Origin of the sequence: Bacillus massiliigorillae (assembly GCF_000380245.2) — a bacterium.
GTDB classification, from domain to species: domain Bacteria; phylum Bacillota; class Bacilli; order Bacillales; family DSM-1321; genus Bacillus_AD; species Bacillus_AD massiliigorillae.
In genome coordinates this window covers 2173347-2231017 of sequence record NZ_HG428741.1, presented here as the reverse complement: position 1 = coordinate 2231017, position 57671 = coordinate 2173347, and the positions used below count along the sequence as shown (strand labels likewise).

General features: G+C 33.0%; 57 protein-coding genes, 5 pseudogenes and 1 riboswitch (1 of these 63 only partly in view). Of the genes and pseudogenes, 47 read left to right on the top strand and 15 right to left on the bottom strand.

The genetic code is table 11. The features are described 5' to 3' along the window. The 6 genes from TX86_RS10340 to TX86_RS10310 form a co-directional block, all read left to right on the top strand. Positions 1 to 3172: the 3' portion of a 2-hydroxyacyl-CoA dehydratase gene (locus TX86_RS10340; protein ID WP_042348631.1), read on the top strand. It extends 1058 nt beyond the left edge of the window; only the last 3172 of its 4230 coding nucleotides appear in the window; its start codon lies beyond the left edge, outside the window; it ends in the stop codon at positions 3170 to 3172. 355 nt (positions 3173 to 3527) lie between these two features. Continuing rightward, positions 3528 to 3764: a DUF3953 domain-containing protein gene (locus tag TX86_RS10330; protein WP_042348628.1), complete on the top strand. Its 237-nt coding sequence runs from the start codon at positions 3528 to 3530 to the stop codon at positions 3762 to 3764. A gap of 138 nt (positions 3765 to 3902) precedes the next feature. Next, on the top strand, positions 3903 to 4271 hold the full coding sequence (locus TX86_RS10325) for a DUF4181 domain-containing protein (protein WP_042348627.1): 369 nt from the start codon (positions 3903 to 3905) through the stop codon (positions 4269 to 4271). 435 nt (positions 4272 to 4706) lie between these two features. Beyond that, complete coding sequence (locus tag TX86_RS10320) at positions 4707 to 5321, top strand: Type 1 glutamine amidotransferase-like domain-containing protein (protein ID WP_042348625.1); 615 nt, start codon at positions 4707 to 4709, stop codon at positions 5319 to 5321. 150 nt (positions 5322 to 5471) lie between these two features. Further along, on the top strand, positions 5472 to 5771 hold the full coding sequence (locus tag TX86_RS10315) for a hypothetical protein (RefSeq protein WP_042348623.1): 300 nt from the start codon (positions 5472 to 5474) through the stop codon (positions 5769 to 5771). 214 nt (positions 5772 to 5985) lie between these two features. Continuing rightward, on the top strand, positions 5986 to 6558 hold the full coding sequence (locus tag TX86_RS10310) for an RNA polymerase subunit sigma (RefSeq protein WP_230203610.1): 573 nt from the start codon (positions 5986 to 5988) through the stop codon (positions 6556 to 6558). A gap of 298 nt (positions 6559 to 6856) precedes the next feature. On the opposite strand, the gene TX86_RS10305 is transcribed toward TX86_RS10310, so the two are convergent. Both TX86_RS10305 and TX86_RS10300 read right to left on the bottom strand, forming a co-directional pair. Continuing rightward, on the bottom strand, positions 6857 to 7852 hold the full coding sequence (locus TX86_RS10305) for a 3-oxoacyl-[acyl-carrier-protein] synthase III C-terminal domain-containing protein (protein ID WP_042348621.1): 996 nt from the start codon (positions 7850 to 7852) through the stop codon (positions 6857 to 6859). Positions 7853 to 8021: 169 nt separating this feature from the next. After that, positions 8022 to 8405 carry a hypothetical protein gene (locus TX86_RS10300; protein ID WP_042348619.1) on the bottom strand — a complete coding sequence of 128 codons (384 nt, stop codon included), beginning with the start codon at positions 8403 to 8405 and terminating at the stop codon, positions 8022 to 8024. 478 nt (positions 8406 to 8883) lie between these two features. Here TX86_RS10300 and TX86_RS10295 point away from each other — a divergent pair, with 478 nt between their 5' ends. The 7 genes from TX86_RS10295 to TX86_RS10265 all read left to right on the top strand — a co-directional run bounded on the left by TX86_RS10295 (position 8884) and on the right by TX86_RS10265 (position 13711). Then, positions 8884 to 9348, top strand: coding sequence for a DUF3291 domain-containing protein (locus TX86_RS10295; RefSeq protein ID WP_042348618.1), 465 nt, complete (start codon positions 8884 to 8886; stop codon positions 9346 to 9348). Between the two features lie 190 nt (positions 9349 to 9538). After that, positions 9539 to 10027 carry a tetratricopeptide repeat protein gene (locus TX86_RS10290; protein WP_042348616.1) on the top strand — a complete coding sequence of 163 codons (489 nt, stop codon included), beginning with the start codon at positions 9539 to 9541 and terminating at the stop codon, positions 10025 to 10027. 215 nt (positions 10028 to 10242) lie between these two features. Then, entirely contained in the window at positions 10243 to 10764 is a 522-nt protein-coding gene (locus tag TX86_RS10285; protein ID WP_042348613.1) for a GNAT family N-acetyltransferase, read from the top strand. A gap of 273 nt (positions 10765 to 11037) precedes the next feature. Beyond that, entirely contained in the window at positions 11038 to 11775 is a 738-nt protein-coding gene (locus TX86_RS10280; RefSeq protein ID WP_052343626.1) for a sulfite exporter TauE/SafE family protein, read from the top strand. A gap of 330 nt (positions 11776 to 12105) precedes the next feature. Further along, entirely contained in the window at positions 12106 to 12408 is a 303-nt protein-coding gene (locus TX86_RS10275; protein WP_042348609.1) for a hypothetical protein, read from the top strand. Between the two features lie 74 nt (positions 12409 to 12482). After that, on the top strand, positions 12483 to 12920 hold the full coding sequence (locus tag TX86_RS10270) for a VOC family protein (protein WP_042348606.1): 438 nt from the start codon (positions 12483 to 12485) through the stop codon (positions 12918 to 12920). Positions 12921 to 13171: 251 nt separating this feature from the next. Next, positions 13172 to 13711, top strand: coding sequence for a DUF1697 domain-containing protein (locus tag TX86_RS10265; protein WP_042348605.1), 540 nt, complete (start codon positions 13172 to 13174; stop codon positions 13709 to 13711). 165 nt (positions 13712 to 13876) lie between these two features. On the opposite strand, the gene TX86_RS26700 is transcribed toward TX86_RS10265, so the two are convergent. Continuing rightward, positions 13877 to 14032, bottom strand: a complete 156-nt coding sequence (locus tag TX86_RS26700; protein ID WP_154663097.1) for a hypothetical protein — start codon at positions 14030 to 14032, stop codon at positions 13877 to 13879. Between the two features lie 246 nt (positions 14033 to 14278). Between TX86_RS26700 and TX86_RS10260 the strand changes: the two genes are divergently transcribed. Together TX86_RS10260 and TX86_RS26240 are read left to right on the top strand one after the other, a co-directional pair. After that, positions 14279 to 14887 (top strand): DUF998 domain-containing protein, encoded by a 609-nt coding sequence (locus TX86_RS10260; protein WP_042348602.1) that lies wholly within the window; start codon positions 14279 to 14281, stop codon positions 14885 to 14887. 275 nt (positions 14888 to 15162) lie between these two features. Continuing rightward, a pseudogene (locus TX86_RS26240) lies at positions 15163 to 15773 on the top strand (IS3 family transposase); the annotation flags it as partial. A gap of 224 nt (positions 15774 to 15997) precedes the next feature. Here the strand turns inward: TX86_RS26240 and TX86_RS10250 are convergent. From TX86_RS10250 to TX86_RS26235, 4 genes and pseudogenes are all read right to left on the bottom strand, one after another. Further along, entirely contained in the window at positions 15998 to 17425 is a 1428-nt protein-coding gene (locus TX86_RS10250) for a serine hydrolase domain-containing protein (RefSeq protein WP_042348599.1), read from the bottom strand. Positions 17426 to 18180: 755 nt separating this feature from the next. After that, positions 18181 to 18936 carry a CsxC family protein gene (locus TX86_RS10240; protein WP_439096851.1) on the bottom strand — a complete coding sequence of 252 codons (756 nt, stop codon included), beginning with the start codon at positions 18934 to 18936 and terminating at the stop codon, positions 18181 to 18183. Between the two features lie 257 nt (positions 18937 to 19193). Next, a complete protein-coding gene (locus TX86_RS10235) occupies positions 19194 to 19901 on the bottom strand; it encodes a hypothetical protein (protein WP_042348592.1) in 708 nt (235 codons plus the stop codon). Positions 19902 to 20131: 230 nt separating this feature from the next. Continuing rightward, positions 20132 to 20422 (bottom strand): annotated as a pseudogene (locus TX86_RS26235) (hypothetical protein); the annotation flags it as partial. Positions 20423 to 20877: 455 nt separating this feature from the next. Between TX86_RS26235 and TX86_RS10230 the strand changes: the two are divergent. The 12 genes and pseudogenes from TX86_RS10230 to TX86_RS10175 all read left to right on the top strand — a co-directional run. Continuing rightward, a pseudogene (locus TX86_RS10230) lies at positions 20878 to 21318 on the top strand (IS110 family transposase); the annotation flags it as partial. 312 nt (positions 21319 to 21630) lie between these two features. Beyond that, positions 21631 to 21717: riboswitch (cyclic di-GMP riboswitch) on the top strand. A gap of 115 nt (positions 21718 to 21832) precedes the next feature. Then, on the top strand, positions 21833 to 22189 hold the full coding sequence (locus TX86_RS10225; RefSeq protein ID WP_042348589.1) for a hypothetical protein: 357 nt from the start codon (positions 21833 to 21835) through the stop codon (positions 22187 to 22189). A 66-nt stretch (positions 22190 to 22255) separates the two neighbouring features. Beyond that, entirely contained in the window at positions 22256 to 22966 is a 711-nt protein-coding gene (locus TX86_RS10220) for a hypothetical protein (protein WP_042348585.1), read from the top strand. Positions 22967 to 23004: 38 nt separating this feature from the next. Continuing rightward, complete coding sequence (locus TX86_RS10215; RefSeq protein WP_042348583.1) at positions 23005 to 24207, top strand: methyl-accepting chemotaxis protein; 1203 nt, start codon at positions 23005 to 23007, stop codon at positions 24205 to 24207. A gap of 194 nt (positions 24208 to 24401) precedes the next feature. Beyond that, positions 24402 to 26050, top strand: a pseudogene (locus TX86_RS10210) (pyridoxal phosphate-dependent decarboxylase family protein). A gap of 639 nt (positions 26051 to 26689) precedes the next feature. Further along, the gene (locus tag TX86_RS10205) at positions 26690 to 27025 is read left to right on the top strand and encodes a hypothetical protein (protein ID WP_042348581.1); all 336 of its coding nucleotides are present in this window, start codon (positions 26690 to 26692) and stop codon (positions 27023 to 27025) included. 604 nt (positions 27026 to 27629) lie between these two features. Then, positions 27630 to 28298, top strand: a complete 669-nt coding sequence (locus TX86_RS10200; protein ID WP_042348577.1) for a hypothetical protein — start codon at positions 27630 to 27632, stop codon at positions 28296 to 28298. Positions 28299 to 28531: 233 nt separating this feature from the next. Further along, entirely contained in the window at positions 28532 to 29197 is a 666-nt protein-coding gene (locus TX86_RS10195; protein WP_042348575.1) for a response regulator transcription factor, read from the top strand. Next, positions 29194 to 30642 carry a HAMP domain-containing sensor histidine kinase gene (locus TX86_RS10190; RefSeq protein WP_042348572.1) on the top strand — a complete coding sequence of 483 codons (1449 nt, stop codon included), beginning with the start codon at positions 29194 to 29196 and terminating at the stop codon, positions 30640 to 30642. The genes TX86_RS10195 and TX86_RS10190 overlap by 4 nt, the downstream gene beginning before the upstream one ends. A 181-nt stretch (positions 30643 to 30823) precedes the next feature. Further along, the gene (locus TX86_RS10185; protein WP_042348570.1) at positions 30824 to 32185 is read left to right on the top strand and encodes an ABC transporter permease; all 1362 of its coding nucleotides are present in this window, start codon (positions 30824 to 30826) and stop codon (positions 32183 to 32185) included. Positions 32186 to 32377: 192 nt separating this feature from the next. After that, a complete protein-coding gene (locus tag TX86_RS10180) occupies positions 32378 to 33664 on the top strand; it encodes an ABC transporter permease (protein WP_042348569.1) in 1287 nt (428 codons plus the stop codon). An 18-nt stretch (positions 33665 to 33682) separates the two neighbouring features. Beyond that, positions 33683 to 34333 carry an ATP-binding cassette domain-containing protein gene (locus TX86_RS10175; protein WP_042348567.1) on the top strand — a complete coding sequence of 217 codons (651 nt, stop codon included), beginning with the start codon at positions 33683 to 33685 and terminating at the stop codon, positions 34331 to 34333. 514 nt (positions 34334 to 34847) lie between these two features. Here the strand turns inward: TX86_RS10175 and TX86_RS10170 are convergent. Both TX86_RS10170 and TX86_RS26695 read right to left on the bottom strand, forming a co-directional pair. Further along, positions 34848 to 35093, bottom strand: a complete 246-nt coding sequence (locus tag TX86_RS10170; RefSeq protein ID WP_042348562.1) for a hypothetical protein — start codon at positions 35091 to 35093, stop codon at positions 34848 to 34850. Positions 35094 to 35237: 144 nt separating this feature from the next. After that, the gene (locus tag TX86_RS26695; RefSeq protein WP_154663096.1) at positions 35238 to 35414 is read right to left on the bottom strand and encodes a hypothetical protein; all 177 of its coding nucleotides are present in this window, start codon (positions 35412 to 35414) and stop codon (positions 35238 to 35240) included. 69 nt (positions 35415 to 35483) lie between these two features. Between TX86_RS26695 and TX86_RS27435 the strand changes: the two genes are divergently transcribed. From TX86_RS27435 to TX86_RS10135, 7 genes are all read left to right on the top strand, one after another. Beyond that, positions 35484 to 35612, top strand: coding sequence for a hypothetical protein (locus tag TX86_RS27435; protein ID WP_268258247.1), 129 nt, complete (start codon positions 35484 to 35486; stop codon positions 35610 to 35612). A gap of 1013 nt (positions 35613 to 36625) precedes the next feature. After that, positions 36626 to 37399: an ABC transporter ATP-binding protein gene (locus tag TX86_RS10160; protein ID WP_439096850.1), complete on the top strand. Its 774-nt coding sequence runs from the start codon at positions 36626 to 36628 to the stop codon at positions 37397 to 37399. Then, positions 37389 to 39437, top strand: coding sequence for an ABC transporter permease (locus TX86_RS10155; RefSeq protein ID WP_042348554.1), 2049 nt, complete (start codon positions 37389 to 37391; stop codon positions 39435 to 39437). The genes TX86_RS10160 and TX86_RS10155 overlap by 11 nt, the downstream gene beginning before the upstream one ends. Before the next feature lie 19 nt (positions 39438 to 39456). Next, entirely contained in the window at positions 39457 to 40143 is a 687-nt protein-coding gene (locus TX86_RS10150) for a response regulator transcription factor (protein WP_042348552.1), read from the top strand. Beyond that, on the top strand, positions 40136 to 41164 hold the full coding sequence (locus TX86_RS10145; RefSeq protein WP_042348550.1) for a sensor histidine kinase: 1029 nt from the start codon (positions 40136 to 40138) through the stop codon (positions 41162 to 41164). Before TX86_RS10150 ends, TX86_RS10145 begins: the two co-directional genes overlap by 8 nt. Positions 41165 to 41619: 455 nt before the next feature. Next, positions 41620 to 42501 (top strand): PhzF family phenazine biosynthesis protein, encoded by an 882-nt coding sequence (locus TX86_RS10140; protein WP_042348547.1) that lies wholly within the window; start codon positions 41620 to 41622, stop codon positions 42499 to 42501. Between the two features lie 164 nt (positions 42502 to 42665). After that, entirely contained in the window at positions 42666 to 43151 is a 486-nt protein-coding gene (locus tag TX86_RS10135; RefSeq protein WP_042348546.1) for a lipoprotein, read from the top strand. 357 nt (positions 43152 to 43508) lie between these two features. Here the strand turns inward: TX86_RS10135 and TX86_RS10130 are convergent, their stop codons facing one another. Then, positions 43509 to 44087, bottom strand: a complete 579-nt coding sequence (locus tag TX86_RS10130) for a hypothetical protein (RefSeq protein ID WP_042348544.1) — start codon at positions 44085 to 44087, stop codon at positions 43509 to 43511. Between the two features lie 256 nt (positions 44088 to 44343). Here TX86_RS10130 and TX86_RS10125 point away from each other — a divergent pair, with 256 nt between their 5' ends. The 3 genes from TX86_RS10125 to TX86_RS10115 all read left to right on the top strand — a co-directional run bounded on the left by TX86_RS10125 (position 44344) and on the right by TX86_RS10115 (position 45898). Further along, entirely contained in the window at positions 44344 to 44766 is a 423-nt protein-coding gene (locus TX86_RS10125; protein ID WP_042348542.1) for a DUF3139 domain-containing protein, read from the top strand. A gap of 182 nt (positions 44767 to 44948) precedes the next feature. Next, entirely contained in the window at positions 44949 to 45152 is a 204-nt protein-coding gene (locus TX86_RS10120; protein WP_042348539.1) for a hypothetical protein, read from the top strand. Between the two features lie 308 nt (positions 45153 to 45460). Continuing rightward, on the top strand, positions 45461 to 45898 hold the full coding sequence (locus TX86_RS10115) for a GNAT family N-acetyltransferase (RefSeq protein ID WP_230203609.1): 438 nt from the start codon (positions 45461 to 45463) through the stop codon (positions 45896 to 45898). 159 nt (positions 45899 to 46057) lie between these two features. Here TX86_RS10115 and TX86_RS10110 read toward each other — a convergent pair whose 3' ends face one another. Beyond that, positions 46058 to 46243 (bottom strand): DUF4083 domain-containing protein, encoded by a 186-nt coding sequence (locus TX86_RS10110; protein WP_042348537.1) that lies wholly within the window; start codon positions 46241 to 46243, stop codon positions 46058 to 46060. Between the two features lie 1160 nt (positions 46244 to 47403). On the opposite strand from TX86_RS10110, the gene TX86_RS10105 reads away from it, so the two are divergent. After that, positions 47404 to 49098 carry a methyl-accepting chemotaxis protein gene (locus TX86_RS10105; RefSeq protein WP_052343623.1) on the top strand — a complete coding sequence of 565 codons (1695 nt, stop codon included), beginning with the start codon at positions 47404 to 47406 and terminating at the stop codon, positions 49096 to 49098. A gap of 229 nt (positions 49099 to 49327) precedes the next feature. After that, positions 49328 to 49858: a GNAT family N-acetyltransferase gene (locus tag TX86_RS10100; RefSeq protein WP_042348535.1), complete on the top strand. Its 531-nt coding sequence runs from the start codon at positions 49328 to 49330 to the stop codon at positions 49856 to 49858. Positions 49859 to 50104: 246 nt separating this feature from the next. On the opposite strand, the gene TX86_RS10095 is transcribed toward TX86_RS10100, so the two are convergent. Beyond that, entirely contained in the window at positions 50105 to 50689 is a 585-nt protein-coding gene (locus TX86_RS10095; RefSeq protein ID WP_042348534.1) for a DUF3238 domain-containing protein, read from the bottom strand. A gap of 151 nt (positions 50690 to 50840) precedes the next feature. Here TX86_RS10095 and TX86_RS26690 point away from each other — a divergent pair. Continuing rightward, positions 50841 to 50936: pseudogene (locus TX86_RS26690) on the top strand (MarR family winged helix-turn-helix transcriptional regulator); the annotation flags it as partial. Positions 50937 to 51095: 159 nt separating this feature from the next. Beyond that, positions 51096 to 51281: a hypothetical protein gene (locus tag TX86_RS10085; protein WP_042348529.1), complete on the top strand. Its 186-nt coding sequence runs from the start codon at positions 51096 to 51098 to the stop codon at positions 51279 to 51281. 340 nt (positions 51282 to 51621) lie between these two features. Here the strand turns inward: TX86_RS10085 and TX86_RS10080 are convergent, their stop codons facing one another. Further along, on the bottom strand, positions 51622 to 52164 hold the full coding sequence (locus tag TX86_RS10080) for a flavodoxin family protein (protein ID WP_042348526.1): 543 nt from the start codon (positions 52162 to 52164) through the stop codon (positions 51622 to 51624). Between the two features lie 131 nt (positions 52165 to 52295). Here TX86_RS10080 and TX86_RS10075 point away from each other — a divergent pair, with 131 nt between their 5' ends. Then, the gene (locus TX86_RS10075; protein WP_042348524.1) at positions 52296 to 53231 is read left to right on the top strand and encodes a LysR family transcriptional regulator; all 936 of its coding nucleotides are present in this window, start codon (positions 52296 to 52298) and stop codon (positions 53229 to 53231) included. Between the two features lie 756 nt (positions 53232 to 53987). Here TX86_RS10075 and TX86_RS10070 read toward each other — a convergent pair. Next, a complete protein-coding gene (locus tag TX86_RS10070) occupies positions 53988 to 54398 on the bottom strand; it encodes a hypothetical protein (protein ID WP_042348522.1) in 411 nt (136 codons plus the stop codon). Between the two features lie 194 nt (positions 54399 to 54592). Between TX86_RS10070 and TX86_RS10065 the strand changes: the two genes are divergently transcribed. The 5 genes from TX86_RS10065 to TX86_RS27820 all read left to right on the top strand — a co-directional run bounded on the left by TX86_RS10065 (position 54593) and on the right by TX86_RS27820 (position 57226). Beyond that, complete coding sequence (locus TX86_RS10065; protein WP_042348519.1) at positions 54593 to 54883, top strand: DUF5316 domain-containing protein; 291 nt, start codon at positions 54593 to 54595, stop codon at positions 54881 to 54883. 687 nt (positions 54884 to 55570) lie between these two features. Then, complete coding sequence (locus TX86_RS10055; protein WP_081707627.1) at positions 55571 to 55882, top strand: DUF3953 domain-containing protein; 312 nt, start codon at positions 55571 to 55573, stop codon at positions 55880 to 55882. A gap of 58 nt (positions 55883 to 55940) precedes the next feature. After that, positions 55941 to 56363, top strand: coding sequence for a DUF4275 family protein (locus tag TX86_RS10050; protein WP_042348513.1), 423 nt, complete (start codon positions 55941 to 55943; stop codon positions 56361 to 56363). A 216-nt stretch (positions 56364 to 56579) separates the two neighbouring features. Next, complete coding sequence (locus tag TX86_RS10045; RefSeq protein ID WP_042348511.1) at positions 56580 to 57029, top strand: ASCH domain-containing protein; 450 nt, start codon at positions 56580 to 56582, stop codon at positions 57027 to 57029. Between the two features lie 17 nt (positions 57030 to 57046). Further along, positions 57047 to 57226, top strand: coding sequence for an IclR family transcriptional regulator domain-containing protein (locus TX86_RS27820; protein WP_081707626.1), 180 nt, complete (start codon positions 57047 to 57049; stop codon positions 57224 to 57226). A 156-nt stretch (positions 57227 to 57382) separates the two neighbouring features. On the opposite strand, the gene TX86_RS27010 is transcribed toward TX86_RS27820, so the two are convergent. Next, positions 57383 to 57671 (bottom strand): transposase (locus TX86_RS27010; RefSeq protein WP_195892887.1); only part of this gene is annotated, 289 nt, incomplete at its 5' end.

Here is a 57671-nt window from a genome sequence, read left to right as displayed (position 1 = left end):
CCTGCAATCAGTATTGGATGGGCTAGAGCATTTATATCGAATCATGCCAAAGGATATGTATATATCAAAATCAGCTGTAACTGGATATGGTGAAGGTTTAGTGAAGGCGGCTTTAAAAATTGATATTGGTGAAATTGAAACGGTTGCACATTATAAAGCAGCAGCTAATTTTTCTTCAGATGTAGATTTTATTCTTGATATAGGTGGTCAAGATATGAAATGTATCAAAATAAAGAATGGTGCAATCGATCAATTATTGCTGAATGAAGCATGCTCAGCAGGATGTGGTTCATTTTTGGAGAGCTTTGCGAAATCACTTCATTTATCAATTGATCAATTTGCTGAAGAAGCTTTGCTTGCGGATCAACCAGTCGATTTAGGATCTAGATGCACAGTATTTATGAATTCAAAGGTAAAACAAGTACAAAAAGAAGGTGTAACGTTATCTAATCTTTCAGCTGGACTATCATATTCCGTAATAAAAAACGCTATACAAAAAGTAATGAAGCTACGTAATACAGAGGAATTAGGGGAGAAGATAATTGTTCAGGGGGGAACGTTCTATAACGAAGCGGTTCTTCGCGCATTTGAATTGTTAATCGGAAAAGAGGTCATTCGTCCCAATATTGCAGGGATGATGGGAGCTTATGGCTGTGCGTTACTAGCTAAAGAACAAAAGGACGATAGAGTCAGTACAATTGTAGGAATGGACGAGATTAAGGCTTTTTTTTGTGAAATATCTCACAGTCGCTGTGGATTATGCGGGAATAATTGTTCATTAACGATTAATCGTTTTAAAGATAAACGTTTTTTCATTACTGGAAATCGATGTGAACGAGGTGGAAGAAAAAGGAGAAAAAATAAAAGTTTACCTAATTTGTATAATTATAAATACGAACGGATTTTCGAATATTCTCCTTTACTAAATGATCAAGTAAAACGTGGGAAGGTTGGTATACCTCGAGTATTAAATATGTATGAAAATTATCCATTTTGGTACACCTTTTTCACGGAACTTGGATATGAAGTGGTATTGTCTCCACGCTCTAGTAAAAAAATTTATGAGCGAGGGATGGATTCTATTCCTTCAGAATCTGTATGTTATCCGGCTAAACTAACTCATGGTCATATTGAATCATTAATTGATTTGGATGTGGATTTTATTTTCTATCCTGCGGTTGTCTTTGAGAAAAAAGAAGCAGAAGAAGCAAACAATCATTTTAATTGTCCAGTCGTTACTTCTTATCCTGAGGTTATTCGAGTGAACATGGATCGTATAAAAGACAAGGGAATACCTTTTATTCAACCTTTCTTAACTTTACACAATGAAAAGGCGTTGAAGAAGGAATTAGCCATACAGTTTAGTGACATTTCGAAAAAAGAAATCTATTTAGCGGTGGAAAAAGCATTGCAAGAAGCTGAAAGGGCCCGGAAAGATATTCAAAGAAAGGGTGAGGAAACTTTACGTTATTTAAAGGAGACAGGGAAAAAAGGAATTGTACTTGCTGGTAGACCTTATCACATTGATCCAGAAATAAATCATGGTATTTCTGACTTAATAACTAGCTACGACATGGCAGTGTTAACAGAAGATTCTATCGCTCATCTAGCTGAAGTGAAAAATGATATTCACGTGGTCAATCAGTGGACCTATCACTCTCGTCTTTATCGAGCAGCGAGAGTAGTAGCTTTAAAAGATAATCTAGAGCTAGTTCAATTAACATCATTTGGCTGTGGGTTAGATGCTGTGACATCTGATGTAGTTCAAGACATATTAGAAAATCATCAAAAAATGTATACACTGATAAAAATAGATGAAATACATAATTTGGGGTCTGCTCGAATACGTATTCGTTCCTTACAAGCAGCCATGAAGCAGCGTTCAAGAAATAATGGTAAGATGCTCCATTCGAAAACAGAAAAACAAATTGTTTCTTTTATGAAGGAAATGAAAAAGGATTATACAATTCTTATTCCACAGATGTCTCCTATTCACTTTCCTTTATATGAAGCGGTATTGAAGGATGAAGGCTATCAAGCAGAGTTATTACCTACTGTGTCGGAAGAAGCAGTGAATGAAGGATTACGTTCTGTGAACAATGATGCTTGTTATCCAGCTATTTTAACAACTGGTCAATTAGTTCATGCATTAAAAAGTGGAAAGTATGATGTTAATCGCACAGCGGTCATTATGTCACAAACAGGCGGTGCTTGTCGAGCGACGAATTATATCACATTATTGAGAAAAGCCTTGAAGGATGCTAATTTAGAACAAGTTCCCGTTATTTCTCTTAATGCAGTTGGCATTGAAAAACATCCTGGATTTAAATTGAGCTATTCAATGATAAAAAAGTTAATTGTTGCAACTTGCTATGGTGACGCCTTAATGCGACTTACGAATAGAATTCGACCATATGAAATAGTAAAAGGTAACACAGACAAGTTATTTAATTATTGGATGAGCATTTGTATAGAATCAATGAGTTCCTTTCGTTTTAGTGAGTATTGTCAGATTCTAAAAAAAATGATTACACAGTTTGATGCGGTACCTATTTCTTCTCAAAAAAAGCCTCGAGTAGGAGTCGTTGGAGAAATATTAGTGAAGTTTCATCCAAATGCAAATAACCAAATTATACAGCTAATCGAACAGGAAGGTGGGGAAGCTGTTGTACCAGATATTCTCGACTTTTACTTATATTGTACATTTGACAGTGTGTATAAAGGAACTCACTTAGGAAAGAGTAAAATATCTGTTCCAGTTAGCCATAGTTTTATTCGTTATATAGAATATTATCGTAAACCATTAAAAGATGCTTTAAGACAAAGTGAAAGGTTTTCCACTCCACTTACAATTTATCAGCTTGCTGATAAAGCAAGTAATCTTTTATCTATTGCCAATCAGGCTGGAGAAGGATGGTTTTTAACTGCAGAAATGATGGAGTTAATTGAAGATGGTGTTACTAATATAGCATGCGTCCAGCCATTTGCTTGTTTACCGAATCATGTAACGGGTAGGGGTATGATTAAAGGATTAAAGAGTCTATATCCCCATGCAAATATAACGGCTATTGATTACGATGCCAGTGAATCTGCGGTTAATCAGGTAAATCGTTTGAAGCTAATGCTGGCAACAGCTTTTAAAAATATGGAAAGAGAAACTGTTACCGAATAGAGCATATTTTTACGTATGTTATTACTATGTAAGTGGTTGTAACTTATTATCTGAAAAAATTCTACTACGATACGGCATTATCTGCATCTCCTACAACTTTTACAACAATGGAAAAGTTAGCTGGAACGACTCAAATATTATTTGGTAGTGACTATGTTTTTGCCAATGAGGTTTTCACCCCGTTTATCGGGATAAACGCACCTTCAGTGTTACCTAATCTAATTGAATGGGCTACAAAGTTCATTCTACCTTGGATAGTACTATATTGGATAATTAGATTGGTTAAATGTCTAGAAAAAATAAATAGCTTCTCAAAGAGGTTTGATATGTATGGACTTATTATGGGAGGAAAAATATGCTTAAAACTTCAAGAATTATCCTAACAATTATTACTGTAGGTTTATCTGCTTACGCCTTGATAACTGAAAAGTATGATTATAATTCTTATACACTTTTGTTGTTAGGATTTATTATGTTATTAATGGGATTAGAAGAACTTCAAAAAGACCGAAAAAACTTTTGGGGATACATAGGTATTATTGCTTCGGTATTTGTTTTTTTTGTTTCTATTAAGGTGTTTTTATTCAGCTAACGGGTGCTAGAGCTGAACAAGGCTGTCATTTAGACAGCTTTTTCTTTTTGGACTAACGGGGCAGGATAGTTGAAAAAGAAATTACACTAATATGTAATATAGATATAATATAGGCAGATAAGGATGTGGAATTGTAAAATGCCATTAGTAGAAATATTCGTTGTTGTGATGATAATAACTGTCCTAGTCTCAGATGTATGGGATAACTTTATTCGAAAATGTTTTAGACTAAAAAAAGTAACTAAAAGAAAAGAATTCTTTACTAAATATGAAATGTGGGTAAAACTATTTATACTTCTTTTATTCGCTGTTTTTTCTAATCTTGTAGGAATAGAATCCCCCTACGTGTTTATTGTGATTTTTATATTCGGTGTAACTTTTTATGGGTTTGAAGCTATATTAGAGAAAAAATATATTGAAAATTCCAAAGAGTATTTACTTACATTTTTTATAGGATTATCTAAGGCTCTTATCTTAATGATACTAACTGTTATATATAATTTATAAGATTATCATCTTTCAAAACTATAGAAGTTTGTGAAAGGATGTACTTAAACTATCGGGTGCTAGAGTTGAAGAACAAGGCTATCCATTTGGGCAGTCTTTTCTTCTTATGCTGCTAACGGGGCAGGTTAGTGGAAGAGAGTATAACTGAAAGGTAATCTATATATGGTTTTATTGGCAGAGTAGATGATTGACATTATTTTTTTATATTAGACGTCTAAATGATCTCATTTACTACAACAACAATTTTTATTTCTAAAATAGGAAGATAATGGTATTATAGGTACGTATGTTCTTAATTTAAATTCTTCCAAGGCAGTGATTTTTTTTGAAGGATTACTGTAATAAGCATCAGCGCTTGTTTTCATTAAAGGGCCAAATTGTGTTAAAGAGATTTTCATATCCGTATAAAAGCAATAATAAAAAAGGAGAATTAATATGCTTAAAATGTTTTTAGCATCTTCGTTTAAAGATGTAGTTGGTCTATTTAGAAAATTTGCTGATGAAGACTTAAAAGGGAAAACTCTAACGTTTATTCCTACTGCCAGTATTCCAGAAGAGGTAGTTCACTATGTTGATACAGCAAAAGAAGAATTCAAAAAGTTGGGCGTGGTCCTTGAAGAACTCGATGTTGCTGTAGCATCGCCAGAAGAGATTAAAGAAAAATTGGAACGAAACGATCTTATTTATGTATCAGGAGGAAATACTTTTTTCTTGTTGCAAGAGTTGAGAAGATCCGGAACAGATAAGATAATAAAAGAACAAGTTGATTCAGGAAAATTGTATATTGGAGAATCAGCAGGAGCTATAGTAACTTCCCCTAATATAGAGTATATAAGATTTATGGACGATAAAGAAAAAGCTACTCAATTGAAAACGTTTGAAGGTTTAAACTTAGTGGAATTTTATCCAGTTCCTCACTATAGTAACGAGCCATTTAAGGACTCGACATCGGCTATAATTGCTCATTATGATTCCGCGTTAAACCTTTTACCCATCTCAAATACACAAGTAATTAAAGTTAAAGAAAACGATGTAATTGTTTGTGAATAAAACTCAATTAACGGGTGCATTACTCTAATATCAAGGGCTGTGATCAGCTCTTTTTTGTTATGCAGTTAACGGGGCAGGATAGCTTAATAAGTATTTTACTTTTTATGGTAAAATAATGGTGATATTTCTTGAAGGTGGGAGGATTATTTTTTGAGGAAATCTTATATCATAACTGTCATTGTATATGCATTGTCTTTGATACTAATAAGCTATGCTATATTAGAATCCCTAATTTACTCATCAATGGAACCAGTATTTCCAAACTCTAAATTTATAGAGACTCTTATTATAATGATTGCAATCAGTTGGACAATTGGGATTTTAGTGAAAAAGTATATTAAGAAATCCGCGAACGGAAATAAGAAAATTGAAACAAATTTAAAAACCCTATTTCTTTATGGAACTGTCTCAGCATCAGTGTTCATATTAGGCTTATTCATGTTAGTTTGACTTAATAAGACCTGAAGAGGGTTAATGCGTTTTAATACTAAAATGGAAAATGTATATCTCAATTGAAGTTATAGGTGCTAGTGATTAAGATAAAAGCTGCTAATAAGCAGTCTTTTTGCTTTGGAACAAACGGAGCAGTTTAGAACGTACCAGATAATGTATTTTATTTAAAAGAATGGTAAAATTTATATAAGTTTAATAGGGGGAATATATTATGAAACCAAGCTTTAAAAACGAATTATATTCTTGGAGAAATTCTATATTATTTGCATTAATACTTGGAACAATCCTATTATCAGCTTGTAGTGAGGAAAAAACTGAACAAAATGTTATAGAAAATAAGACTGTTAATGATAAAGTAATTGTCGATGACTCAAGTAATGAATTAACCCCTTTTGAACTGTCTGCTAAAGAAGAAGAGGTTTATAGCCAATTTCAAAAAGATTTAAGTTTAAAACATCTAAGTGAATTTGAACCAATAAGTATTGCGAAACTATATGTTAAAGCAAGGTTGGATAAAACATATGATGTTGTATATGCCTTATATACAGACAGAGAAGGGTATGTTCAATGGTCAAAAGAAGAAGATGAAAAAATTCCTGAATCTCACAGAGGTTCTGCTAAACAAATCATCAAACAATTCAAGAATATTGATAAAGGTACATTCTTACAAACGAGTGATTATGAAGGATGTATTGAATATGATTCAGGCGCAGGAACAAATGGTTTTCAGATGATTAAAAATGTAGATGGAATTTGGCAAGTGTCATTTAGGCCTATTCAATAAAAGCTTCATTTTGATTATATCTATTGAGTATTTAATAAATTTTATATACGTAGTTTGTGAATATATGTACTTAAACAAACAGGTGCTTAGTTCAATAAGAATTAAACAACTTTATTAATGATTTTTAAGTACAAATACCTTTTAAATATATAGAAATTAAACAACTTTATTGTTGCCAATCATAAGGAATGAAGTATTTTATTTATCGATAAAAAATAAAAATAAAAAATACTTTTAACATAAATAATGTTCATTTATGTTAAAAGTATTTTAAATATCACATATTTAAAATCATAATTTAGTATTTAAATAAGACCGTATTCGTATGGAAACCCGAACCTACAGTCCAAAATAAGATATAATCTCCTCGTTTTACTTTACCACTGTTTATAGAGTCATATAGAGCGAATATAGGAGAACTAGTTCCTGTATAACCATACTTATCTCCCGAATAAGCGACTTTATCTTCATCAATGTTCAAAGATTCACTAATAACCTTTACATCGGCTAGAGAAAACTGAGAGAAGCAGAATAAAGCAATATCTGAAATAGTCAGATTATTTCTATTTAAAATAGTAGAAATTGAGTCACGAGCAGAGAAATTACTATGGTCAGTAGAGAACGGTGTCCACTGTAAATAGTTATTCGTTTGATTCTGCATTAACATTTTCGTTAAGCCTTCTTTAGGGAATACCATTTTATCTTTTACGACAGGGTTAGTATGACCTATAGAATCAATAAACCCAATATTAGATTCGTCAGTAGTTGATTCTAGAATAATAGCAGATACTCCATCACCAAAGTTAGGGTATGCGATTTCGTTATCAGGGTCAGCGTACACGTTTAAGAAGTCACCACCGACAATTAACACTTTATCTATGTCTCTACTAGTCATAATGTATCTACTCGCTATATCAATAGCTGTTACCATACCACTACAGTTATCATTAATATCTAATGTTTTTGTATATAAGTCAGCTCCGATATGTTCATGGATAAGCGTAGCATTAGTAGGCGCTAAATATTCAGGAGTTTGCGTAGCGTAGATAATTAAATCGATATCCTTACCTTTTAGATTATTCTTTTTTAGAATATCAGAAGCTACTTGTTTAGATAAAGAAAATAACGTCGTCTCTTCTTTATCTTTAATTATGAACCTTTTATCTCTTCCCATATGCTTAAGAAAACTTCTAATATCCTTACCTTTAAAATCAAAATGAGTAATATAATAGTCGTTATTTACTTGAAAGTTAGGATGCAGAATCTCAACGTCTTTTAGCTTAACACTTTTCATTTTGGTAATTTACCTACCCTTCAACGTCAATAAAATAATGGTTTAGGATAAGTGGAAATATTTACGGTTATCCATTGTTATCTCCACTTACCTTTTTTTTTTACTTCTAAACGTACTTAGTGATTCACAATACTAATACTACTAACTTAATTCATGCAAATTAAGTTAATTACATTAACTTAGCTGACTTTTCTACACCTTTAGTGATAGTAGATAGTTGATTAAGTTGAATACTACGAGCTAATCGAAGAACCTGAGAACCTAATACAACACTGTCTCCACAATTTACAGTAACTTTTTTAAATCCAGTTTGTTTATATACTTTTAAAGCGTCTTCTAGTGTAGATACAAGGTCTTTAGATACAACTTGGAAACTAGAAGCGTCGATATGTATTTCGAATGAACTAGGTTGAATACCCACCATAGCTTTACCAAAATCGGTTGCAAATTGTTTTGTTTCTTCCAAGCTTAGTTTAGGACTTAATAATTTTAAATTAATTCTTTTTACAGCCGTACTAGTAGTTAATGAATAAGGTTTAATTGATGCGTTCATAATGAATTCCTCCAATAAATTAGATTAAGTTAGTTTTAGTTTTGATGTTAGAAACCTCTAGTATCTCCACTATGTAAACGAATGAATTAAATAAATATGCTAATAGTACTATGTTTAATTATCACTATTACTATTAATTATTCGGTTTAATATTAGATAAGTTTAGTAAAAGTGGAAAATACTAAGATTATTGAACTATATTGGTATTTTTTGTTTCTTTCAATCTCTACGCATATAAATGTAAGTAGCTGCTTTGACGGTACTCTCTGCACGTTCAAAAGTTGTTGCTTGTACTTCATGTTTCTGAAAAAGAATCAGTTATTAATCTGGCCATTATGGAGCTTGCTTCTATCTCAGAAGAAAATGCTGCAAGTATTGAACAGATATCCGCTTCAACGGGGCAATTTAGTGGAAGAAGGTATTTCTATATTTTCACTTGAATATATCTATAAAAAGACTATAAGATGGAGGGCTGTTTATGGCATTAGTTTCAATCTATACTGTTGGTAGGCTAAACCATCATTATGACCACCCTACCTCTCGTGAATTTTATCAAGTTGGAAATGGAGTATATCGTCAGGCAACTAAATCAGGACTTATAGAGGCATTTTCGCCTGAAGGAGTCCCTTTCCCTGAAGAAACCGTAAAGGGAAAGGGCTCTCCTATTTTTACTCTTACTGTATGGAGAAATCTTCAATTCTTATATCGCTTTACCTATTCGGGACAGCATATACAAGCATTACGAGATAGAAGCAAATGGATGGAGCAATATCCAGAGAAACACCTTTCTTATGTAGTTTGGTGGACAGAAAAGGTGAAGGATGTCTCATGGGAGGAAGCATTTAAGAGATACAACTATTATATTCTGCATGGCCCAACTCCTTTTGCATTTGATTTTAAGCATACATTTGATGAAAAAGGGGAGAGGATCATGATTAAGTAGCAGGGGTTCACTCTGGAGAGAATTGTGAAGTATTACACTTAAACAAACAGGTGCTTTACTTCAATACCAAGAGCTGAGATCAGCTCTTATTTTGTTATGCAACTAAAGGTGCAGGATAGTGGAAGAAGGATTTTCATAAACAAGTGTTGAATTTATTTTAAATACATTATGTAAGAAGGAGTTATTTACATTGAAGGAAGAACAGCTTGTAAGAGCACTTGAATTAAGAAAAGATGATAAAAAGAAAGAATCAAATCAAATACTTTTAAAATTGGTAGAGGAATATCCTGATAATGCATTTGTTAACTACCAATGCGCTTGGAGTTTTGATGTTTTAGGAGAAGAATCAAAAGCAGTTCCCTACTATGAAGAGGCTATTAAACAAGGGTTATCTGGAGAAAATCTAGAAGGTGCAATAATAGGGCTTGGAAGTACGTATAGAACATTAGGAGAATATGAAAAGTCAAAATATACATTCCTAAAGGGTGTCGAATTATTTCCGAACAATAGAGCAATTCAAGTGTTTTATTCAATGACTTTATATAATCTAAATGAGAATAGAAAAGCAATGGAGATTTTAATAAAAACTGTGTTAGATACCACAACAGACTCTGAAATACTGAGTTATAAAAAAGCGATTAGTTTCTATTCCGATAAATTAGATGAAATATGGAAATAGTTTGTGAATGAATGTACTTAACCTATTGGGTGCTAGAGCTGAAGACTAAGGTTGCCGATGAGCAGCCTTTTTTCGTTATGCAACTATCGATGCAGTTTAGTGGAATAAGGATTTTAATTTACTATGGTGAAATATATAATTAAGGTAAAATCAAAGTATGGAGTTTAATTACCAAGAAATGTTTTGTAGAATGAATGTGAGGGAGGAGAGCCAACTTGGAAATCTCAACAGAAAGATTAATAATTAGACCTTTTAAGAGTACTGATTTACAGGATGTATTTGCTATTTATAATAATGATGATACATGTAAGTTCCTATTACATAATAAGTGGACTCTTGAAGATATGCAGAAAAGATTTAATAAGAAGTTAGCAAACAATGCACTCACTAAAGAATCAATGTTAAGTTTAGCAGTTATATACAAGACTAAAGTAGTTGGTGATCTATCCGTATGGTATACAGATATGAAAGACACTGTTGAGATTGGATATAGTTTTTTAAATGATGTAGCTGGGAGAGGTTTGGCAACAGAAGCAGTAAGTAGTTTGGTATTTAAATTATTTGATGAATTTAATGTACATCGTATTCAAGCTAATCTTGATGCACGGAATACAGCTTCACAAAAATTGTGTGAACGAATAGGCATGAGAAAGGAAGCCCATTTCATACAAGATTTTTGGAATAAAAATGAATGGACAGATAGTATTGTATATGGAATGTTACCCTCCGATTTGTAGTAATAGTTTTAGTTGTTTTTTGTGCTAACGGGTGCAATAGCAGAAGATCAAGGTTATCATTTGATGGTCTTTTTCTTATGCAGTTAACGGGGCAGGCTAGCGCAATAAGATTAATTTACAAAACCAAATAGAAAGTAATCTAATTTATTATTGTTCTTCTTCGCAATTAATATATTTTAATTATGTGCAAAAAGACAGATTTGTTGTAGAGAGATATAATTATTTTATAAAAATATAAAAGAATCTGTTCTTTATGTCAGGGGACTAGTTAAAGTGGAATTTTCTATTATATTAATAGTAATAGGAATCTTTTCTTCCTTTATTGGTACGTTAGCTGGCGGAGGAGGTCTAATAACGTTACCAGCAATGATGCTTGTAGGGATTCCTATTCAAACAGGAATAGCGACGAATAAGTTTTCATCGGGTATCGCCGCATTGACAAGTGTTTCTTATTTGTTGAGAAATAAACAAATTTCTTTTAAAACAATTTGTTTAAATCTTTGTATTGCTTCTATCGGAGGATTTTCTGGAGCAATAATAACTACGAGCATCTCTGAAAAGGAGATGAATTTTATAGCCCTTTTACTGCTTGTTTTTGCATTTTTTGTTACTCTCAATAATAAAAGATGGACAAATAATAATGAAAATAGTAAAAATGTAAAGAAGCAAAGTATTCTATTTCCATATTTAGTAGCTATGTATGATGGTGGATTTGGTCCAGGTTCATCTACATTTGGCATATTATATTATTTAGGTCGAAATGAAACCTATTTAAAAGCTGCACAGTTAACTAGAGTTCTCATTTTAGGGAGTTGTTTTGGAGCTTTTTTAGTATTCTATATTATAGGATTTATTCAATGGAACTACGCTATTGCAATGGCAATTGGTTCAGCAATTGGTTCGCAAATTGGTTTGTTTGCCTTACCACATATTCCGATTAAAGTTGCGAAGAATTTATTGACGTTCATTATTATCCTATTAATAGGACAAGTTATATTTAAATTAGTTTGAACATTGTTAATTTTTAATGAACCAAGGGCATACTTAAACAAGCGAATTCTATTACGTTAGAGCAAGGCTGCCATTTAGGCTGCTTTTTGTTATGGAACAAACAGAGTAGGATAGTGGTATAACAAATCGATATTGCTTTTTAAGGTAATGATGAATATTATTGAAATTTCTATAAAATGTAAATTGTGTTAGTCTTGAAGTGAGGAGATGGAAAAGTAGGTTTTTTTGAGAAAATTATCAATTGTTTTAGGTTAAATCTTTTTTCTTTTTTCTTGTTCGAATGAAAATTCCACTAAAGTTAACAAAGACGGTAATTTTGATAGTGATCCTATGAACCAAAGCAAAGAAATGAAGATAACAAAAGAGTTTGTAGAAAAAAATATAATGATAGGTTTTTCTTACGATGAGATTAGGGAGGTTTTTGGAACCGAACAGCATACTGAGATTATGGATAATACTATGAACTTCCTTTATGATTCAACTAATTATAAGCCATTTTCATCTAAGCGAAAGAAGATAATTTTCATAGAACTAACAGGTGCTAGAGCTGAAGAACAAGACTGTCGTATAGGCAGTATTTTCTTATGCAACCATCGGGGCAAGTTTGTTAAAGAAGGATATTTTCTGTTTTAAGCGAATTAGAATTTCAAACAAACCTTACACGAATATAGGTATTGAAAATAACAGAAATATAGGAGGTATCAGATATGAAGATTAATAGAATAGATCATGTGAGTATAAACGTAAATGATCTTTCAGAGGCTAAAGCGTTTTTTCTTGATTTAGGACTTGAAGTGCAAGCGGAATGGGAATTGGATGGAGTACAGTTGGACAGAATAGTTGGGCTTAATGATGTTAAAACGGCATGTGTAGGATTGGGGATGCCAGATGGTCAAGCATGGATAGAGCTAGTTAAATTTTATACGCCGTCAGATGAAAAAGCTATTCAGCAAACTTTTGCAAATACGCTGGGTATCCGACATATTTGCTTTGCTGTTGAAGATATTGAAGCTATTGTTGCAAAATTGAAAAAGAAAGGCACGGAAATCTTTAGTGAGATTCAACAATATGAAGAAAGTTATAAGTTATGTTACGTTCGTGGTCCAGAGGGAATTATTTTAGAGTTGGCGGAGAAAATTAGATAAATATTGAATGGGGCTTTAAATGATTTGACCTCCAACTTTAAAGATTTCTTATTAAACTATCAGGTAGAATAGAAGAAAATCAGAGCTGTCATGTAGACGGTGTGATTAACACCACAAGCAATCCATGAAAATAGAATATATGATAAAATGTTTATATACCTTATTGAACATTAGCGGTTCAAAAAGTATAGTTTAATGCAGATTATTTATATACAATACTATTGGTAATAATATAAAAGAGGGTGTAGCTATTGGAAAAGTACATTGCACTTTTGCGTGGTATAAACGTGGGAGGTAAAAACAAAATATCTATGGCTGTATTGAAAATGGCTTTTGAAGAAAATGGTTTTTTAGATGTAATTACTTATATCAATAGTGGAAATGTTATTTTTTCTAGCGATATCCAAGATAAAAGTGAACTGATAAGAAAATGTGAATCTACAATAGCAGATAAATTTATGTTAAGTATTCCTGTTACAATTCTATCTGTAAAAGATTTATCGGATACCTTGGAGAATGCGCCAGCATGGTGGAATATAGACAAAGAATCGATAAACTATGCAATTTTTGTAATTCCGCCCGTTAGAGTAGAAGAAGTGTTTGCGGGAGTTGGTGAAGCAAAACCGGAATACGAAAAGGTTGCCCATCGTGGTAGTGTGATTTTTTGGTCTGCTCCTTTGAAGACTTTTTCCAGAGCAAGATGGTCAAAGATTGCCAGTTCATCGGTAAATAATAATGTTACAATTAGAAATGCTAATACGGTAAACAAATTACTTCTACTGACAAAATAAATGGTCGGTAAGTATGGGTTTTATACATTATCTGTATAAAAAAATTTTTGAAATATAGTTTGTTTGCAGTCTGAGACACTATCCGAATAGAGATAAATTATGCAAAAACTAATTAAACTTGTGAATACAATTAAATGAAGCCTCTCCCCCATAAGTTCCAACTGCTCATCGTTCGCCATTAGAAGTGACCGCCATCCCAGATATCGTGCTTCCGACTAAATAGCGCCACACTTCTTGACCCTCTCGATTAATGAAACGTACATAATCCGCATCTCCCAAAATGTGACCATCCTGCAATGCGACAGCTGCATATACCCGCATAATATCGTCAAAGCATTATTTTCTCCATTTCTCTAACGAATTGCTATCATATTCAAAAACAAATTATTCATTTTCGAAAAATAAGTTCAAAATTTATGTTTCTTGATAATAAAGTCATTTAAATCATAATATAATTGTTTGAAAAATAATAAAGTCATTTAAAATTAAAATGTCGATGATGCTATTCAACAAACGGGTAAAGAACTGTTGGGGAACTGAATCTGATGAACTTTGGGAGGTCTGAAATTGTCCATCGAGAAAATCCTATCGATTGTGTCCGTATTGTTCTTTTTGAGTTATTTCATTTTTTTTCTCATACTTCACTTTAAGAAAACAGGCTATCATCCTATTCGACATGCTGTAAGTGATTACGGTGTAGGTGCTACAAAAAATTTATTTTTAATTTACGCTTGGCTCAGCAATTTAGGGGCATTGTCACTTTCTATCGTGTTGTTGAATGTAAAAGATCGCTTCTCCATATCCGCGTCCATTTCGATTTTAATCATTCTAATGGTCATCTCCCGTATCCTCATGTTATTCTTTCCAACTGACCTAGAAGGAGAAAAACTTACGGTTCGAGGAAAACTCCATTACTTATTTGCTATTCTTGCGTTCGCTTTTTCCTATATGGTCATTGATCGTGGAGGAAGTCATTTAAAATTACTGGAAGGTTTTGAAAATCTAAATCCATTTTTTTACATCACAACCATGATTACTACTATCTCGCTTGGGGCTGTAATTGTAACGATGTTCAAGCCGTTGCGATTTATCTTTGGGATTTGTGAGCGAGTGTTCCTGTTGTCAATCAACATTTGGTTTATTGTCGTAAGCATCTGGTTCGTTTACCTTCTATGATAAATAAATATATTGGTAGAAGGTTTTTAACAATTAAACAAACGCGCGTGATTGTTGCATAATGATTGGGTTTTTAAACGACTTTATTGTTATTTTTAAGAGTTCTTATTCAGTAATTGTTCAAAGAATTAAACATCTTTACTTTTACACCGCCCACATTTACGTACGGTGTAATGCGTTTTTCTGCTTTAGGATTAAACATCTTTATTATCATTACATAATTTAGACCAATATATTTTATCATCATTTGTGAATTATCGAGTGCATTACTTCATTTTGAAGCAGCTGCGATTTTTAACATCCCATCTCCTTCAACCGTATATAAGTGGGTCGAATTGTATAATAGGACTGGTATTGACGCTCTAAAATCAAAGAAAAAGGGGCGTCCATCCATGAAAAAAGAATCAATAAAACCAGTATTATTACTGGGTGAAAAATAGGAGTAAACCCGATCCCGATGCTGATTTAAAACAACTCATCCAATCCATTTATGATGAACACAAAGGTCGTTATGGATATCGTCGTATTCGTTATGAATTATGTAACCTTGGACATAAAGTAAACCATAAAAAAAGTACAAAGAATCATGAAAGTCCTTGGTTTAAAATTGTTAGTTCGTATGAAAAAATATCGTCATTGTCTTAGTGAACGTGGTATTACACAGAGTATGTCTCGTAAAGGAAACTGTTACGATAACGCAATGATAGAAAGCTTTTTTGGTATCTTGAAATCAGAATTTCTTTATTTAAAAGAATTTGAGAATGTGGAACATTTTAAACGAGAGTTAGCAAAATATATGATTTATTATAATCACAAACGAATAAAGCGAAAATTAAAAGGCATGAGTCCTGTTCAATACAGAACTCATGCCCAAAAGGTTGCTTAGTAAAATACACGTGTCTAAATTTAAGGGGTCACTTCAATAGGTAGTCTTTTTTGTTATGGCGCTAACGGGCAGGTTGATGGAAAAAATAGTAATTAGGTTTGGCTGTGAAAATTATCGATGCTATTAAAAAATACACCGAAGTGTCTTGTGTTTTTTAAATTAAGCATACCGATAAATTGAAATTTAATTACTTAACATTATGCTCATCTTCAAAGCGAGGCATTTTATCGATGAGTGTATACAAACCATGTAATGCTTGCTGTTAATAATGTTGACGAAATCAAAGCTGTAAGAACACTATATGTTTGCCAAATAAGTATCGTTGAACAATCGAAGGCGCAGCACATTATACTCAGGGCGATCGTAGCGATCAGGAAAATAACTGTAACGATTATTCTCTTTTTTGTCATTGGCTGCAGCTCATTCGTTTTCCTTCTGCGTAATCCTAAGAGAAATAGCAGAATGGCCAACAGTAAAAGAATAATTGTGGTAGACGACAAGGTGATGTCCAAAAGCTGTGTGCCGCTTATTTCATATGACTGCGTTAGATTGCCGTCTAATATATCTTTAACTTTTAGTACCAGGTTGATATTGGTATTTGCTCCGTTGCTCAGCAAGCAGACGGCTGTTCGTTCATTTGGTAGTATGGCTACTTCGGTTCTGAAATTCGGATTGCCCCCAGTATGTTCTATAATCGTTTGGTCGGCGTTTACCGACCAGCCTGCCGCATAATACATATCGTTGACAGATGAAACAGACATATCACCCCTATGTGATTTTTTGATAACCGTGTGAAATATTTCAGGTATGTCCTGCACGATCCCCATCTGTATGCCCATCCAACGCGCCATATCTTTTGTATTAGAAATGATGTAGCCTGCCGGTTTATTCCCAGCATAATCCGGAGCGTTATATGGAGTTGTCATAAAAAAGGAAGAACGGTAGCCCTGTGCCAGCTGTCCAGTGGCTTGAGCATCTTCTTTATAAACATATGTCTGGTGAAGACCTAACGGTTGAAATACCTGTTCCTTCATAAAGTCTTCATAGCTTTGTCGCGACACAATCTCAATAACCAAACCCAATACGTCATAATTAACGGTTCCATATTTATACTGTTCACCGGGAGAGAACGCCAATTCAGCATCTACCAGCATTTCCACAGTCTTTTGCAGCATATCCGGCTTATTGCCTTGTGGAATATTATGAGTATGCCTAATATTTGTTAGGCCGCTGGTATGGTGAAGAAAGTTATTTAGCATAAGGCTTTGCATATCAATAGGTTTCCCTTGATACTTTAACGTAAACCAAGGTAAATATTTTTGAACAGGGTCAGTCAGTGATAGCAGCCCTTGCTCTTCCAACAGCATAATGCCCATACCGGTAAAAGCTTTACTGACCGAAGCCAGCTCGTAGAGTGTATTTTGACTTGCAGACAACCTCTTTTCACGGTCTGCATACCCTGAAGAAAAGTAGAACACTTCATTATCAGCAAGTATTGAGATTGACATTCCCGGCACACCTGATATACGACGGGCATCATCTAGCAACGCTTGTATTGCCGCAGATTTCGAATCTGACATCGCATAACTTTGTATTTCAAATCCCGAGAATAATATAAATATCGTTAATGCAAAAACAATAGTCTTTTTCATAAACTCTCCTTTTTGGAAAATTATAAGAGAATAATATAAATAACCTAGTTTTACAACTACTAAACTAAATTCTAATTTATCTTTCTATTCACCTATATAATATCAAGTGATTGTGAAGAGTTACACATAAACTAACACGTGCTAAAGCTTAAGATTAAGGCTGCTAAAAGGCAGTCTTTTTGCTTTGTCACTAACTTAGCAATTTGATGGAATTGAATGTGTTAATATGTAATAAATGGAATGCTTGAGGGGGAGTAGAGGTGTCCTTTTTGTTAATTGTAGGAATTATTATAGTTATAGTTTTTTTGGCTTGGGCAAATGCTATAAAAGAGAATAAAAGTTTAATAATACACTTAAACAAATGGGCGCATTACTTTAGTAAGAAGCTGATTAGATCAGCTTCTTTAAGAAAGTATAAAATTCTGACACATCTTTTTTTCTATGGAAATCAATATTCTTAAACGAATTTTCTTTGAACAGCATAGACACTTGGAAGTGTTCAAGCTTAAGATGATGCTCTGAATGATTATGATACTCCGAATGATGTTCAGATGGGTGAGTATTCATTAATAGAACTCTGTTTCTTTATATTTATATATTTAGAGATTCACTTTATTTTACATTGTTAGAGTATGATGCATTTTTCTTAATGAATGATTATTAACCTGTCTTATAGAAAATAGGGATTTGAATAAAAAAGGTTCTGTTTACAAGTAACAAAACCCTTATTTTTTATATGTGCTTAAAAACATCCATTAAGGAGTTGGTGGAGGAATTAGTCCGGTAAGGAGAGGAACTAATGCAACAGAACCACTAAGTGTAACTTGCTGCAATTGTAATACTTTTAGTGTAAGTTCCAGAACGAGCTTTTCAGTAATCGAGGTAAAAGCACCTTCAGGAGTTGTGATTGTTGGCGAAAAATCAAGCTCAAAGAAGTTGGCGGCTACTAACTCACCGTATGGTTGTTCATTGAATTTAACAAGATTGTTGAAATAATATTTATCTAGGCGAGGCGCTAATGGGTTTGTCTCATTAAGGAAATTAGCCTCGGCAGTTTCGGAAATGCCAATGATTGGTCGGTTGACGGAGGCGAATGCAACATCTGTAAAGCCAGTGAATGGAACATCGACAACTCTATCTAAAAGATTTGTAAGGCATGTGCCAGCTACAGCGCCAGCCGTAGTAAATTGGATATCTTTTCGAATATGCCCTCCTACAAATAATTTAGCTCTTGTCACCTCAAAAAAGTCAGTAGTGCCAATACGTGTAAATGGTGCAACCGGAACAAGTTTCACTTGATCTAAAAATACACTTTTTTTCACTTGCTTAATTTCAGTTGCGGGAGCTCTAAGATCAATTGTTGCCTCGATAGAAATTTGGATTGTTGGCTCCGCCACTACAACAGGTACTTTAATTATCGTAACACCTCCATTTGGAACAAAATCGGTAGGTGCAGACGGAAATGAACTCAGTGGAGTAGGTGTTATTGCACAGGATTCTGGAGGGTCCATGGGCTTGTTTACTTGATTTGGTTCATGATTATCATTACATCGCAAAAAAATAACCTCATTTCATATTTTTTTAAGATCTTACAGGATTAATGTATGCTGTTTTCATTTTAAAGAATTGGACAAGTATAATGGTCATTCACATATTCTTAAGAAATGAGGCATTTTGAACGTAAAGAAACTGTTAATTTTTCATAAACAAGCTATTAAATATTTTTTTCAATTTTATTCGTAGGAAACACAAGGTTGAAATAGATGCTTCATAAATTTGAATCATCTAATAAGGGATTAAAATAAATTCCAAGATAGTATTTATAATAAATATGATTAAATTCTTCATGGGTTATGCCAAATTTTTCGGAAATACTATCTAATATAATTTTTTCATCAGTTTTGTGAATATAGTTTCTTCCTCCAGAAGTAATTAGCCGAAACATACAATCAGCGTATTGTAGAACTTCTAAATCAAACTTACCTTCATCTTTTAGCTTGTTATAGAGTGAATTATCTAGAGTATTAGTATGATAGGATTTTTTATTGTTTATATAAAAGAAATTTTCAACATTATAATGTACTGTTCTATTTTCAGGAATGTCACTTGATAAAAAATATTTGTTTGAATCTGTATTTCCGACCAGTTTAAAATCAGAAATATGCAAAGGATTTTGGTAATCGCCAGTGAGTAAAAAATGTCTTAATTGTCTTTGGAAATACTCAAATATAGCAAACTGGTTAATCAATTCTAGTTCATCATACTGATTTATTAACTCCAGGTTAATCTCAGTAGTGAAATGGCTATATTGAATATCGATATTTTCGATAAAATAGTTAAAAGGATAAGATTGTCTAATTTCGTTTGCAACTTTTTTTAAATTACTAACATTTCTACTGCTTTCAAATATATGTAAAAGATAGATTATCGTTAATACTATTAAACTCACATAAAAGAATACAGATTTTCTACCCATTTATTTTTTTCTCCTCCTTCGAAAAAAGATTTTAAGAAAATAATGTGTTGAAAATATGTAGAAATTAGATCTGTTAAATAAACTCGGTCGTAACGAATTATTAGGAAGCAAAAGAGTAAAAATATTTGCAGTTCTTGCTATAGCAGAAGATTAGAGCTGTCATTTAGACAGCTTTTTCTGGAGCAGGTTAGTCGAAGTCAAATAATTATTGGGAGATGGTACATTTACAATAATGGTAACCAACTTGCCGCTTCTTGATCACATTTAGCCGTAGCTTCACCAGCCGTTCGGTCTGGATATAAACTACCATCAAACCGTGCTAATTCATCAAAAAATTGAACAGGAACTTTATAATCTATGGTTTGTGCCAAATAATCAAGATGGGGAGTAGGCGTGTTATGAGGTACAGTATCTAAATGAACAATTGTACGTTTCCAAGGGCCATTGTTATACCAGATGATTCTTCTTGAACTTGCTTCATTTGGTAAACCATATTTATTGATTAATAAATAAACAGTAATTTTGGGTTCTCCATTTCATCCCTCCAAAATTTGATCTAAAACTGGATGTACACTGGGATGTTGACGGTAAGAGCTGCTAAAGTCAAAATTCATTTTTAAATCCCCCTCCTGATATATATTTTATACTGGTCTTTTGTCCATAGTTACTGGGGCAGCTGGAAAAGCACAAACAAGAATGTGAAAAGTTATACTTAAACAAACAAGTACGTTCGTATTATATAGTTCAGCCAGTCATTTCTGGTTGAACTTTTTTTATTTGGATTTAATCTATCAGTAGCCAAGGTAGAACGTACGGGTGCGTGGGACATTGATTCCGTCAGCTAAACTGTTCACCCCCTACTAGTAGAAATAGGTTTGAGGCTGGTTGGTACTTAGATCTCGTATAACAAGAGAAACTATAATACTACTTGGAGGAAATAGGGGTTACTGGTGAATACATTAGAGGAGGAGAAAGAATGAACCCAGTTGTGGGTGTAGACATAGCTAAAGGAAAGAGTGAAGTTCAGGCTTTTTTAGATAAAGGAAAGCCTTATGGAAAGAGTTTTTCAATAAAGCATAAGCGTGAAGAATTAGATGCGTTTATAAGCTTCTTAGGGGAAATGAAATCAATGACTGGTCAAATGCCTGTAGTTATTTTGGAATCAACAGGTCGTTCTCATACGCCTATCGTTCAATGCTTAGAAGGAAATGAAATTCTTTATATTTTATTGAATCCAATCATTTCTCATCAAGCAAAGAAATCAAGTTTGTGAAAGGTAAAAACAAATGCCTTTGATGCCTATTAACTATATATTCTTTACTATAAAGAGGAATTTGAGCCTTATAAGATGAAAGGAATTCAGCTTCTAAACCTTCGAAATCTATCTAGACAACAAGAAATTATAACGAATATGTATGACATACTATTTCATTACCAAGGACACCTTTCAAAATCGGATAACCAAACGAGGTTCCAGCAGACTAAGGCACAGTTTGTATCTAGCTGTATTATGTGGAATAAGAAGTCCCAGAAATAAAAAACTCAAAGAGTTCTGCCCTTGCTTTTTTAACTAATGCACTCGCCAATTGATTTGGAGAGTCAAGGGAAAAAATTTTACTAAAGAGAACTTACTATAAAATGTTTTTAAAAAAACTTTCGACAAAAAAAGATAAATATTCTATAATACAAAAGTGATATATTAGTATAATACTATTGTCTATTTTTCGAAAATTGAAAAAGGCAAACTTATCGAAAGGTAAGGACGCAAAGCTACGAGTCTAAAATCCAATAGGATAATGATAGTCGGGTTGCCCTAAATAATAACAAGTGATTATTTGGCTATCCTTACGTATATTGGGATAGCTTTTATTTTTGCAATTATACGAAAAGAACGTAAATATGTCGATAATAATGAAAAAGGAGATTAAAAGATGATAGTCGTGGATAGAAGGAAATACAAAATGGCAATTAACGAGAGTGTGAAGGAAGTCCATGTTCAGGTGCATGGATTAATGCGAGAAGAGGATGTAGAAGGTTATATGGTAGATTTACAGGATACAATTAATAGAGTACCTAGACCGGAATATACGTTTGTTGTCGATGCGACTCACCAAACCCCTGTCCCTTCAAAGGTTGTACCGCAGTTGGAACAGACGATGTTATTTTATTCCAGCTTAGGTTTTAAAGACATCCTTGTAGTAAAACCGTCATCTAAGATTGCGCAGGTGCAAATTAGGAATGCACTTGAAAGAATTGAGTTCTCAGGTACGTTTATCGATAAACTATAACATTCTATATAATGTTAGATTTATTAAAATATTTTTATTTTATAGATTAGAAAGGAAATTTAACAAGTGCAGACAACAAAAGAAATTTATACATATGAAATTATAATGAAGGAACATTCAGCTTTAATTCAGAAAGCGGCTGAGTGTCTAGCTCGTACATTTATTGGAGTGGATGTTACAGGAAAATGGGTTCAGGAACCTATGGTAGGTGTTTTAGATATAGGTTATGAAGATTTCTATAACTTTACCAAGGATTATTTAGATTCTATAATCGAGCAGGGGTATTGCGTAGTCGCTCAGGATGTTGATAGAAATGTTGTTGGTGTGCTTGCTGGAGATACGAATGCACCTGAGATTATCGGAGAAGATGTATTTGAAGGCTCTTTTTATGACATGAATGTAATTCTACGTGTTCTAGAGGACGTTAGTAAACGTTTTATGGAAGATTATGAAAAACGAAACGGAAAAGAAATCCAAGATGGAGAGTTATTGCACCTATTTATGTTAGGAGTGATAGCAGAGAATGACCGACACGAAATTATTCAGCAATTAGGAAATAGATTGCTAACAAAGGCATCTTCACAAGGGTTGAAGGCTATTATAGGTGAAGCAACAAACCCTAAGTCGATAAGTGTAATGGAAAAATATCATGATATGGAAAAATATATAGATTTAGAAGGAAATTATATTGTTCATAAATATCAGAGTAACAGTAAGTTAAATCGTATTCCTGCGAATGTTGCGGATGGAACATATATCATTATAAAGGAACTTTAACATATTTATAATAAAGTCTAATTAGGGTGGGTTTTATCATGGAAGCTATTTTAATAGGTATAATTATTATTTTAATGGGTGTGTCGGGTTATTTTGCTTACCAATATCATGCACTAAAACGTCATCCTCATATTAATAAAGAAATAATAAGTGTAATGAAAGAAATATCAGTAGGTAATATAACAACCAAAGTAGATGAAAGAAGTTCTGACCATGCTGTAATTAATCAACTAATTGAGTTTTTCAGCCGTATAAGAGAAAAGTTTTTTATATTTTCAAAAGATGTACATGAAAAAGGAGAAAACTTCGCTGAAATCGGTGAATATGCTTCTGAGAAAGCGGATATAGTTAGAGCAGCAATCGATGAGGTAGGTAGAGGAGTACAGAAACAATTAGTAGCTATAGAAGAGAGTGCTACATCTATGGAAGAAATGGCACAAGCTATCGAAGACTTATCGGTGAGATCGAATCAAATTTCAGAACAATCGAATACTTCCTTAGAATTGACGCAAGATGGGAACGTGAAGCTAAATTATTCCTTAGAGAAAATGGAGCAATTTAATAAAACGATAACTACAACTTTTGATGCAATAAATAAACTCGGAGAAAAATCTCACGAAATTGGTACTATTGTAAAAGTGATTACAGAGATTTCAGAGCAAATTAATTTACTGGCGTTGAATGCGGCAATAGAAGCAGCTCGTGCGGGTGAGCATGGTAAAGGTTTCGCGGTTGTGGCTGATGAGGTTCGAAGATTGGCAGAACAATCACGTCAGTCTTCTTCTGAAGTATCAAATATTGTAAAGAATATTCAAGAAGAGACTGACAGAGTTGTCAAGTCAATGCAACAGGGAACAAAAGAATTTGAAGATACAAATGTGACCATCGTAGAGGTTGGAACCATGTTTGAAAAGATTCTATCTACTACAAAGATTATTGCTGAAAATAATGAAAATTCATCTGCAAGTACAGAAGAATTATCTTCTGCTTCTCATGAGATAATGACAACAATTTCTATGATAGCTTCTATCTCTCGTGAATCTGTTGAAATGTTCGAGGAACTAGTAGAAATTAGTGATGATGAACTAAATACAATGCAAAAACTTGTACATGAAGCGAAGAGTCTTGCGGAGCTGGAAAATGATATAAAAAAATCATTATTTGCATGGAAACATGGTGTTGAAACTGCGGAAGCTAAAGTAGATCAAGATACTGAAAATAAAGTCAGTGTAGCAGTATAAAGATATTCATTTTATTGGATGATAAATATAAGAGTGCTTCTCATAGGTTTATCCAACTTGTGAGAAGCTTCTTTTATATGCGCAAAAACTGTTCCAATTGCCCTCATAGTTTTTTAGATTCAGCAAGGTTTCGATTGGATTCTAATTTTTAAAAATAATACTACTTCTAGTAAAAACAACAAGGAGGCAAAACAATGAATAAAGTGCAAAAATTGTTTCCTAGTATGGATGGGAATGACTTTCAAAGAGAGGAATTATTGTCCTACTTTAAGATGATTTTAACGAAAATAGATGAATTAAAGGATCCTAACAAACTAACACTAGGAGAAATGCCCGAGTACACAGAGGATTATTATAATCGTGTCATTCAAAAGGCTGACGTTCCGAAAACGGGTGTGCCGATGGTAGAAGTGATTCAGGAGCTACTAAAATTGGTAGAAGGACACCGGTACGTCATCGAAATTATGTAGCCAATGCAGCACCCCTTCCGAATATTGCTAGTATCATCGGCAATTTAGTAATGGTGCTAGTCAATGGGAATAATATATGGGATGTGGAAGGCCCAGCAGCGGCTACAGCAGAAATCGAAGTAACTAGTATGCTATCCAAACTTGTCGGATATGATGAAAATATTAGTGCAGGATATACAACTTGGGGAGGACAAGGGGCTGTCTTTAACTCTTTGCGCCTTGCCATTGCACGTTACGCGCCGACCTCTAATCAAAGTGGTGTACCGCAAAATCTCTATTGCTTTTGTTCTGAGCTATCACATTACAGTCTGTATAAATCTGTAGAAGCAACTGGGATTGGTGTAGAAAATATGATTCGCGTGAAAGCTAATGCTGATCATTCTATGAATCTAGAAGATTTAAAAGAAAAAATGGAGCATGTTATAGCACAAGGTGGTGTTCCTCTTTATGTCCTTGCCACAATGGGAGCTACTGATACATTTGGGATTGATGACATTGAGGGAATTAAGCTAATATCAGAAGAATTGGAACGCGCATATGGCATATATCCACTCTTTATCCATGCAGACTCTGCTATGGGGGGCATGTATAGTTTCTTTAATAGTTACGACTTTGGAAGCAATCCTCTGCGATTTGAAGACAACGTTAATGAAGTATTGAAATCCTATCAGCAGAAGTTTAAACATATCAAGCTTGCTGATAGTATGGTCTTTGATTTCCATAAGCTTGGACAAACTCCATATATAACGAGTTTATTTTTAATTAAAAACAGAGAGTATCTTAAGTATGTTGATTTAGATGCAGAGGAAACGCCGTATGTTGGGAATCGAGGTTATGGTAGCTATCATACAGGCTACACGCTCGAATGCTCACGAATGGGAAGTGCTTTGGCGATTTATGCGTCTTTATTAGCATTTGGAGTCGACGGTTATCAAGAGCTTTTAGCCAACTATATTCGTGTCAATATTGCATTTAGAGAGACGTTAATAAAAGAAGTTTCGAATGTGGTGATCACAAATGAGGTTTCTCCGATTACAACATTCCGTTTTTATCCTGAAAAGACAAAGTGGAATGATGAAAGGAACGGACTTTTAACCGTCGAAGAAATAACGGAAATTAATCAATTTAATGACGAGTTTGCAGAGGTAATTGGTGCCGAACGAGATATCGTCTTCTTTGGAAATACAAAAAAGCAGTGTCTCTTAGAAGCAGCAAATTCAAACAAGCGCATATCCGTATATGCGCATAAATTTTTTACGATATCGCCATACTCAACAATAGATGAGGTCGACCATTATGTTGAATTTCTAAAAGAACACCTAGATTGTTTTCTGAAACTTAATGAGTTACAGGAACTTGAAAGATCCAGTTAAAGTATATACGGAAACCCACATCTTATGGAGTTGGAAGATGACGTGAACAAATTACTATCATCGAATCACGACTACTGAATCAGGACAATTAAGTGGTCATGGTGCTACTTACATTGAAGTAGGTCATAAATATGGCATTGATCCCGCTTTCCTCATGGCTATTACAATGTCAGAAAAAGGTGGAGATAGTAGATGGTTAAGAGACTATAATAATGTCGGTGGATTCATCCATAACGGTCCTACGAATTTAAATATGAATTGGGTAAATAACGTTTACAAGTTCTTATCAAAAGCGGGGGTATCTGTTTTATAAATGCAGAGGTCGGAAAGAATGAAATAAGATATTATAGGAAAGAAGTAGATTAATTAGGCAATTTATTTTCTTTATTCACGTTATGTATGCTAACATTTCCAATTATTTTAGGTTATTTCTCTACTCCGCTAGGTATCATCTTTTTCCTAATAGCGGTTGCTACATTATCAATTAAGACGTTCTTGGAAGTGAAGATACCACTTCATCATTTAGATAAGAATCTATAAGTTTTATCGGTGACCATGTAGTAAATGAACACTTTTTTATATAACAATAGGTTTTGATAACATAATAGTAACTTTTTTAAGTATATAGGAGGTATTACATTGAATGTAGATAGAATAGTACAACAAAATAAGAGCTTTCGTGAAGCTCTTATAGATATTCTTCGACTTAAGGATGCTGTACCTTATGCTGCTTATCCACAAATTATTGATATTGCTGAAACAACGCTTAATACAAATCCGTCTAGTTTCATTGTGTTTAAACAAATTAACGGTAAGGGTCCTATTTATAAACTAGAAGTATGTCAAAACACATTAGATGTATTAAAGCAAGAAATTGTTGAGAATTTACCTTCAGGCTGGTCTATCGAAGAATTTTGTATGTTATTAGCGAAAGGCAATCGTTTAGATATAAATATAGAAAACATAGAAGATTAATAGTGGGAAATATTTCATCCTCATTTTGCTATACGAGTAGATAGGCCTACTAAAGAAGGCCTTGGAAGAATGGGTTTATGAAGTTGATTACTACAGTACCTTTGGCATTTTGGTTGAAAAGAAAGTGCTATCTGTTATTGTATGGCTATTTGCCATCGTATTTTGTTCTCTTATATGTACGTATGTATTCAAAAATAAGAAAATATCTAATTAATTATTTAGTTTCATATTAACTCAAGTGTGTTTTAACTGAAAAGAAGCATAACTCATTTATTAACAGATGTAATCCTTCTAGATCAAGAAATGTGTGATACGCTCTTTTTTCGTTATGCAACTAAACCAGCTAATACATGTAAATGTTTGTTTCAGGCAACATCTTGGAAAACAGTCTTTTTTAAAAATTATAATTTTTGCTAAAACATCTATCTCTTCTTCAAGCTTGGATAGATGTTTTTTGTATTCAAGAAGTACTCCGATAAGCGTCTCTATACTTTTTTTATTCTACTTTCTTATTCAATGACAAACTGGTGATACATTGAAAAGTTACAATGCAATTGTAGCAAAAACACAGTAAAGATTTAATTAGAAAGGATGAATAAGATAAATGGATAAAAAGAAGATCATCAAAAGAGTACTATTATTAGTAGGATTGTTTGTTATTCAGTTTGCAATATTCTTTATTAAAGAGAGATTTTATACTGATAGTAATACGGTAGGAATTGTTCTATGGGTCTTACCATGTATTATGATAGTATTTGCTGGATATTTTATACAATCTGATAAAGCGTGGAATTGGGGTAGAAGTCTCTTATTCTCCATTGTTATTGCTATAATATCAGTTGCTGGAGTGCAATTTGGAGAGAATACGGCAATTAACAAAGGTACTGACAAACCAATGTCTAGCAATTTAGGTGAACCGAAAGAATCTAGTAAAACAATGGATATTGGCGCTGATGATGGAAAAGGCAATAATGAACAAAGTGGAATTGTGCAAAGTTTTGGAAAAGAAGTTACAAATCCAAAAAACAATGCTGGAAGTGAGGATTCTGAACAAAAGTCTTATAACTATGATAGTTCAGTGGAATCAGATGCTTCTATTTCAATGTCAAATCCAGAGGAATCAACTGACAAGTCGTTAAAGGCAAATTCAGAGAACTCAATGGATAATGCTTCAGATATAGACATTGCGGACATTTTAATGAGTATGGCATTATACTTTATGTTGGCATTTGCCGGACAATATGTGAAATACAATATGAGAAAGACATATTAGTTCATGTAAAGCTTCTCTCTGTCAGCGGTATACGTAGAGTAAACGTAATAAGTATTGTTGAATCGTATATTTATATTACTCCCTCTTTGTTAAACAGTAAGATTTGCTGAATAATAAAGAGGGCATTTTGTTGTTGAAGCCGTTCTATATATAGTACTATTTACTTTCTCTTTTTGACACATTGTATTGAGATACTGATTTTTAAGATTTACTAGAAATGAGGAAAAAATAATATGGCAAGACTTCTAATTGTTGAGGATGATCTAGACACTAATGACAGTATTTGTGAATATTTAAAAGGAGCTGGACATGATGTATATGCCGCTTTTGACGGAGAACAAGCCCTTAAGATGTTCGCTGATATACCAATTGATGTAGTAGTATTGGATATTATGTTGCCGAAAATAAATGGATTGACGGTCTTAAAACAGATAAGGGAAGGCAGTGAAGTTCCAGTTCTCATGTTAACAGCCATTAAAGATGAAAGTACTCAAATAGCTAGTTTTGATGGGCTGGCGGATGACTATATTACGAAACCATGTTCCATTGTTTTACTTGGAAAGAGGATTACAGCATTGTTGCGCAGGGTGGGGAAAGGTAAGGATGTACATGTCTGGGCGCACGCAGATTTAATCGTGGATTTTGGTGCTTATACAGCTTTCAACTCTGGGGGGCGAGTGGATATCACACAAAAAGAGTTGCATCTTTTGAAGCTCTTGATTGATAATCAGGGACTTGTTTTGTCAAGGAATCAGATACTGGAGGAAATATGGGGTGTTGATGCTCCTGACTCTGATCGTACGATTGATCTTTATATTAGTCGGCTCCGTCAGAAATTAAGACTTGAATGTATTAGAACAATCAAGGGTATCGGTTATAAGTTTGAGGTGTCTCAATGAAAAAAATGAAATTGTTCCCCAAGACGTTTCTATATGTCATGGGGCTAATGGTGTTGATTACGCTGATAGGCCATGTGCTGATTTATGTCTTAATGCCTATCTTCTATACAAACCAAAAGGAAAAGGATTTTAAAGACATCAATAGCCAGCTTGTTAAGCAACTCAAAAAAATATCAACCGAAGAAGTGCAATATACTATTGGTGACTTTGCTCAAGAAAAATCAATACAAGTATATTTGAATTATGACGGTGTAATTTTAGAAGCGAATTCTTCAAATCTTGGTCCTAAACAAAGTATAGCCGGTATGAAAATAGAAACAGAAAATAAATCATCTATTTCATCGAATGTTCCATCTGATTCAAATGATATGAATTTTTATGAGAGTAATAGTATGCCAGAAAATCATTTTGATAAGACGAATGACTTTTTGGAGATGGGGTCCAAATTCACCAACCAATATGGACAGGAATGCTATGTAAAAACAACGGAGACGCTTCAACCTGTAAATGAGGCGAAGAGTATCGTTATTATGGTATTGCCGTTTTCATTACTGATATGCCTTGTGTTTTCTACTCTTTTCGCTCTATTATACTCTAGAAAAATTACAAAGCCACTCGAGCGTATATCTTATACGACTGGAAAAATGAAACAACTTGATAAAATGGCTATTTGTGAAGTGAATACGAAAGATGAAATTGGAATCCTAGCAGAAAATGTGAATTCTCTGTACGAGAGTCTGCAAACAACTATTGATAATCTACAACGAGAAAATGAGCATGTAAGTAGGGTAGAACAATCAAAAGTAGACTTTATGCGGGCAGCGTCTCACGAATTGAAAACGCCAGTAACAGCTGTCAACTTTATGTTGGATAATATGATTATAGGGGTTGGAAAGTTCAAGGATCACGAAACCTACCTACCAAAATGCAAAGAGTTGGTCGAGAAACTGAGTGATATGGTATGTGGTGTTCTTGATGCATCTAAGCTAAGTTTTTATGAGAAAGACGAGAGTGCGCAGGATACTCAAATAGCAGATATGGTTCGTAAGTCGATAGAACCATATCTTTTGATTGCAAAAGCTAAAGGAGTGGTTGTTAATATAGAGTTATCAAAGGGAATAATAGCAAAAGTACCACCTGAAAGTTTCGCAAAAGTGATCTCTAATGTGTTTTCCAATGCGGTTAATTATACCTTACCAGGAGAGAGAATCCGATTAGTACTCGGCGAAAAAAGCATATTAATTGAAAATGAATGTACACCTCTCCCAGCAGAGTACTTGGAACGTATTTTTGAACCATTCTATCGTCCGGATTTTTCGCGTAACCGACATACGGGAGGAAGTGGATTGGGACTGTACCTTGTATCTCAAATTCTTTCCGTCTACCAGATTTCTTACTCTTTCCTTCCTTATGAGAAAGGGATGCGATTCACCATTATATTTTGATAATCTTATAGTTTCAAAAATCCTCTGTTGATAAAACAAAGGATTTTTTTGCATTCCATTACTTTTTCGATGACAAACTGATGAAACATTGAAGAGATATAGTAGTAGTGTTCTTAGATTAAACTGATGATTAAAAAAGTTCTCAACGTAACTAATTATAGAGAAAAGAGGTGTTTATAATATGAATTTATTTGAACGGGCATTTCTATATGTCCGAAGAAAATGGGGGAAAAGCCTACTACTATTTCTTGTCTTACTAGTGATTTCGACTTTTGTTATGACTGGGCTATTCATTCAGAGGGCGTCAGATATTGCGGCTCTGAATCTGCGGCAATCATTAGGTGGTAGTTTTGAACTTAGACTTGATAAATCGAAATTTAATCAAGTTATAGATAATGAAAAAAGAAAATCAGTACCATACATTTTAGACGATAAAATGATAAAAAAAATTATGAAAACACCTGGTATTGATTCTTATAATGCTCTTCGTAGAGGAAATTTTCTATTAAAAGGTAAGAATGAACAATACCTAAAGTTGATTGAAACAAATGATTTGTACGCTGACGATGAAGTGATGCGGCACACGATTACAAACGAAACCAATACAAGAACTGCTGATGGTCAAGATTTTAAAAGCGGAAAATTACGTTTGGAACAGGGGAATCATTTGAACGAAGAAGATGAAAATAAAGCGCTTATCAGTAAGCCTCTTGCAGAATTAAATGGTCTAAAGGTAGGTGATACGATTCAACTTGTTGAAATTCCAAATCTAGCAGGGGATAGTAATATATTCGTAAACCTCGTCATTAAGGGAATCTTTGAAATTGAAACGGAACAATCAAACACAGCTATGTTCGCTCCTAGTGAGCTACTGGAAAATAAGATATATATAGATTTAAAATCTAGCAATGAATTTTATTCTACAAATGTTGTTAAAAAGTATGATAGGGTTCATTTTCACGTCAATGATCCTGCGAATCTAAATCAAATAATCAAAGAGGTTCAAAAAGACAAAAGTAATAATTGGGATTATTTTATATTTAACGCAGATGATCAAGGGTATGAAAAAGCAGCAAAGCCCTTGCAAAATATGAAAAATTTATTGGGAACATTGCTACTGAGTATTATTATTTCCAGCATTCTCATTCTATCGTTAATTCTTAATCTGCTCATAAAGAATCGTATACATGAAAGCGGGATGCTGCTTTCAATGGGGGTTACTAAAGGACAAATAATCTTACAACATATAGTGGAAATTCTCATTATAGGAGTAATTGCAATTGGTATATCCTTTTTCACTAGTCAGGTAGTCGCGCAGAACTTAGGTGACACCATGTTACAGCAAAAAGTAGTTGACTCTGCTTCTAGTAGCACAAACAATCATCAACAAACTACTTTGACAGAATTGAAAGTCCAGTCTTCGATAAAAGATCTAGGTTTGGTCTATGGACTTGGTACATTGGTCATTATTCTTTCTGTTGGTATTGCTAGTGTTCCAGTCATCCGTTTAAATCCGAATAAAATATTAACCAAAATGAGTTAAGAGAGGGAGTTAACAAATATGAATATATGTAAAAGAGCTTATTTATATATCAGCAGAAAGCTGGGCAAAACCTTGATTCTTTTCTTGATATTGCTGGCAATCTCCACTTTGGTACTGACAGGGCTTTCAATACGTGAAGCATCTGATACTGCAGCTCTCAACTTGCGACAATCTTTGGGGGGCATATTTATTATGAAACCTGCGTTAATCCCAGATAATATGAAGAAATTAGAAGACATCACTACGAATGATGAAAAAGGAAGCGGGAAGATGGAATCGTATGTATATGATGGTGACCCATTAAATGACGATGTAATTAAAGAAGTAATGAATACGAATGGTATTGACGATTATAGTGCAAGGAACCAGATGTTTCCTGATTTGAAAACTCTGAATGGTCAAGGCTTGAAGGTAATTGGAGGGAGCGAAATATTCAAGAATAATCCCGAATATGACCATAGCGTAATGGCTGAAGCACAGGCAGGAACGCAAGGAATTACTTTGTTTCGAAACGATGTTTTGAAAATGTTGGAGGGGAGCAAATCGGTTGAAGATAAGTTGCATGGAGCACTTATTAGTAAAGAGTTAGCTGACCTGAACGGATTGAAAATAGGGGATGAAATAGTACTTGCTATAGGACCTAAATCATATGATCCAAATCTTAAAAAAGGATCTTTAAAGCTGAAAGTAACTGGTATCTTTGCGCAGGTTAAACAGCAAGAAAACGCTATGAAATGGAGTCCTGCCTATCGTCTTGAAAATCGTATTTTTATAAATTCAAAGCTCATGGAAGATTTCACAATGAAGCATTGGAATGCAGCTGGATATGATCGCGTATATTTCCGCGTAAACGACCCAGCTAAAATGAAAGAAATTATGAAGAAGCTAAAAAATAACAATAATATTAATTGGAAATATTACTCAATAGAACCTGGAGATGGAGACTATCAAAAGGTTGCCAGTTCTTTGAAAAATATGGATAGTTTACTAACAACCTTGATTGGCATCATTATCGTTATTGGAATGGCAATTCTAACGTTAATTCTGACAATGTGGATGAAGAGTCGTATACATGAAACGGGTATATTGCTATCAATAGGCATTAGTAAAAAGAAAATCGTACTACAGCATATAGTGGAAATAGTGATTGTTGCCGTGTTTGCATTTGGGGTGTCATTCTTTTCTAGCCAAATGATTGCCCAAGGTATTGGCAATAAAATAGTTCAACAGACAAATTCTCAAATGGAAGTGAGTGGAACAAAGGATAATAACCAGAATGAAATACCGACTGGTGATCCAGATGATTTTGAACCGACTTTTAGCGCTCCGAAAATCACAGAATTGAAAATACAAGTGTCACCTAGTAATTTACTGTTAGTTTATAGCTTTGGAACATTGATTGCAGTCTTTGCAGTTGGTATTTCAAGTATTCCAGTTCTACGTTTAAAACCAAAAGAAATTATGAGCAAAATGAGCTAATTTGGAGGGGAATATACAATGAGTATTTTAGAAACTAGTAATCTTAGCTACGCGTATAACAATACAACTACTGTATTTGAAAATATAAATGTGAATTTTAAAACTGGAAAAATGTACGCCATTCTTGGACCATCTGGATGTGGAAAGACAACATTATTATCTTTATTAGGAGGTTTGGATTCTCCTAACAACGGTGAAATCTTCTTCAATGGTGAAGATATTTCTCAAAAAGGACTTGCTTATCATCGAAAGCATAACGTGGCTTTTATCTTTCAAAGCTACAACTTAATAGACTATATGACACCAGCTGAAAATGTTACTCTAACTTCAAATGCATCACCTTTACCAATTCTAGAACGTTTAGGTTTAACTAAAGAAGAAGCTAAGCGTAATGTGCTAAAACTTTCAGGAGGTCAGCAGCAACGTGTTGCGATTGCCCGTGCTTTAGCATCCGATGCAAAAATAATACTAGCTGATGAACCGACTGGTAATTTGGATGAAAATACGGCTGAAGAAATAGGCAATATTCTAAAAGAAACTGCTCATGAATTTTTAAGATGCGTGATTATTGTTACGCACTCTCATTCTTTAGCAAAGCAAGCGGACGTAGTGTTGAAGTTGGAGCAAGGTAAAATACAAATTTTTGAGAATCCAATGCTTGAATTATAGATTAATATTTAAGTTTTGAAATACTATATCATTTTTTCATTGTATTTCCTTTGAATAACTTTTATCCCACAAAACATAATTTTATTACAAAGTATTGAGAGAAGTGGATAATGTAATATATTCACCGTAAGTAGAAAATAGCTAAGAATAAGAGCTGATATAAGTCGGCTCTTATTGTTATGGAACTATCGGTCCGAGTACTTTCATAGGTCTCAAACTTATCTCTAGAAATATGGATGGGTTTGAACTTTTTTATGCTAATGGCAATTAGGTCACTAAGTTTTGTGAAATAATGGTCTTAAAATAACAGGTGCATTCGTAGAAGAGCCAGGCTATCATTTGATGGACTTTTTCTTATGCAGCTATCGGGGCAGGTTAAATCAATAAGAAAAGATGAAAATTAATATACAAAAGAATTACTTAGTTTCATAGTTCGAAGATTGTATGTGATAAATATATACTTTTCACAACAAAAGAAAAAAGCTCTAATTTTACAAATTAGGCTTTTCATTAACTATCTAGTTAAGATTCCGAGGCAACCACTAATAATCATCACACCGATGATTAGAAGAAAATAACTATAAACATTATTATAAATGAATTTTCGACTGTGTTGTTCATCAACCCGTGATAATTTTGCATCAAGGATCGATTGAGTATCTGCTTTGTTTTTGTACTTCTTGGCTTTTTTATCAAAAATTGTGCTTGAAATGATAAGAATAATACCGAATATTATTCCAATAGTGGCTGCTACTTTCATAGTTGTTACTTCCTTTATTACATTAATGATTTGATAATTCACTGTAGCATTTTATGTGAAGGAGAGTCTAATGATATGAATTATATTTAAAAAAATGATATCTGGGTCGTAGAGCAATTATTAGGAAACAAAAGGTTGAGGCAGTTAACTACCTTTTTCCTTCTGTTTCTCATCACTAATATAAAAAGATAAGTGTAAAATCCAATAAATAGAAAATACACCAAACAAAACCCATGAATTGATGGTTGGAAAAAGCCAGATTATTAAAATACCGACTAGTAAAGTAATGCCTTTTAATATCCAATATTTTTTTCTTTTCATGGGTAAAGCACTCCTTGTTTCAAATTCTTATTAATATCAATATATTACCATATTTGGGAGGTTTTCAGCTTGAGAGAAATTAAGTTTCGTGGTTGGTACGGTAGTAGGATAGGATTATTAGAGTCTTCTTTCAATGGGAATATCAATGAGATATTTGCTGAAAGAAATAGTGATTATGTACAAGAACACCAGCATTAGGGCGATACTGGTGTTCGAGTGACTAGATCAGAAACCCTTCGTTATATATATGTTAAAATCAGCGTTTTGTTGATTTTAAACACAAAAATTATCACTAGCACTGGTTGACAAATAAAATAAGATGCTTCTCTGTCTAACCATGCAAAGAAACATCTTACTATAGGCGATGTCCTATTATAAGTTCAAATAAAGTACAGCTATGGAAATGAATAGGACATTACTACTTTATCCAATCTTGTTAATAATATTCACTTTATTTAATTGATAATTACTAAAAAATTAGCACACTTTTTGTGCTGATAAAAGAATGTAAAACTATCGAAAGAAAGGTTGATGCCTTTTCATCATATGCTAATCCGAATTTTGTGTGAGCAATTGGGAAACAAAAGAGTAAAAATGCTTATTCTTTTCCTTATGCTGCTAAAGGGGCAGGTTAGTGCCACATGAATATGTGAAATTTGTACCAGAAAAGGAGCAAGATAGTTCCCGTAAACTGCTGGATGTTCACATGTCTCATGAAGGTCAACCCTTCCACATCTCACAAAGTCATTTCTTCGTCCAGCCTTTTCATGAGGTGAATGTCAGTTGTACTACCACACAGGGTCCATGCCCGAAATTTAGTTGATTGACTGACTAATCCATACTTTAGTTGTCCAATAACCATTAATACCATTTCAACTTTTCAATCCTATCAAAACAAGGGTTAAGTGACTGCGTTTACCTTCTGATAATCTTCCAAATGAGGGACTTGTTTTCTTCCAGAAATTCAAACTTTTTTTCCGATGTCAAATAGAATTCTAATAAGCTTATCACACAAAGCAATAATGGAAGTAATAGATAAGTCAATGATACAGATGTGTCATTGACTTATTTTGGTCATAAAGATATAAACCTTTCATAAAGTGTAAGTATTTTATGCTCATATTGATTGGTATACTGAATGCAATTATATGATAGATGTAAGTTTAGTTACTAGGAAATGATAGTTTTTGAAAGGGAGGAAATAAATAATGATTGAGAAGATATTAGAAGTACAATCTCTATGTAAGTATTATGGGAAGAAGGATAATGTGACAAAGGCTATCGATGGCATTAGCTTTCAAATCGTGGATGGAGAATTTGTTGGTATTATGGGAAGTAGTGGTTCTGGAAAAACAACATTACTAAATTGTATTGCAACAACAACTTCTCCAACAGAGGGGAAAATCCTTTTAAAGAGTGAAGATATATGTCGTTTTAAAGGCAAGAAATTGGCTGATTACAGAGGGAATCGTATAGGATACTTATTCCAAAATTTTGAGTTGATTGATAACTTGAATGCTAGGGAAAACATCATGTTACCTATTGCAATTCATAATCTGATGGGAAAAGAAGATGAAAAAAGAATTAATGAACTTGTAAAATATCTAGAGATTGAAGATGTAATGATGAAGTTTCCATCAGAAATGTCTGGAGGACAAAAACAGCGTGTAGCAGCTGCTAGAGCATTAATTCTGAATCCAGAAATAGTTCTTGCAGATGAGCCAACTGGAGCCTTGGATTCAAAGAATGCAAAGTTATTAATGAAAAAGCTTTCGGGATTAAATGAAGAGCAGAAGGCAACTATATTAATGGTTACCCATGATCCAAATGCAGCAAGTTACTGTTCACGAATTTTATTCATTCAAGATGGAGTCGTTTTTCATGAGCTTAGAAAAAGAGTTCCTGAAGAAACTCAACAAGCCTTTTATGAGAGAATTATTTCGGTAATGGCACAATTGGGAGGGGGAAGTGCAAATGTTCTTTAATTTAGTTATGAAAAACAGCAAACGAAATAGACAAGAAAACGGGCTGTTTTTTGTATCCTTGATTGTGTCAATAATAGCATTTTATATCATTTTGTCATTGGAAAATCAAGATGTAATCATATTTTTGAAAACAATGGAAAGTGATGCAGTGAACCGTTTGTTATTACTAACTCCTGCACTATATGCAGGTTCTTTATTTATATTATTTTTTTTAGTATACTTCGCTGGAAAGTATCAGCTTGAGAGAAGAAGTCATGAACTTGGAATGTATTTGATGCTTGGAATGCGCCGTAGTAGATTATTTTCTATGCTTTTAGTAGAAGAGATATGGAATAGTATAATATCACTCGTTATTGGAATTCCAATTGCTATTTTTATATCAGAGATGATTAGCATGATTACAGCTAAAGTTGTTGGGCTTGGTATTATAGGACATAATTTTTCATTTTCCATTTGGGCAGTATTATGGACAATAGTTGGTTATTTTCTTATTAGATTAACAGCTCTATTAATATTAAGTGGAAATACTGCAAAAAAAGAAATAATGCAATTACTATCAGAATCTCAAGATAAAAAACATAAGGTTCACAATAGAATGTTTATAGTAATAAAGCTATTACTAGGCGTTATTTTATTATCAATAGCTTATGGATTAGCAATTGTAGGAGTTGCATGGACTTCTATTGAGATTATGGGAATTACAGTTATTTTAGGGCTATGTGGTACGTTTCTTCTATTTCATGGTATTGGAATACTATTTGAAATCATTCTTAAAAATAGAAATAAAAAAAATGGTTTAGAAGTATTTACTTTTAGGCAGTTACAAGAAAATGTATTTCTAAAATCAACTTCTCTTGCAATTTCATCATTATTGGTTTTAATGGCATTGTGTTTCTTTGGTTATGGTGTTGCAGTAAGTTTTAACTCAAGTTCAAAAGATCAACACGTGTTGCATTATACATTTCAAGGTGATGAGCAGCATATAAAATCAGAATTAGATAAGTCACAACTAAATGATTATATAAATGAAATATTTGATGTCAAGCTAGGTAGATTAAAAGATTATAATGAGGAAAGTAGCTTTTTAGCAGGAAATTTAATAGAAGCTGTGGCGGAACAGAAAGATTCTCAGGACAAGGATATATTATTAAACAATCTTCAGTCTTTTGACGATCCCTATTTAATTTCTTTATCGGGATACAATAACATTCTAAAATTGGCAGGAAAGGATACAATTAAGCTTGGCGAGAATCAAGCAGCTTTATTTAATGGGATAGATTTTTCCTATGGGAACTCAGCAGAGTTATTGAGAAGTTCACTAAAGAAAAATGTAATGATAAAAATTGAAAATGAAGAATATGAGCTTGTAGAACAACTTTACCAAGATAAGATTGTCACTGACCGTTCTATAAATATTAATTATGCAGTAATTGTTTCAGATAATGTATTTGATCGTATTGCATATTTGGAACCTGAGGATCATTTTTGGAATGCAACATTAAAAGATGATTTTGTGAAAAAGAATGGATTAATGCAGGGAATTAGACAGGTAAATGAATTACTTAATAAGACAGACATAAAGTATGAAAGTTATCTACAGAATATGGGTAGACAGTTATTCTATACAGTGGCAGCTAGTTACACAACGATTTACCTTGCAATTATTTTCTTAATTATTGCTAATACATTTATAGGAGTTCAATTTTTAATGCAGCAGCAAAAGACAAAGAGACGCTATCAGACTATAATTCGACTTGGCTGTAGTTATAAGGATTTATGTAAATCAGCTAGAAATCAGATAAAATGGTATTTTTCTTTTCCGATATTAGTTGCAGTAATAGGAAGTATATTTGGGATTAGGGCATTATTTTCAGGAGTCGCCACATCAGAGATGAAATCAAATGTTGATACATTAATGATAATTGCAGTACCTATCGTATTAGTGCTTTTTGTGGTAGAAATTTGTTATATTATTGCTGTAATGCGAATAAGTGATAAACAAATACATTCATTGATGGATGTGAAAAGAGAAGAATAACTAAAAAAAGGGGATTCTAATGAATAAGATTGTCATAGTTGAGGACGAGTTATTTATGAGAGAAGAGCTTGTCTATATATTGGAGAAGGAGGGATATGATTCTTATTGTATTACCGACTTTAATAACGTTGCTGAAGAAATCTTAAAAGAGTCCCCCGACCTTGTGCTTTTAGATGTGAATTTACCGGGAACAACTGGTTTTGAAATATGCAAAGCAATTAGGGTGATAAGCACTACTCCCATATTGATATTGACTAGCCGTGATCAGTTGAAGGATGAGCTACATGCCTTAGGATTAGGAGCAGATGAATATCTAACAAAACCTTGCAATAAAGATAGGCTAATTGCTAGAATTTCTAATCTACTCCGTAGATATGAAGATAGAAATCATTTTGTTGAAATAAAAGGTGTAAAACTTGATTTGCAGACTTATACAATGTATGTCAATGAGCAGTCCATTGTACTCACTGAAAACCAAGGGAAAATAATGGAGCTTCTTTTATTAAATCCAGGTGAGATTGTTTCAAAAGATATATTCTTTGAGAAAATCTGGGGAACTAAAGAGTACATTGATGAAAATGCATTACAGGTGAATATGACAAGATTAAAAAAGACAATTAAAAGTTTAAATATGAAGTATGAAATTATAACAATAAGAGGTAAGGGATATAGTCTTGTAGCCAAAGAGGAAAAAGAAGATGATTAGAATGTTAGTTAGTATCTTTATAAAACATAAAATTTGGCTAACTGTAATCATGGGTTTGAATAGTATGCTTGGTGTTTTTCTATGGCTTATGGATGTTCAGAGTTTCACTTACATTTTACCACCCTTGCTAATTGGTTCTATTCTATTATATTGCTTCATTGGTTTTATCCTTTATAGGGTTGATAAAAGAAAAGAAAAAGCAATCCTAAATTTTATAGAAAATCCAGACTTGCATGAAGAAGAAGTATGTCTTAGTTTATTTTCAGGTGGAGAAAAAGAGATTATTCATTTAATTGGAGCAAAGCTTCGTGAAAAGGATGAGGAAATAAAAGAGCAAGCATTAAACCTACAGGAATATGAAGAGTATATAGAAACTTGGGCACATGAGATAAAGACTCCACTAGCATTAATGACATTTGTTCTTGATAACAGAAAGGATGAGATTTCTACTTCAACCTATCAGAGATTAGAATATGCAAGGACTAAAATGCAAGAGGATATTGAAAGAATGCTATATTATGCAAGGGTAAAAGCAGAGCACTTAGATTATCTTTTTACCCAGATGTCACTTAATGAAATCTGTAAAGATGCTGTCGATGAGTATAAAAACTTACTAGAGGAGCAAAAAATTACTATTAATAATGAAGTAGGAAATGTACAGGTACTTTCCGATAAAAAAGGGTTATTATTCGTGTTAAGACAGGTTTTAAGCAACTCCATAAAATACAGAGATAGCGAAGAAACCGATCCATTCATAACACTGCTCACTAATATTGATAAGAAAAGTGGAAATATAATACTTACAATTAGAGATAATGGTATAGGAGCTAAGTCTTATGATTTACCGTTTCTATTTGATAAAGGCTTTACAGGAGATACTGGGCAACAAAGAAAACAGTCTACGGGAATGGGGCTATATTTAGTAAGTCAAGTGGCTCATTGTCTACAAATAAAAATTCAAGTTTCAGAAGAATACAAAGAAGGCTTTGAAATATCTTTCTTCTTCCCTTTTATAGAATAGTAACACCTTATTTATAAGTGAACTGGAAAGACAGATGATGATAGAATAGTGCTGAAATATAGTAAATAGATAAGTCGATGATGAAAAAACAAGTAATCGGCTTATTTTATTTGCTTATATATGGAAATTAAAGTGTGGTGATTATAAATGGTGAATAAAGGTAATTTAATATTTAATTTAGTATGAGTCTACTAGACAGAAGAAAAACCACAAAAGAAAAAGAGTTGGAGCAACAATATAATGCCTTATGATTAACATCTTTTAATTAGCATTTATCTGGAGGGTTCATTACAGATTAGATTTTAAGCTGTCATTTAAACAAGAAGTTACTGTTATGTATATCAAATTGATCAAAAATGTGAATAAATACACTTAAATTAAAGGGTGCTTTACTTCAATATTAAGAGCTGCGATTGAAATCAGCTTTTTTGTTATTCCACAAACGGGAGAGAATTATGGATAAAATTAAATATTCTATCGTTGATGTTTTTTCAAAAGGGAAGTATACAGGAAATCAACTTGCTGTTTTTAAAAATGCTGAAAACATTTCAGAGAATGAAATGCAACAAATAGCGAAGGAAATTAATTTTCCCGAGTCTACTTTCATCTTATCAAATATAAAAAAAGAAAATGGCTATGACGTTCGTATTTTTACACCTAATGAAGAGATTCCTTTTGCTGGGCATCCGACTTTAGGAACTGCATATGTTATTCAAAATGAAATGTTAGAGAGACCCTGTGAGAAGCTCCTTTTAAATTATAAGGCTGGACAGATTCCAGTTTCGTTTGATAATCAAGAAGAAATTCTATGGATGAAACAAAATGAACCAACTTTTGGTCAGGTTTTAGATACAAATAAAGTTTCCAATGTTTTAAATATAGATAAAAAATACATAGATAATAGATTTCCTATCCAAGAAGTTTCAACTGGACTTCCAGTAATTATCGTACCATTAATGTCTTTAGAAGCAGTAAAAAAAGTAAGGATAGATAGAGAAAAATACTATGAGTTAATTGAACATACTAGTGCAAAAGGAATTATGGTTTTTTCTCCTGAAGCGTATAGTTCTGAAAATGATGTTAATGTTAGAGACTTTGCAGATTATTATGGTATTCCCGAAGACGCAGGTACTGGAAGTTCTAATGGATGTTTAGCATCTTACTTAGTTAAATATAGGTATTTCGAGACAAAGGAAATAAACATTCGTGTAGAACAGGGATATGAAATTAACAGACCTTCTTTATTATTTTTAAAGGCAAGTGATAATAACGGAAAAATCAAAGTTTATGTTGGAGGTAAAGTAGAAAAAATAGCCGAGGGCGAATGGTTTCTATAATAATCTTCTTTCTCAACCAACGGTGCAATAGCAGAAGATCAAGGCTATCATTTGATGGTCTTTTTCTTATGCAGCTAACGGGGCAGGATAGTTGAAAAAGGATTATTTTGATACAATGCCGAAAAATAGTCTGATAAGTTAATATTTTATTTTTGGAGGGTCTAATGAAAAAGTTAAGTTTATTATTAATCGTTTCACTTCTGGTTTTATCAGGTTGTTCATCTGAGACTGGAACGAAAAATGAAAAAGTTGAAGAAAAAACGGTTAAATCTAAAGAACCACAAGTCGTTTATACTGTAAGTGATGAAGATAGAAATACAAATGGCACTTTGTCAGATGGAATCCATAGCACTTCAATTTGGCTTGATGCACTTGTAGCTAATATTGAAACCTTTGATGAAATAGGAAATACCGAACCTCTTATGGATTACGTAAAAGGAGCAAATAAATTAGCGGAAAAAGTTAACGCTTCTAAGGAAATAAAGGTAGTGTTAAACAAAGTTTTGAAGCTAACTGAACAAGGATTAGCAAATAAGGATATTACAAAATTACATCAAGCGAACGATATTCTTATAGAACTTGATTACAACTATAATAGGGCAGTATTTAGCAAGGATGAACTGGAACAAATTGAAGCTAAACTGAAGTAAGAAAAACTTTGATTCTTTGTTGAAGTATTTATTGGACAAACAGAGAAGGTAAGTCCAATAAGAAAACTGGTTTTTGCGATAAAATGGAAATATCACCAGAAATAAAAAGAGGGAAGAAGTATGGTAAGACGTTCTCTCTTGAGGAACCCGCAGGTATAAAGTACATATAAAAGCAGTGGGATTAGCATATAAAATCTCATTGCTTTTTTCATTTTCTTTAGGTTATCAAATAGTATGGAATTTTTATAGAGATTTACAATTAACGGTGCAGATTAGTTTAATAAGAAGTTATTTCAAAATAAAAAGCAATGAGCGATATATTTGGTCATTGCTTCAATTTTTTTCTTATAAAATTTGTTACTTGATAAGAGGGGGTATAACTAAGGTATCGGTAGTTTTTTCAAGATTAATTGTATGTACTGTTTTTTTAACCTTCAAAAACCCCGCTACGTCATTATTAATTAACGTATCGCCTTTTATTTCGTTTAAAATTCTATAATCTATTTTTATCGGTTCAGTATCTGCAATATAAGGGCTTTTAAGGATAAGAATTTTATCATTGGGATTAAATCGATAATCTACCGTATCTCTTTTTGTGCGAGTAATCAAGTACGAATTATCAGGAAATATGTACTTTAATTCTATATTGATATCAAGATTTTTAGTTCCAGCTTCTTGTTTGATTGCAGCTGTTAAGTTACCTTCTTCATCAACAGATTCGCCTAAGTATATGATTTTTCCACTTTTATTTTCAAAAATAATATTTTCACTCTTTTTCAATGTATAACCTGGAGCTAATATTTCCTCAGATTGCTCCTTCTTCAATGCTTTATTTTCTTTTTTATTTTTCATTTCATCTGTGTAGGTTTTATCACTGCTACAAGCTGTTAACAGCATTAAAATGAAAAATAACAAAACGGACAAGTTTATCTTCAAATAGTATCACTCCTACTAAGTATTCAAGAATACTATAACAAATAATCCCTTTTTTACCCCAAAATATTAATGATTAACTATCAGGGCAGGTTAGCGCAATAAGGATTAGCGGATAACCGCTTTTCATACTATTGAACCTTATGATAGACTTATCAATCAAATTTAAAGCTGAATATTGAAATAAAATACCCTTATAGTGTAAAATTACACTATAAGGGTATTTTTGATTGAGATAACACATTTTAGGGGGGGACATATGAAACCTAAAACTGACCGCCGCTTAGCAGTCTTTTTTTTAATTATGTTTTTGTTGATTACGCTGTCCATTTTTCTTTTTCCTGTTGGTGTAATTTATCTTTTGAATAATGGTAATCCTTATACGAACCATCTTTTCAATAAGGATTTACCGCCTTATTTAGAGCAGCAAGGATACAATGATGAAGATATTCTAAAACAAAATATTGTTGAGGGTGAAGGTAAAAAGGATTATTATTATGCTGACTATAGAGTAATTTTTAAGGATGAGCCTAATGTATCTTATTATTATGGCATCAAGAAAAGAGGAAAATCGGTCACTCAATTTTGTGAGAAAGACACTCAAGTTGGTGGGATTTACACAACAAGAATTACAGAACATACAAAGCATAGTGAAGAGAAGTGCGTAAGCTTAGAGCAATAGATAGTTGTTCAAATGATGTTGTGAAAATATACACTTAAACAAACGGATCAGTTTAGTTGCATAAGGTAATTAGGTTTTAATCTTTAGGTATTGTAGATATGGATGTAATTAACATCGATAACTCTTTTTTGGATATGCCATATTTATTAAGGTTTTATCAGAAAAGAATTTGGAGGTTACATTTGAAAAATCTAGTTAAAATTTTACTTGTTATTTTTACTTGGATGTTCTCTATATTGTTTTTAATTCTTCAAAGCAATGGAATGATGAATATCAGCCCTTGGGGAATACATAATTTTTTTACAATTTCAGTACAAATACTACTCATTTTCCTACCAATTATCGGACTTATTTTTGCGATTTTTATTAAGACGAAAATCATCTAGTATATAATAATTGTGGGTTGTGTAATTAACATTTACTATCTTTCCTATTATGAGATATATTACTGGTTGGTTTATTTTAAACTAATTGATTAGAGATGGTTAAGTAATTTTACGTTTTTATTGCCTTACTAATTTATGAATATTGTCACTTAAACTATGGGTGCAATAGCAGAAAATCAGAGCTGTCATTTAGACAGCTTTTTCTTATGCAGCTAACGGAGCAGGTTAGCTTTATAATATCCAAAGAAAATATTGCATAAAATACTTATGGTGGTATAAATATACATATCGTATTAGGGGGATTGAGAATGATGGAAAATGAAATGATAAAGGGGACTATGGAGATTGAACTTATTGAATCGACTCCTACAAAGGATGATTTTATAATATTACATCAAACAACGGGATGGAATGCTAAAGGTCTATACACATATGACCAATTATATAGTGCTATTTGTAATAGTTGGTACTCTGTTTCTATATATCACGATAGAAGTTTGATTGGATTTGGACGCATTATATCAGATGGGATTTATCAAACTCTTATTTGTGATGTAATGGTTCATCCTGAATACCAAACTCAAGGGATTGGAACTAAAATAATGAACGCATTATTAAAAAAATGTGATAAGGAAGGGATTAAGTGGGTTCAATTATTTTGCGCGAAAGGGAAGCAAGATTTTTATAAGAAACTGGGCTTTGTAACACGAGATGTTGAAGCACCAGGTATGTCATTATTTTTATAATTATTCACTTTCCTAAAATCACCCCTGAAAATGCTATTGAGCTAACAGGTGCAATACTTCATTAAAGAAGCTATACTCATCAGCTTCTTTTTATGCAACTATCGGGGCAGGTTAGTTCAATAAGGAATTCTAAAGAAAAATCCCTTCAAGTTGAAGAGATTAACATTTCTTATCTTTTTCTAGTAATTCAATAATCTTATCAAGCTTTTCTTCGATATTGTTACTATTCTGTTGATTACGTGAAGTATTTATTAGTAATCTTCTAATGAAAAGAGAAAATGAAAGTGCCCCAATAATTAATAAAATAAAAATAATCGGAGCTAGATTGTCAAAAATATATGTCATAATAACCAACCTTTTTTGGTTAATTATAACAAAATTATTATCTGAATTATAAAAGAATATATTCCTTTTAATAGTACAGATACAAGAGCTTAAGACTCAGACGCTCATTGGTAGTCTTTTTTTATTGAACTATCGGGCAGGATAGTTTAAGAAGGATTATATAATTAAAATGAGTGGATTCACAATGATTAACAGGTAACCTCTTTTTTCGAAATACTATACAACAGGCAGATGATAATGCTCAGTAGACACCAAAATAATAGGTGTTTGTGAGGCTGTAACGTTTAATTCTGATGAGAAACAAAATAACCCTTTACCAAAGGGTTATTTTGCTTTTGTCGTATATACAGATTTTCTGATTTAATTAGAATCGTAAAGAAGGCTTTTAAAGGTTTATGGAACCCTACATATTTTTAGAGGAAGTTAGGGAGTTTATCTTTTTTTATTTTTGTTAATCGATTTATAAAATTGCTTGGCTTCGCATTGGGAATTTTTCCAATCAAATTGTATGGTATACCGTTAGATTTTAAGTTAATAAAAGCATCAATTGATACATTTTTTAAATATGAAACATTTTCATCTTAAGTATTTTGAATATCTTTAGTTAAAAAGTGTTTATTTCTTGCTCTATTAAGCCTTCGTGGACCAGTATTCGCAAATCATCTATTGTTATGTTAGTTTTAATATTTAAGCTTTGACATATCTTCTCTATCTTCTTTTTTTGGGATAATTCTAAAAGTTGATTTCCTAATGACTGTAGCTTAATGAGATAGTTACATTTTTCAGGACAAGAAATACCACCTTTTGAAAGTTGCTTCTTTTTAGTACAATCCGTACAAATACTCATTACTGTATCAATGGTATATAGAATTTCGATTCGCTTAATACTACCACCTCATCGTAAACATACTTATTTTTTTATGAAATTTTGTGAAACCTAACAAAATTCACTGTAACATAATCTAAATATTTTTTATAGCATGTAATTAGTTACTTTTCTTTAAATTATAATTACTCAAAATTCTATCGTTAATCAAAACCCTTTTTTTATACAAAAATAATAATTAATTACTTAACAGTAAGTTCATAAATTTCCTAAAGAGAAAGCCGATTGTTATAACATAATAACAATTCGAGTAGAATAAGGCGGAGGAACTACTATGAAAATTAAAATTACATTTAAGTTATACATAGCATTTGGTTTGATTCTTGGATTTTTGGTTGTTGTTGGAGTGTACTCCATGTTTTCACTAAGTAAAGTGAACCAAAAGTCAACAGAGATTGCTGAAAACTATATTCCTAGAGTTGATTTAGTCCACTCGATGAATACTGTGCAATCTGATTTTAGAATCAGTGAATATAAATATCTACTTGCAACCACTGAAGAGCAGAAACAGCAAGTACTACAACAGATGAAGCAAAGACAAGAACTATTCGATACCTATTCCAAAGAGTTAAAGAATCTTCTACCCGAAGATAGAAAAGAAAACCTTAACAATTGTCTCATGAAATGGAATGAGTACTTATCGAACCATAAGGAGTTAATGAATCTTGTCCAACAGGGTAAGAAGGAAGAGTCTGTGCAACTAATGTTTGATTCTTTACCCCTTTTTGATAGCATATCGGACGACCTATTAGATAGTGCTACATATATAGTCAATGAAACGAATGCAGCAAGTAAACAAGGTGACCAATTATTTAAAACTTCTTTTAACATAGAAGCCATTATTATCATTGCCGCAATTATAATTTCTGTTGTTTCTTCGTTTTTATTAAGCAAAATGATAACTGGTTCATTTAAAAAATTGACAGCGGTATCTCGAAAAATGGCAGATGGAGACTTGAGTAGTACGGTGTCCATAGATAGTAATGATGAATTTGCTGAGTTAGGGAAAACGAATAATGAAATGATACATAATTTAAGAGAGCTAATTATGAGTATACAGAATACTTCCCAGCAGGTTGCAGCATCCTCACAAGAATTAACGGCTAGTGCTGAACAGTCAGCTGATGTAACAAACGATGTAGCCAATTCAATTATGGAAATTGCGAATGCTTCAGCTCATCAATTGGATGAAATAAGCCAAACAACGGAAGTAATTAAACAAATTTCATTAAGCATTGAAGGAGTGGCAAATAACGCATCGATTTCTTCTGAACAGGCAAATCATACGTCTAAGACAGCTCGTGAGGGTAGTGAAGCTGTTAAAGAAGCTTTAGTGCAAATGAACCAAATAGAAGAGAAAGTTTCCGCTACTTCGGTTGCTGTATCGATTTTAGAAGAAAGCTCAAAAGAAATCGGACAAATACTAGGCGTTATATCTGATATAGCAAGTCAAACGAACTTACTAGCTTTAAATGCTGCTATCGAAGCGGCAAGGGCGGGAGAACATGGAAAAGGCTTTGCTGTTGTTGCCAATGAAGTAAAGAAATTGGCGGAACAATCTCAAGAAGCTACAGAGAAAATCGGTGATTTAATTAAAACAATTCAAGTAGATACACAGAAGGTTATGGAATCCATGCAAGAAGGTAAGGTGGTTGTTACAAAAGGTTCTGAGGCGGTAAATGCAGGTGGTAATGCTTTCTTATCTATTGTTGAATTGGTTGAACAGATGGCTGAAAAGACAAATGAGATTACGGGTGAGATTCAAGAAGTATCAGCTAGAGCGCAACAGATCGTGGCTTCTGTAGACGAGATTGATAATACAAGTAAGGAAATGTCGGGACAAACGCAGAATATATCTGCTGCAACCGAAGAACAGTCAGCTTCTACCGAGCAAATTGCTTCTTCTAGTAAAGCTCTTGCTGTTTTGGCACAAACTCTCGACGAAGAAACAAAGAAATTTACTCTTTAAACCATACATTACATGTAGAACATTTAAATAGAAAGAGAACTCGTGTGGCAATGGATTATATCGTCTAATAAACGAAAAAGTAGCTAGGTTAGAATACCAAGATGCTGAATTTAAATTTGAAGATATTGTGAAGAAATGTACTTATGCAGCTATCGGGGCAGGATAGCTCAAGAAGGATATTATTAGGAAATGTGGAATAGTAACAAAAAATAACTTAGGAGGGATATAGATGTCAGGTCTCAAAAAGAGTGATAAATGTAATATTCGAATTGGAAAAATCGAAGATGGAGAAGAAATTTTACATATTCAAAGTACTGTTATTGCTGAAGATGAGTATCTTATTACTGTATCTGAAGAGTTTAATAATACACTAGACCAACAAAGAGAATGGATACAAAAATTATTAGAAAATGAAAAAGAAAATTTGATTGTAGCTGAAATAGATGGTGAAGTGGTAGGTTGGATAGTATTTCAATCTAAAAATAAGAAAAGATTGTCCCACACAGGTTCTTTTGGAATGATGATAAGTAAAAACTTCAGAGGGTTGGGAATAGGAAAAATGCTTTTAAATGAATTAATAGGATGGGCTGAAAATAATTCGTTAATTGAAAAGATAAGTTTAGGAGTTTTTTCTACAAATCATAGTGCAATATCATTATATAAAAGTATGGGTTTCGTTGAAGAAGGTCGTAAAATCAAAGAATTTAAGATGGATGAAAATGAATATATTGATGATATTCTTATGTACAAGTTAGTTTAAGTACTATTAAAAAATGCAAATTGTGAACAGGTACAGGTACACTAAAACAGGTGCAATAGCAAAATAAGGCTGTCATATTGACAGTCTTATTTGTTATTCCACAAACGGGGCAGCATTCCTGTAATGAATGAAAATGAGATTTGAGCATAAAAAGACCTCTTGATATGATAAAAGTGTCCTGATCCATAGCGGAATGAAACTTATTGCGTTTCCTGTCTATATTTTCATAACGTGGGTTTACCTATTTTATAAAATCTTATTAAAACTATACTCCATTTCTCCAGCTAGAGCTTCAGGAGTATCACCAGTGTTTCTGAAATCATGCGTATAAATTTGTTCAAACGGTTCAAAATTTACTTGCTTATAAAATTCAAAACAAGGGAATCCATCATGTGCTCCTTGAATATCGATACTACCATCTTTGTTTACCTGTACAGTTAATAAGTAGTCAACAGGAGGTGCATATACATTTAATGGGTTGCTAGCACTTGCACTCATTTGAAATTTAACATCATCAGAACTCCATATAGTATTTGTGCACAAAATACCTTCTGTACTAGCTTTCCCTGTTCTTTGATTAACTGAACCATCTGGATTTGTAACTCTTTCTGTTGTTATACCAGTGTTCGCATAAGAGAAAATTTCTTTCTTGTAAAAATCTACTACCACTTCTTGTTCAACTCTGGAACGCATAGTGTTTACAGTATATGGTGTAAATTCACGTGAGTCCCCTTCGAATTGGATTGTTTTTCCTGTTTGGATATCCTTCTTAGGTTCAGTCCAAGACATTGGAATAAATACACTTGCTCTAATTTTAACGATGTTAGCCATGATAACCCCCATAATTTATTAATTTTTGTATTAACGAATTCTATTGCTTTCATAAACACGTTATAGTCAACTAAGTTGACTATAACGTGAATAGTACAATGGGATTCGCATTATAGTCAACCTAATTGACTTTATGTAAGGAGGTTTATGTATGAATCATCAAATACTGAGTGAATTGGATCTTACATCACTTCTGTCATTATCCTCTGGTACAATTATTAATGAACTGCATAAAAGATTAATTGAAAAACTATATAATATAAAAGAAACAGAACATATGGAATTAAATATAGAAAATGAAGATTTACTATTGAATTTTCTTGATTTTGCTCAAAAAAAATAATTTTGTAATTACTGTTAGACTTTATGATAGTGATTGCGATGATGTACGAGGCTTTATCGAAAATTGAAGAAGAAACTTATTATTACAGGGATTACTGAATTTGGGGAAATTGATGATGAAGCATATGTTACGATAGAAGATATTAATAGCATTTCGTGTGATGATGAAGAAGAATATTGTTTAAAAATATTATCTTGTTTTAATAAATCAGAGCTAAAAAAATATGATTTTGTGAACGAATTCACTTAAACTAACGGATGCAAAAGTAGAAGAACAGAGCTGTCATTTAGACGGCTTTTTTATGCTGCTAACGGGCAGGTTAGCTCTATAAGAAATAACCAATAATTTCTCTAAATGAGTAGAGAATTTTATGAACATAGGTAGAGAATCATAAAAAAACAGTTATACAACGATATACAGATGCAAAAAGTGTCTTTTTAGTAACCATCATTAATCATTTATAATATAGGATTCCTAGTATAAAAAGGATAACTAAGAATCTCACTAAAACGGTGTTGGAGGTTTGGAGTAAATTAAGCCCTGATGATACATTTACTCCAATTCTCCTTATATCCTTTCCAGATTTGATTTATTGTTTTAATTTTTCCAGAAGTTGATTGGCCGCATATAACGCCTTCATATCTTTAACAATCTCATTAGGTTTGTTTCCTTCACCAATAATATATCCGTTAAAATTTATCCCTATAAAATCAAAAATATGTTGGAACTGCTGAATCAATGGTAAACCTTTCATGTATGGCTCATCTCCACCCACCGCGATTACATATGCCCTTTTTTGAGACATTTGCTTTTTAAAATCAGGATACTTTGTATCTCTCAATGTCTGTGACCAACGATCAATAAAGTTCTTCATTATTCCTGTCATGCTATACCAATAAATTGGAGTAGAAAAAATCAGAATATCATGTTGAAGAATGCGATCAATAATTGAATCATAATCGTCATTGATTTCTGGAAACCCTTCCTCTGCATGACGTTTATCGATTATAGGTTCAATCAAATAATCCTTCAGATATATTTCTTCCACGACTAATCCTTGGATGGCCTTCTTCGTTAAGATCTCAGTATTGCCATTAGGACGGCTTCCACCGTAAAGAACTGCAATGCTCATAATTAATTCCTCCAATTTATCGATAATTTGTAATTTCTATAATTTATATTATATAATTCAATCAAAAAACAATAAAACAGATTATTTTGATTAAATCAATCGAAAAATGCGATTTAGGAAAGGTGAGAGAATTGGAAATCAAACAACTAATTACCTTTAAGATAGCTGCTGAAACTCTGAACTTTACTCAGACAGCAAGACTGTTGAACTTTGCTCAATCAAGCGTAACAGCCCAAATGAAGTCGCTTGAAGCTGAACTTGGAACAACATTATTTGAGCGCCTAGGGAAGCGTGTAATTTTGACGGAAGCCGGGCGAAAGTTTAAATTATATGCAAATAAAATGATTAAGCTATATGAAGAGGCGATGATGGCAGTAGGTGGAGATGAAGATTTTTCAGGAACGCTTACAATTGGAGCACAAGAAAGTCAGTGCACTTATCGACTTCCAAAAATACTTATGGAATTCAAGAAACAATATCCTAACGTGAAGGTCATATTTAAACCGGCACATTCTAACGAATTGGCTCGGAAGCAGTTAATGGATGGTTCGCTTGATTTTGCCTTCATTATGGATACATTGAAAGCTGGAGATGTATTAAGAATAGAGGCTCTTATACAAGAAAAAATCAAAATGGTAGCTGTTCCAAATCATCGTTTATTTGCAAAATCGGAAGTTTCTTCAAAAGATCTTGAATATGAAACTTTTTTACTTACTGAAGCAGGATGCTCCTACCGCACTTTATTAGAAGACTCTTTTCGCTCAGCAGAGATATTCCCATTAAATAAATTTGAATTTGGTAGTATAGAGGCCATAAAACAATGTGTTATTGCTGGACTGGGAATAGCTGTATTACCGGAAATGGCAGTCGAGTCAGAAATTAGATTGGGAAAAATGAAGGAATTAGCATGGGAAAACAACTTGTCACCTGTTTACACACAGATTGCATGGCATAAAGATAAATGGATGAGTCCCCCGCTGAAAGCTTTTATAGAGTTGGTTCACGAAACCTTTAAAACAAGTAAGACTAGAATAAAAGAAAAAAATAAGGTTGAATCACTTAAATAATTCATTAGAATTCTAATAAGCAGTCTTTTTTCGTTATGCAACTATCGGGGCAGGTTAGCTCAAGAAGGAAATGATAAAATGTAATAGTATTAATAGTATTAGAGAGACATAACAGGGAGTAGGTTCGTAATGCTATAACAGATTAGAATAGCAAAATGGTTATTAGAAATTGATATTGATAAGACACGAGAGTTTTATAAGATAGGAATAGATGTTTGTAGCTGTCTAGACTGCAAAAATTTTGTGGTGGCTTGTAAGCAGTTAGATACTTCCGTAGTAAATCTATTCAGCGATTTAGGAATTAATCCAACTATGCCAGCATATCTTTCTCCATTTCCAACCGAAGAAGCTATAACAAAATTATACATAGGTAATTACCATTTGGTGGGTAAAGTTTTAGAAGGAGAATTGAGTACATAATCCAACTGGAATGAAAATAATACTACCGAAATAAAGAATTTCATATTTGGGTTTTCAGAGGAATTAGAGTTTGTTCCAGAAGGTTTTCCTAATCTAGTCCTTCAATTAGATTTCGAGGCTGAAATTCCTTGGGCTCTTGATGAGAAGCTAGATGAAATTTAAAAATACGAGGATTCTTGTCCAACCACAAGGTGCAATAAGATAAGAACAGAGCTGTCATTTAGACGGCTTTTTCTTATGCAGCTAACGAGGCAGTTTAGCTCAATAGGAAATTACTTATTTAGTTGAATTACATAAAAAAAGACAACCCCAATATTTTTGGAGTTATCTTTTTTATTAGTGGTCCCAACTTGCTGAAATAAGTCTTTGTGTTTCGGCATCAAAAACAGCTTTTTTCATTTGCTTACCATCAGCAGAGACTGTTACAAATACATACACTTGTCTTTTAGGATGAAAACCATTTCCGTTAGTTCTCGTCTTACCATATTTATCAGCTTTAGATAATATTTTATTGATGTCTTTAAAATATACTGTTTCTCGAATATTTAATTTTGCATTTTTATATTCTTCATACTGATTTTTATCAATCGATGTATAAAATGAGTTAACATCTAAAAATTCCCGTTGAGAATTATCAGGGTACTTACTCCAAGGCTTCTCTTCAATTGGAGATTGAGCAAATACAAATTGAATATTAAAAGTGATTAGTGTTACTACAAGAAGAATCAGGGAAGTTATTTTTTTCATTAAGAGTGCCTCCTTATAATTCAATTGTTCCTATTATCGCAACTTATTATGTGAATAAATTCACTTAAACAAACGGGTGCTAGAGCTGAAGGTGAAGGCTGCTAATAGGCAGTCTTTTTTGTTGTACAGCTACGGTGCAGTAATTGAAACATATGTGATACTTAGACGTATTATAAATCAAGGAGGGAATAAACTTGAGGTATTTTTTAATTGGAATTCTTCTATCTGTAATAGGTGTCTTAGGATCTTTGGTTATGTGGGGAATCGATAAGGCTTACTTTATTTCTGGTGGTATTGGTTTATTTTTTATTGGAATATCAATAGTTTATTCAGGTTCAATGGTAAGTGGGGACCGAATGAGAGCTAATTTTGCAACAGAATCAGATGAAGATAGGCGTAAACGAAATAGTGTTACTTTTCGTACAGCTTTGATTGCAATACCAAATCTTATTATTACGTTCTTGATTTACTTCTTGTTCAACTAACGGATGCATTAGCAGAAGATCAGAGTTGTCATTTTAACGGGTTCTGTTTTGATGTGCAAAAACGCAAATATAAGCATATTTGATAGTGCAATTAGCAGGTTAGTTTACTACGACTTTAACACACTCAATAGAATAAGAAAAAGAGCATCGATTAAATAGTTGTTTTCGGTGTTCTTTTTGACGTTAATTCATAAAGTTTTAATCATTCTTGGCATTGTGTTGAATTTCGTATACTAAATTTTATGCAACTAACAGTGCATGATAGTGCAGTAAGCTTTTATGCCATTCACTAAAACTAAACAAAAAAATTATTCAGTTTTACAATTAATTAATACAATGAGGAGAATAAAAAAGAAAGAGTCTTTGATGGCTCTTTCTTATGCAGCTAACGGGGCAGGTTAGATGAAGAAAACAAATGTTTTTTTATGGTAATATTGTTTAAAAAGGGGGATAAGGATGAAGAATTTAATTATTGGTATTTTAATTTTGGCTGCACTCTGGTTTACTCTCCCGTTTATCGGGATAAACGCACCTTCAGTGTTACCTAATCTAATTGAATGGGCTACAAAGTTCATTCTACCTTGGATAGTACTATATTGGATAATTAGATTGGTTAAATGTCTAGAAAAAAATAAATAGCTTCTCAAAGAGGTTTGACATGTATGGACTTATTATGGGAGGAAAAATATGCTTAAAACTTCAAGAATTATCCTAACAATAATTACTGTAGGTTTATCTGCTTACGCCTTGATAACTGAAAAGTATGATTATAATTCTTCTACACTTTTGTTGTTAGGATTTATTATGTTATTAATGGGATTAGAAGAACTTCAAAAAGACCGAAAAAACTTTTGGGGATACATAGGTATTATTGCTTCGGTATTTGTTTTTTTGTTTCTATTAAGGTGTTTTTATTCAGCTAACAGGTGCAATAGCAGAAAATCAGAGCTGTCATTTAGACGGCATTTTCTTATGCAGCTAACGGAGCAGTTTAGTTGAAGAAGGGTTTTTGTATATTATGGCTAATTTAACTTTATTTAGGAAGAGAGAATGAAAAATGAATGATCTATATGACAGACTTAAAACCCAAAAAATAAAGATAACTGAAATTCCAAACTGGGGACCTTATTTACGAAAGCAATGGGGAAATATTTTTGCTAGTCATTTAAGTGATAAAGATAAGAAATCAATTTATCTATTTGATACGGGTGGCTATTTATGGCACTTGTTTAGTTATGAGAAGAAGGATTGTTTAGGGGAAGAAAAAGCTGAAGCCGCATTCAATAATCAGACAAAGAATAATTGTTATGTGTTTTATCAACATTCGGATTATGCTCTTTTTCTTGAGAATGCCTCTATGTTTAATACTGATGACCTCATAAATGAACAAGATATTGATATTGTAGATAAAGGATTTAACTGGACTTACATACAAACACACGAAGCTGGATGGTGTGGACCATACTTTAGTGTTAAATGAAATTAGGTTGTTTAGCTAACAGGTGCTAGAGCTGAAGATTAAGGCTGCTAATATGCAGTCTTATTTCTATTATAGCGCTAACGGAGCAGTTTAGTTGAAGAGTGCTGTATGACCCTCTTTCAACAATTGGGTTATGTAATAGATTAAGATTTTAGATTACTTAAGTTATTTTTGATAGAATGTTACTAAAATAAAAGACGTATATGGAGGAATACTATGAATCAGGTGGCTCAGGAGTACTGGAATGAATATTGGAAGAATAAAAATCAACCTCAGTCTGTTAGCGCATGGCAATTTGGAGCTGAACCTGATTATCTCGCACAATTGGTGATAGATGGAAGTAAAACTGCAACATGCTCAGGGTATATTTTTTATGAACTGGAGAATGAACCACTGCCAACAACGGAAGATTACAGCATTATTTTAAACAGCGATGATAAACCTTTAGCAATCATTAAGACAGTAGAGGTTACACTAACTCCTATGAATGAAGTCACTGAAGAGTTCGCTATTGCAGAAGGTGAAGGAGATAAGACATATAAATATTGGTGGGAAGCTCATGAAAAGTTCTTCAAAAATGAGCTAAACGCAATCGGACATGAATTTTCAGAAGATATGCTCCTTGTTTGTGAGCGTTTTAAAGTGGTTGATGTGAAGAATGGGTAAAGATTTACTCTTAAGCAATAGAGCCCGATTCATTAATAAGAATTGATTTTCTTAATGAACTAACAAGTGACCCTGTACAGATTTTGACTCATATCGGAAGAAGGAATCCGCCTCACGCTACCAGCTCAGGAAAAGTAATTTTGGCTAATCAAGAGGAAGAAGTAATAAAACACTATATCACAAAAGGACTTCATTAAAAGTTTGTGAAGGAATACACTTAAACTAAACCAGCTAATAGTTTGTCAAACATTTAGCTAAATAATGAGAATCTAGAGTGTTATACTAAAAAGTAGGGCATGACAAATAAGCTTCCTTTATTATGGAAGTTCCTTGAAGATATGTGAAAATTTATTTCAAGCAACATCATGGAATGTTGTTTTGTTTTTTAAAAGAGCGTAAATCCAATGTAAAAGCTTGTTAGCACAGGCAATAATGGATACTCGATAAGGTTTGCCTTCTTCACGTTTCCTATCGTAAAACTCACGTAATCTCTTATTTCGAGGGATGAGTTCTTTTGTCGTTCGGGTTTTACGTGCATCTCGAATGGCACAACGGACAGCTGTAAATAGAGCATGTCTAAGCCTGGTGGAACCCCTTTTCGTGATATGATTTTTAGTTCCCTTAAAGGTACCAGATTCAATT

What these genes read in the sequence shown, in the direction of transcription:
- TX86_RS10215 (WP_042348583.1), top strand. Translation starts at nt 23,005, where the DNA reads ATGGAAGCTATTTTAATAGGTATAATTATTATTTTAATGGGTGTGTCG.
- TX86_RS10180 (WP_042348569.1), top strand. Translation starts at nt 32,378, where the DNA reads ATGAAACCTGCGTTAATCCCAGATAATATGAAGAAATTAGAAGACATC.
- TX86_RS10070 (WP_042348522.1), bottom strand. Translation starts at nt 54,398, where the DNA reads ATGAAAAAAATAACTTCCCTGATTCTTCTTGTAGTAACACTAATCACT.
- TX86_RS10240 (WP_439096851.1), bottom strand. Translation starts at nt 18,936, where the DNA reads ATGGACCCTCCAGAATCCTGTGCAATAACACCTACTCCACTGAGTTCA.
- TX86_RS10305 (WP_042348621.1), bottom strand. Translation starts at nt 7,852, where the DNA reads ATGAAAAGTGTTAAGCTAAAAGACGTTGAGATTCTGCATCCTAACTTT.
- TX86_RS10140 (WP_042348547.1), top strand. Translation starts at nt 41,620, where the DNA reads ATGGATAAAATTAAATATTCTATCGTTGATGTTTTTTCAAAAGGGAAG.
- TX86_RS10190 (WP_042348572.1), top strand. Translation starts at nt 29,194, where the DNA reads ATGAAAAAAATGAAATTGTTCCCCAAGACGTTTCTATATGTCATGGGG.
- TX86_RS10235 (WP_042348592.1), bottom strand. Translation starts at nt 19,901, where the DNA reads ATGGGTAGAAAATCTGTATTCTTTTATGTGAGTTTAATAGTATTAACG.
- TX86_RS26695 (WP_154663096.1), bottom strand. Translation starts at nt 35,414, where the DNA reads ATGAAAAGAAAAAAATATTGGATATTAAAAGGCATTACTTTACTAGTC.
- TX86_RS10110 (WP_042348537.1), bottom strand. Translation starts at nt 46,243, where the DNA reads ATGACATATATTTTTGACAATCTAGCTCCGATTATTTTTATTTTATTA.
- TX86_RS10330 (WP_042348628.1), top strand. Translation starts at nt 3,528, where the DNA reads ATGCTTAAAACTTCAAGAATTATCCTAACAATTATTACTGTAGGTTTA.
- TX86_RS10080 (WP_042348526.1), bottom strand. Translation starts at nt 52,164, where the DNA reads ATGAGCATTGCAGTTCTTTACGGTGGAAGCCGTCCTAATGGCAATACT.
- TX86_RS10045 (WP_042348511.1), top strand. Translation starts at nt 56,580, where the DNA reads ATGAATCAGGTGGCTCAGGAGTACTGGAATGAATATTGGAAGAATAAA.
- TX86_RS10325 (WP_042348627.1), top strand. Translation starts at nt 3,903, where the DNA reads ATGCCATTAGTAGAAATATTCGTTGTTGTGATGATAATAACTGTCCTA.
- TX86_RS10115 (WP_230203609.1), top strand. Translation starts at nt 45,461, where the DNA reads ATGATGGAAAATGAAATGATAAAGGGGACTATGGAGATTGAACTTATT.
- TX86_RS10100 (WP_042348535.1), top strand. Translation starts at nt 49,328, where the DNA reads ATGTCAGGTCTCAAAAAGAGTGATAAATGTAATATTCGAATTGGAAAA.
- TX86_RS10185 (WP_042348570.1), top strand. Translation starts at nt 30,824, where the DNA reads ATGAATTTATTTGAACGGGCATTTCTATATGTCCGAAGAAAATGGGGG.
- TX86_RS26700 (WP_154663097.1), bottom strand. Translation starts at nt 14,032, where the DNA reads ATGCGGGTATATGCAGCTGTCGCATTGCAGGATGGTCACATTTTGGGA.
- TX86_RS10295 (WP_042348618.1), top strand. Translation starts at nt 8,884, where the DNA reads ATGGCATTAGTTTCAATCTATACTGTTGGTAGGCTAAACCATCATTAT.
- TX86_RS10175 (WP_042348567.1), top strand. Translation starts at nt 33,683, where the DNA reads ATGAGTATTTTAGAAACTAGTAATCTTAGCTACGCGTATAACAATACA.
- TX86_RS10145 (WP_042348550.1), top strand. Translation starts at nt 40,136, where the DNA reads ATGATTAGAATGTTAGTTAGTATCTTTATAAAACATAAAATTTGGCTA.
- TX86_RS10105 (WP_052343623.1), top strand. Translation starts at nt 47,404, where the DNA reads ATGAAAATTAAAATTACATTTAAGTTATACATAGCATTTGGTTTGATT.
- TX86_RS10310 (WP_230203610.1), top strand. Translation starts at nt 5,986, where the DNA reads ATGAAACCAAGCTTTAAAAACGAATTATATTCTTGGAGAAATTCTATA.
- TX86_RS10195 (WP_042348575.1), top strand. Translation starts at nt 28,532, where the DNA reads ATGGCAAGACTTCTAATTGTTGAGGATGATCTAGACACTAATGACAGT.
- TX86_RS10150 (WP_042348552.1), top strand. Translation starts at nt 39,457, where the DNA reads ATGAATAAGATTGTCATAGTTGAGGACGAGTTATTTATGAGAGAAGAG.
- TX86_RS10095 (WP_042348534.1), bottom strand. Translation starts at nt 50,689, where the DNA reads ATGGCTAACATCGTTAAAATTAGAGCAAGTGTATTTATTCCAATGTCT.
- TX86_RS10135 (WP_042348546.1), top strand. Translation starts at nt 42,666, where the DNA reads ATGAAAAAGTTAAGTTTATTATTAATCGTTTCACTTCTGGTTTTATCA.
- TX86_RS10225 (WP_042348589.1), top strand. Translation starts at nt 21,833, where the DNA reads ATGATAGTCGTGGATAGAAGGAAATACAAAATGGCAATTAACGAGAGT.
- TX86_RS10275 (WP_042348609.1), top strand. Translation starts at nt 12,106, where the DNA reads ATGAACCAAAGCAAAGAAATGAAGATAACAAAAGAGTTTGTAGAAAAA.
- TX86_RS10170 (WP_042348562.1), bottom strand. Translation starts at nt 35,093, where the DNA reads ATGAAAGTAGCAGCCACTATTGGAATAATATTCGGTATTATTCTTATC.
- TX86_RS10155 (WP_042348554.1), top strand. Translation starts at nt 37,389, where the DNA reads ATGTTCTTTAATTTAGTTATGAAAAACAGCAAACGAAATAGACAAGAA.
- TX86_RS10270 (WP_042348606.1), top strand. Translation starts at nt 12,483, where the DNA reads ATGAAGATTAATAGAATAGATCATGTGAGTATAAACGTAAATGATCTT.
- TX86_RS10200 (WP_042348577.1), top strand. Translation starts at nt 27,630, where the DNA reads ATGGATAAAAAGAAGATCATCAAAAGAGTACTATTATTAGTAGGATTG.
- TX86_RS10050 (WP_042348513.1), top strand. Translation starts at nt 55,941, where the DNA reads ATGAATGATCTATATGACAGACTTAAAACCCAAAAAATAAAGATAACT.
- TX86_RS10300 (WP_042348619.1), bottom strand. Translation starts at nt 8,405, where the DNA reads ATGAACGCATCAATTAAACCTTATTCATTAACTACTAGTACGGCTGTA.
- TX86_RS10125 (WP_042348542.1), top strand. Translation starts at nt 44,344, where the DNA reads ATGAAACCTAAAACTGACCGCCGCTTAGCAGTCTTTTTTTTAATTATG.
- TX86_RS10055 (WP_081707627.1), top strand. Translation starts at nt 55,571, where the DNA reads ATGCTTAAAACTTCAAGAATTATCCTAACAATAATTACTGTAGGTTTA.
- TX86_RS10320 (WP_042348625.1), top strand. Translation starts at nt 4,707, where the DNA reads ATGCTTAAAATGTTTTTAGCATCTTCGTTTAAAGATGTAGTTGGTCTA.
- TX86_RS10250 (WP_042348599.1), bottom strand. Translation starts at nt 17,425, where the DNA reads ATGAAAAAGACTATTGTTTTTGCATTAACGATATTTATATTATTCTCG.